The sequence below is a fragment of the Cellulosilyticum sp. genome, assembly GCF_982396655.1.
The window spans coordinates 1-57,671 of sequence record NZ_CEVXFV010000005.1 but is presented as its reverse complement, the minus strand read 5'-3'; the positions used below and the strand labels follow the sequence as shown (position 1 = coordinate 57,671).

General features: G+C 35.6%; 43 protein-coding genes, 1 tRNA gene and 2 other annotated features (1 of these 46 running past the window's edge). Of the genes, 15 read left to right on the top strand and 29 right to left on the bottom strand.

The features are described 5' to 3' along the window. The 15 genes from AC1VAQ_RS03530 to AC1VAQ_RS03460 all read right to left on the bottom strand — a co-directional run. Positions 1 to 1,529, bottom strand: partial view of a glycoside hydrolase family 94 protein gene (locus AC1VAQ_RS03530; RefSeq protein WP_302597900.1) — the 5' portion only. It extends 907 nt beyond the left edge of the window; 1,529 of the gene's 2,436 nt are visible here — the first part of the coding sequence; it begins with the start codon at positions 1,527 to 1,529; its stop codon lies off the left edge, out of view. Between the two features lie 106 nt (positions 1,530 to 1,635). Further along, positions 1,636 to 2,535 carry a DUF4435 domain-containing protein gene (locus AC1VAQ_RS03525; RefSeq protein ID WP_302597899.1) on the bottom strand — a complete coding sequence of 300 codons (900 nt, stop codon included), beginning with the start codon at positions 2,533 to 2,535 and terminating at the stop codon, positions 1,636 to 1,638. Beyond that, positions 2,535 to 3,689 carry an AAA family ATPase gene (locus tag AC1VAQ_RS03520; protein ID WP_302597898.1) on the bottom strand — a complete coding sequence of 385 codons (1,155 nt, stop codon included), beginning with the start codon at positions 3,687 to 3,689 and terminating at the stop codon, positions 2,535 to 2,537. Before AC1VAQ_RS03520 ends, AC1VAQ_RS03525 begins: the two co-directional genes overlap by 1 nt. A gap of 201 nt (positions 3,690 to 3,890) precedes the next feature. Further along, positions 3,891 to 4,469 (bottom strand): RDD family protein, encoded by a 579-nt coding sequence (locus AC1VAQ_RS03515; protein WP_302597896.1) that lies wholly within the window; start codon positions 4,467 to 4,469, stop codon positions 3,891 to 3,893. Between the two features lie 163 nt (positions 4,470 to 4,632). Next, the gene (asnS, locus tag AC1VAQ_RS03510; RefSeq protein ID WP_302597894.1) at positions 4,633 to 6,018 is read right to left on the bottom strand and encodes an asparagine--tRNA ligase; all 1,386 of its coding nucleotides are present in this window, start codon (positions 6,016 to 6,018) and stop codon (positions 4,633 to 4,635) included. 181 nt (positions 6,019 to 6,199) lie between these two features. Then, positions 6,200 to 6,430: a binding site (T-box leader), on the bottom strand. Between the two features lie 122 nt (positions 6,431 to 6,552). Continuing rightward, on the bottom strand, positions 6,553 to 7,338 hold the full coding sequence (locus tag AC1VAQ_RS03505) for a TrmH family RNA methyltransferase (protein ID WP_302597892.1): 786 nt from the start codon (positions 7,336 to 7,338) through the stop codon (positions 6,553 to 6,555). Then, positions 7,331 to 7,993, bottom strand: a complete 663-nt coding sequence (locus AC1VAQ_RS03500; protein WP_302597891.1) for a potassium channel family protein — start codon at positions 7,991 to 7,993, stop codon at positions 7,331 to 7,333. Before AC1VAQ_RS03500 ends, AC1VAQ_RS03505 begins: the two co-directional genes overlap by 8 nt. Positions 7,994 to 8,006: 13 nt before the next feature. Beyond that, a complete protein-coding gene (locus AC1VAQ_RS03495; RefSeq protein WP_302597890.1) occupies positions 8,007 to 9,428 on the bottom strand; it encodes a TrkH family potassium uptake protein in 1,422 nt (473 codons plus the stop codon). A gap of 155 nt (positions 9,429 to 9,583) precedes the next feature. Beyond that, complete coding sequence (gene pfkA / locus AC1VAQ_RS03490) at positions 9,584 to 10,555, bottom strand: 6-phosphofructokinase (protein ID WP_303244025.1); 972 nt, start codon at positions 10,553 to 10,555, stop codon at positions 9,584 to 9,586. 186 nt (positions 10,556 to 10,741) lie between these two features. Next, positions 10,742 to 14,194, bottom strand: a complete 3,453-nt coding sequence (locus tag AC1VAQ_RS03485; RefSeq protein ID WP_302597888.1) for a DNA polymerase III subunit alpha — start codon at positions 14,192 to 14,194, stop codon at positions 10,742 to 10,744. A 275-nt stretch (positions 14,195 to 14,469) separates the two neighbouring features. Then, positions 14,470 to 16,827: a glycoside hydrolase family 31 protein gene (locus AC1VAQ_RS03480; RefSeq protein WP_302597887.1), complete on the bottom strand. Its 2,358-nt coding sequence runs from the start codon at positions 16,825 to 16,827 to the stop codon at positions 14,470 to 14,472. Between the two features lie 195 nt (positions 16,828 to 17,022). Beyond that, positions 17,023 to 19,449: a phenylalanine--tRNA ligase subunit beta gene (gene pheT / locus AC1VAQ_RS03475; protein ID WP_302597886.1), complete on the bottom strand. Its 2,427-nt coding sequence runs from the start codon at positions 19,447 to 19,449 to the stop codon at positions 17,023 to 17,025. Between the two features lie 22 nt (positions 19,450 to 19,471). Then, entirely contained in the window at positions 19,472 to 20,491 is a 1,020-nt protein-coding gene (pheS, locus tag AC1VAQ_RS03470; RefSeq protein ID WP_302597885.1) for a phenylalanine--tRNA ligase subunit alpha, read from the bottom strand. 159 nt (positions 20,492 to 20,650) lie between these two features. Further along, positions 20,651 to 20,906, bottom strand: a binding site (T-box leader). Between the two features lie 49 nt (positions 20,907 to 20,955). Continuing rightward, positions 20,956 to 22,533 carry a cellulase family glycosylhydrolase gene (locus AC1VAQ_RS03465; protein ID WP_479903462.1) on the bottom strand — a complete coding sequence of 526 codons (1,578 nt, stop codon included), beginning with the start codon at positions 22,531 to 22,533 and terminating at the stop codon, positions 20,956 to 20,958. Between the two features lie 210 nt (positions 22,534 to 22,743). Next, positions 22,744 to 24,006: a cellulose binding domain-containing protein gene (locus tag AC1VAQ_RS03460; RefSeq protein ID WP_302597883.1), complete on the bottom strand. Its 1,263-nt coding sequence runs from the start codon at positions 24,004 to 24,006 to the stop codon at positions 22,744 to 22,746. 283 nt (positions 24,007 to 24,289) lie between these two features. Between AC1VAQ_RS03460 and AC1VAQ_RS03455 the strand changes: the two genes are divergently transcribed. From AC1VAQ_RS03455 to aroA, 3 genes are all read left to right on the top strand, one after another. After that, positions 24,290 to 25,549, top strand: a complete 1,260-nt coding sequence (locus AC1VAQ_RS03455) for a 6-phosphofructokinase (RefSeq protein WP_479903461.1) — start codon at positions 24,290 to 24,292, stop codon at positions 25,547 to 25,549. A gap of 293 nt (positions 25,550 to 25,842) precedes the next feature. Continuing rightward, positions 25,843 to 26,943, top strand: a complete 1,101-nt coding sequence (locus tag AC1VAQ_RS03450) for a prephenate dehydrogenase (RefSeq protein ID WP_302597881.1) — start codon at positions 25,843 to 25,845, stop codon at positions 26,941 to 26,943. A 152-nt stretch (positions 26,944 to 27,095) separates the two neighbouring features. Further along, a complete protein-coding gene (gene aroA / locus AC1VAQ_RS03445) occupies positions 27,096 to 28,370 on the top strand; it encodes a 3-phosphoshikimate 1-carboxyvinyltransferase (protein WP_302597879.1) in 1,275 nt (424 codons plus the stop codon). Between the two features lie 436 nt (positions 28,371 to 28,806). On the opposite strand, the gene AC1VAQ_RS03440 is transcribed toward aroA, so the two are convergent. Continuing rightward, positions 28,807 to 30,057 (bottom strand): cation:proton antiporter, encoded by a 1,251-nt coding sequence (locus tag AC1VAQ_RS03440; protein WP_479903460.1) that lies wholly within the window; start codon positions 30,055 to 30,057, stop codon positions 28,807 to 28,809. A 208-nt stretch (positions 30,058 to 30,265) separates the two neighbouring features. Here AC1VAQ_RS03440 and AC1VAQ_RS03435 point away from each other — a divergent pair, with 208 nt between their 5' ends. The 3 genes from AC1VAQ_RS03435 to AC1VAQ_RS03425 all read left to right on the top strand — a co-directional run bounded on the left by AC1VAQ_RS03435 (position 30,266) and on the right by AC1VAQ_RS03425 (position 33,650). Beyond that, positions 30,266 to 31,327 carry a stalk domain-containing protein gene (locus tag AC1VAQ_RS03435; protein ID WP_479903459.1) on the top strand — a complete coding sequence of 354 codons (1,062 nt, stop codon included), beginning with the start codon at positions 30,266 to 30,268 and terminating at the stop codon, positions 31,325 to 31,327. A 120-nt stretch (positions 31,328 to 31,447) separates the two neighbouring features. Next, the gene (locus tag AC1VAQ_RS03430) at positions 31,448 to 32,320 is read left to right on the top strand and encodes a superoxide dismutase (RefSeq protein WP_479903458.1); all 873 of its coding nucleotides are present in this window, start codon (positions 31,448 to 31,450) and stop codon (positions 32,318 to 32,320) included. Between the two features lie 214 nt (positions 32,321 to 32,534). After that, complete coding sequence (locus AC1VAQ_RS03425) at positions 32,535 to 33,650, top strand: DEAD/DEAH box helicase (RefSeq protein ID WP_302597870.1); 1,116 nt, start codon at positions 32,535 to 32,537, stop codon at positions 33,648 to 33,650. An 85-nt stretch (positions 33,651 to 33,735) separates the two neighbouring features. Here the strand turns inward: AC1VAQ_RS03425 and AC1VAQ_RS03420 are convergent, their stop codons facing one another. The 3 genes from AC1VAQ_RS03420 to AC1VAQ_RS03410 all read right to left on the bottom strand — a co-directional run bounded on the left by AC1VAQ_RS03420 (position 33,736) and on the right by AC1VAQ_RS03410 (position 36,135). After that, a complete protein-coding gene (locus AC1VAQ_RS03420; protein ID WP_302597868.1) occupies positions 33,736 to 33,936 on the bottom strand; it encodes a cold-shock protein in 201 nt (66 codons plus the stop codon). Positions 33,937 to 35,200: 1,264 nt separating this feature from the next. Next, a complete protein-coding gene (locus AC1VAQ_RS03415) occupies positions 35,201 to 35,371 on the bottom strand; it encodes a hypothetical protein (RefSeq protein WP_479903457.1) in 171 nt (56 codons plus the stop codon). Between the two features lie 692 nt (positions 35,372 to 36,063). Then, positions 36,064 to 36,135 (bottom strand) — tRNA-Glu (locus AC1VAQ_RS03410). 287 nt (positions 36,136 to 36,422) lie between these two features. Between AC1VAQ_RS03410 and AC1VAQ_RS03405 the strand changes: the two genes are divergently transcribed. After that, a complete protein-coding gene (locus tag AC1VAQ_RS03405; protein ID WP_303244106.1) occupies positions 36,423 to 36,932 on the top strand; it encodes a hypothetical protein in 510 nt (169 codons plus the stop codon). An 82-nt stretch (positions 36,933 to 37,014) separates the two neighbouring features. Here the strand turns inward: AC1VAQ_RS03405 and AC1VAQ_RS03400 are convergent, their stop codons facing one another. Both AC1VAQ_RS03400 and AC1VAQ_RS03395 read right to left on the bottom strand, forming a co-directional pair. Next, positions 37,015 to 37,362 (bottom strand): single-stranded DNA-binding protein, encoded by a 348-nt coding sequence (locus AC1VAQ_RS03400; RefSeq protein WP_303244105.1) that lies wholly within the window; start codon positions 37,360 to 37,362, stop codon positions 37,015 to 37,017. 68 nt (positions 37,363 to 37,430) lie between these two features. After that, complete coding sequence (locus tag AC1VAQ_RS03395) at positions 37,431 to 38,318, bottom strand: DnaJ domain-containing protein (RefSeq protein WP_303244104.1); 888 nt, start codon at positions 38,316 to 38,318, stop codon at positions 37,431 to 37,433. A 353-nt stretch (positions 38,319 to 38,671) separates the two neighbouring features. Between AC1VAQ_RS03395 and dapA the strand changes: the two genes are divergently transcribed. Then, positions 38,672 to 39,553, top strand: coding sequence for a 4-hydroxy-tetrahydrodipicolinate synthase (gene dapA / locus AC1VAQ_RS03390; RefSeq protein ID WP_303244103.1), 882 nt, complete (start codon positions 38,672 to 38,674; stop codon positions 39,551 to 39,553). A 148-nt stretch (positions 39,554 to 39,701) separates the two neighbouring features. Here dapA and AC1VAQ_RS03385 read toward each other — a convergent pair whose 3' ends face one another. Beyond that, complete coding sequence (locus AC1VAQ_RS03385; RefSeq protein WP_303244102.1) at positions 39,702 to 40,559, bottom strand: DUF368 domain-containing protein; 858 nt, start codon at positions 40,557 to 40,559, stop codon at positions 39,702 to 39,704. A 224-nt stretch (positions 40,560 to 40,783) separates the two neighbouring features. Here AC1VAQ_RS03385 and AC1VAQ_RS03380 point away from each other — a divergent pair, with 224 nt between their 5' ends. Next, complete coding sequence (locus tag AC1VAQ_RS03380) at positions 40,784 to 41,710, top strand: exonuclease domain-containing protein (RefSeq protein WP_303244101.1); 927 nt, start codon at positions 40,784 to 40,786, stop codon at positions 41,708 to 41,710. Between the two features lie 232 nt (positions 41,711 to 41,942). Here the strand turns inward: AC1VAQ_RS03380 and AC1VAQ_RS03375 are convergent, their stop codons facing one another. Then, positions 41,943 to 42,137: a hypothetical protein gene (locus tag AC1VAQ_RS03375; protein WP_303244100.1), complete on the bottom strand. Its 195-nt coding sequence runs from the start codon at positions 42,135 to 42,137 to the stop codon at positions 41,943 to 41,945. A 191-nt stretch (positions 42,138 to 42,328) separates the two neighbouring features. On the opposite strand from AC1VAQ_RS03375, the gene AC1VAQ_RS03370 reads away from it, so the two are divergent. After that, a complete protein-coding gene (locus AC1VAQ_RS03370) occupies positions 42,329 to 44,287 on the top strand; it encodes a carbon-nitrogen hydrolase family protein (protein WP_303244099.1) in 1,959 nt (652 codons plus the stop codon). A 124-nt stretch (positions 44,288 to 44,411) separates the two neighbouring features. Here the strand turns inward: AC1VAQ_RS03370 and AC1VAQ_RS03365 are convergent, their stop codons facing one another. Beyond that, a complete protein-coding gene (locus AC1VAQ_RS03365; protein WP_303244098.1) occupies positions 44,412 to 45,632 on the bottom strand; it encodes a cation:proton antiporter in 1,221 nt (406 codons plus the stop codon). Positions 45,633 to 45,866: 234 nt separating this feature from the next. On the opposite strand from AC1VAQ_RS03365, the gene AC1VAQ_RS03360 reads away from it, so the two are divergent. Beyond that, the gene (locus tag AC1VAQ_RS03360) at positions 45,867 to 46,802 is read left to right on the top strand and encodes a LysR family transcriptional regulator (RefSeq protein ID WP_303244097.1); all 936 of its coding nucleotides are present in this window, start codon (positions 45,867 to 45,869) and stop codon (positions 46,800 to 46,802) included. A gap of 94 nt (positions 46,803 to 46,896) precedes the next feature. Here AC1VAQ_RS03360 and AC1VAQ_RS03355 read toward each other — a convergent pair whose 3' ends face one another. After that, on the bottom strand, positions 46,897 to 47,544 hold the full coding sequence (locus AC1VAQ_RS03355) for an HAD family hydrolase (protein ID WP_303244096.1): 648 nt from the start codon (positions 47,542 to 47,544) through the stop codon (positions 46,897 to 46,899). A 115-nt stretch (positions 47,545 to 47,659) separates the two neighbouring features. Between AC1VAQ_RS03355 and AC1VAQ_RS03350 the strand changes: the two genes are divergently transcribed. Beyond that, a complete protein-coding gene (locus AC1VAQ_RS03350) occupies positions 47,660 to 48,169 on the top strand; it encodes a deoxycytidylate deaminase (protein ID WP_303244095.1) in 510 nt (169 codons plus the stop codon). A 71-nt stretch (positions 48,170 to 48,240) separates the two neighbouring features. Further along, on the top strand, positions 48,241 to 49,440 hold the full coding sequence (locus AC1VAQ_RS03345) for a cation diffusion facilitator family transporter (RefSeq protein ID WP_303244094.1): 1,200 nt from the start codon (positions 48,241 to 48,243) through the stop codon (positions 49,438 to 49,440). 131 nt (positions 49,441 to 49,571) lie between these two features. Here AC1VAQ_RS03345 and AC1VAQ_RS03340 read toward each other — a convergent pair whose 3' ends face one another. The 3 genes from AC1VAQ_RS03340 to AC1VAQ_RS03330 form a co-directional block, all read right to left on the bottom strand. Beyond that, entirely contained in the window at positions 49,572 to 51,293 is a 1,722-nt protein-coding gene (locus AC1VAQ_RS03340; RefSeq protein ID WP_303244093.1) for an oleate hydratase, read from the bottom strand. 133 nt (positions 51,294 to 51,426) lie between these two features. Continuing rightward, positions 51,427 to 53,619 carry an alpha-galactosidase gene (locus AC1VAQ_RS03335; protein ID WP_479903456.1) on the bottom strand — a complete coding sequence of 731 codons (2,193 nt, stop codon included), beginning with the start codon at positions 53,617 to 53,619 and terminating at the stop codon, positions 51,427 to 51,429. Positions 53,620 to 53,647: 28 nt separating this feature from the next. After that, complete coding sequence (locus AC1VAQ_RS03330) at positions 53,648 to 54,982, bottom strand: stalk domain-containing protein (protein ID WP_303244091.1); 1,335 nt, start codon at positions 54,980 to 54,982, stop codon at positions 53,648 to 53,650. Positions 54,983 to 55,370: 388 nt separating this feature from the next. Here AC1VAQ_RS03330 and AC1VAQ_RS03325 point away from each other — a divergent pair, with 388 nt between their 5' ends. Both AC1VAQ_RS03325 and AC1VAQ_RS03320 read left to right on the top strand, forming a co-directional pair. Then, entirely contained in the window at positions 55,371 to 55,751 is a 381-nt protein-coding gene (locus AC1VAQ_RS03325; RefSeq protein ID WP_303244090.1) for a GntR family transcriptional regulator, read from the top strand. A 3-nt stretch (positions 55,752 to 55,754) separates the two neighbouring features. Further along, positions 55,755 to 56,864, top strand: a complete 1,110-nt coding sequence (locus AC1VAQ_RS03320) for a DUF1648 domain-containing protein (protein ID WP_303244089.1) — start codon at positions 55,755 to 55,757, stop codon at positions 56,862 to 56,864. Between the two features lie 100 nt (positions 56,865 to 56,964). Here AC1VAQ_RS03320 and AC1VAQ_RS03315 read toward each other — a convergent pair whose 3' ends face one another. Continuing rightward, the gene (locus AC1VAQ_RS03315; protein WP_479903455.1) at positions 56,965 to 57,435 is read right to left on the bottom strand and encodes an N-acetyltransferase family protein; all 471 of its coding nucleotides are present in this window, start codon (positions 57,433 to 57,435) and stop codon (positions 56,965 to 56,967) included. Positions 57,436 to 57,671 lie beyond the last annotated feature (236 nt).

Below are 57,671 nucleotides of genomic sequence, written 5' to 3'. Positions count from 1 at the left end.
TCTGCTACGCCACCAGCTTGGTTCTCTGTTGTTTGGAATGATTCACCGGGTGTTGTTGAGAAACAGTTAAGGTTTAAGCAGTCATTCCAGTCTGCACGGCCAATAAGTGGGAGGCCATGAGGTCCAAGGTTATTTGTGACATGGTCAAGAGATACCTTTAAGTGATGGAATAATGTCGCTTTATTATTTTCATCATTATCAAATGGTACCATTTCATCTAAGATTCCAAAGTCACCTGATTCTTTAATATATGCTGTTGTTCCTAAGATAAGCCATAATGGGTCATCGTTGAACCCACTACCGATATCATTATTTCCCTTTTTAGTAAGTGGTTGATATTGATGATAGCAGCCACCATCCTCAAATTGTGTTGAAGCAATATCAATGATTCTTTCTCTTGCACGTTCTGGAATTTGGTGTACAAAACCAAGTAAATCTTGGTTAGAATCTCTGAATCCCATACCACGCCCAATACCAGATTCAAAATAAGATGCACTACGAGACATATTGAAAGTAACCATACATTGATATGGATTCCAGATATTAACCATACGGTTAAGTTTTTCATCATCACTTTCTAATGTATAGTGAGAAAGTAAGCTATCCCAAGAGTCGTTAAGTTCTTTGAATGCTGCTTCTACGCCTTCTTCTGTGCTAAAACGTGCCATAATCTCTTCTGCTGGTTTTTTATTAATAATTCCTTTAGATTCCCATTTCTGGTCCTCTGGATTTTCTACATAACCTAATGTAAAGATTAATGTTTTTTCTTCACCTGGTGCTAAAGCAATATTAATCTGATGTGCTGCAATTGGTGACCAACCACTTGCTACTGAATTTTTACATTCACCATGCATAACGCTATCTGGTGCTTCAAAACCATTATATAAACCAATAAATGAGTCACGATCTGTATCAAATCCATTAATTTCTGTGTTTACTGAGTAGAAAGCATAGTGATTTCTTCTTTCTTTATACTCAGTCTTATGATAAATGGCACTACCCTTAATTTCTACTTCACCTGTACTAAAGTTTCTTTGGAAGTTAGTAGAATCATCTTGTGCATCCCATAAGCAGAACTCAATGAAAGAGAATAATTTAATGTCTTTTGTGCTATTAGATGTATTTTTAACTTTTAATCTATGTATTTCTGCATTAACTCCTTTTGGTACAAAAGCAAGTTGTTCTACTCTAATGCCATTTCTTTCACCTGTAAACATTGAGTACCCAAGACCATGTCTACATTCATAGAAAGAAAGTTCTTTTTTCACTGGTTTCCATGTATGTGACCATATGTCTCCACCATCATTGATATAAAAATATCTTCCCCCATTATCAATAGGCACACTATTATATCTAAAACGTGTGATTCTTCTAAGTCTTGCATCCTTATAAAATGTATACCCACCACTTGTATTAGATATTAAACCGAAAAACTCTTCACTTCCCAAGTAGTTAATCCATGGGTAAGGTGTTTGAGGTGTTGTAATAACGTATTCACGTCTGTTATCGTCAAAGTAACCAAATTTCATAGACTCTTTATCTCCTTCATTATAGATTTATAAGTTGTACATCTACATTTTATTTTCAAAATGTTATAAAGTAAATAGAAAAATTTGCATCTCTTGTTATAAAAATTTACACAATCACTTCTAACCCCTCTACTTGAGACATTTCGGAAAAAATCGTAAAATGACTATTTTGTTTCTGCCATGCCAATAAGTTTTTGTAAAGCTGTGTCATTTCAAAATAACTTTTTGTATAAGCCAACCTAAAGCTGCCTTCTAATTGTCCTGCAAATAGATTCTTAGCATTATAATCTCCAAATACATTCACAAAGCCAATGGCTAAAAGTTCAATTAAATCATGTCCGCAACAAACCTGCCATAAATCCTCTTCTTTTGCAAGCATTTCTTGTATCTTATACACTAATGCCTCTACTGAAAATGCATTTATTTTACGCGACCGTATTAAGACCTGTTTGACTAAACTTTCTATATCTACCTCTAATGTATGTGGATCTACAAACAAACTAAAATCTAACATAGAAAAATTAAATCCTAAGTTTTTCTGTAATGAGTACCACCTTAAATACCCAATAATAGCTGCATTTCTAAGTAATATATTTCTCACCCGTTCTTGGCTACGTCCTTCAAATCGTGCATATTTATTGATGTTGACATACTCTTTAATAATATCCTCATATGCTGGTGACCTCATTAACATACATTCTAAATCATGTGCATCTGTTTTAAATAAGTTTGGAATCTCCTCTTCTGTTTCTTCTAACCTGCTAAAATCCGCATCTACAATGCCAATAATTCCCTCTACACCTTCTTCATTGCAGGCAATAATACAGGCTCTCACATTCTGCTTACTATCTGCAATAATAATATTACAAAGTGCTTCATCCACAAACTTACTATATAAACGTAAATCCGTAACTCCTTCTACAACCATAAAGCTCTTATTTTTCTTTCCACTACGTAACATTTTAAGCTTTGTGATTAATCTTGTGGCATTTAGGTATCCTTTCATCAGCACTCCTCCAAACCAGTTGTTAGATCCCATCTACCATTAATAATATCTGGTGAATGGGTTGCAATGATTAGTTTCACCCCCGTTAATGCTGCTATTTTTTCCATATCCTCTAAAAAGCTTTGTTGCCATGCAATATGCAAAGAAATTTCAGGTTCATCAATTAAAATGAGTGCATTTACCTTGGATTTAAATAAAAGTTCAAATATAAGGATAAGTTCATTCTGTTCTCCAGAAGATAATTTATCTGCATGTAGCTTACCATTATAAGGTACTTCAAACATAAAGCCCTCTTCTTGACTCAAACACATCGTCTTATACGTAAAGCGTTTATTGATAAGTTCCTGCATGAGCGCCATACGTGGTGCTAGTTCATCAAAAACACTTAGCTTTCTCTTGCTTTCTTCAATATATAACATCAATGTCTCTAATATATAAGTTGGCGTCTGTGCTGTAATCTCCACCTCTTGAGACGTACTTGCAAGTAAGAGCCCAACCTGTTCTAATTGTTTACGCTTATTTTCTATCTCTCTTAAGTCACTGCTAATCTTTTCATACGACAAAGTCTTTTCATCCTTTGCCTTCCCTACTATGTCCAAAAGCCTTTTAGGAAAATTGCGATCTAATTCTTCATTGACTTTCGCAGACCTAGCCAACGCATTTTTCATTAAATCTTTTAATTCTTTGGCATAGCGTAATACGGCGGGAATCATTTCTCCATTGTCATCATTCTCTTGAAGCAGACGATTGGCACGAATTAAATGAATCGGCATCTTCATGCGTAAACAACTTAATTTTTCATCTAGCTGCTGCGTTATTCCCTTTTCAACAGTCCCCTTTTCAGAGAAACATCTATAATGCCTTGCTTGCCCTGACTCAGAAATAATATACTCTATCTCCTGCATTGTATTGTCATAATGCCTTATAACCTCTACACTCACACACTGATCAAAAATAATCTGAAACTTTGTAAAAGGAATAGGTAAAATTTCATCTAAACGATAATACATTACATAATCTATTAACTTTAATAATGTTGTTTTCCCATACCCATTTGGTGCATGAATAATCTTAATGCAAGCCTCCTCATCAAATGCAATTTCATAATGATGTAAGCCATACAAATTTTTAACCTTCACCTTTGTGATTTGCACCCACTTATCACTCCTCTCTGCTTATAGTTTTAACTTTATTTTATAAATATTCTACACACTATTTATATTCTCCATTTATATTTTCTTTCCTTCTTTACGCAAAATCCCAAAAAAAGAAGAAGAAAAGCCCCTCTTTAAAAAGCAGTAGCCTTCTTCTTCTCCTCAATTCTTCACTTTTCACTCTTTATTTTTCACTTTTTCTTATTCATTCACCACAAGTGTTCCTGCCATAATATCATGCAATGCCTGTTTCTTCTCTGTCCAACCTGCCATCATATAGCCAATACATAAGATTAATCCTGAAATATATTTACCAAAATAACGTCCCGTTGCCCTCGCAAAAGTAATACGCTCACCAAAAAGATCCGTTACACGAAGTTGTAATGCCAACTTGCCAAGCGTGCCTTGATATTCTGAGCTTTCCATATAAGCGTAATAAAACCAACCGATTAATATAGAAATGAGCTCTGTTATACTTGTAAGGCCTATTCCCTTTAATGCAATCGCAATAATCCCATTAACAATGCTCAGAATAATCCCATCTATTACGATGGCTAAAAATCTTTTCCAAAATCCAGCATATGTATTCATGCTACTATACCCCTCTCTATAATTTGTATGATAATCATTGGTATAGCCTGCATTAATATTGGTACCTGCTGCAGCTTCATTATAAGCTGCCCCACCTTCTTTAGTTGTTTTCTCGCCTAAAGGCTCCCCACACTGTGTACAAAAGACAGCACTATCTTCACACCATGTACCACATTTTCTACAATACATATAATCCTCCCATTTAACTGTTTTTATTATATTTTAAATATATTAAGTACTTTGTATATTTTATAACCAATTGTATAGCTTATCAATAAATTTCATCAATATATTTTTTATAATGCAAAAAAAGCCACAGTACTAATGTACTATGACTTCTTTATATCACTTCCTAGAACTCAGCATTACCAGCTGTTCTTGGGAATGGAATTACGTCTCTAATATTTGTCATACCTGTTAAATACATGATAAGTCTTTCGAATCCAAGACCAAATCCAGCATGTCTTGTACCACCAAATCTTCTAAGATCTAAATACCACCAGTAATCTTCTTCTTTAAGGCCAAGTTCTGCCATACGTGCAAGAAGTACGTCGAGTCTTTCTTCTCTTTGGCTACCACCGATAAGTTCACCGATACCTGGTACTAGAAGGTCCATAGCAGCTACTGTTTTTTGATCATCGTTAAGTCTCATGTAGAATGCTTTGATTTCTTTTGGATAATCTGTTACGAATACAGGTTTTTTGAAGTGTTCTTCTGATAAGTAACGTTCATGCTCTGTTTGAAGGTCACATCCCCAGAATACTTCGTAATCGAATTTTTTACCACTATTTTTAAGGATTTCAATTGCTTCTGTATAAGTTACACGTGCGAAATCTGAATTTACAATGAGGTTTAATCTATCTAAGATACCTTTATCTACGAATTGGTTAAAGAATTGCATTTCTTCTTTTGCATTTTCTAATACATAGTTAATAACGAATTTAACCATATCTTCTGCTAAACGCATATCATCTTGTAAATCAGCGAAAGCGATCTCTGGTTCAATCATCCAGAACTCAGCAGCATGACGAGGTGTATTTGAGTTTTCAGCTCTAAATGTTGGTCCAAATGTATAAACATCTCTAAATGCCATTGCAAATGTTTCAGCTGAAAGTTGACCTGATACTGTAAGGTTCGCCATTTTTCCGAAGAAATCTTCTTTGAAGTCTACTTCACCTTGTTCATTTCTTGGTGGATTTGCTGGGTCTAAAGTTGTTACTCTAAACATTTCCCCTGCACCTTCACAGTCACTTGCTGTAATAAGTGGTGTATGTGCATATACGAAGTTTCTCTCTTGGAAGAATTTATGAATTGCATAAGCTGCTAAAGAACGTACTCTAAATACAGCACCAAATGTGTTTGTACGTGGTCTAAGGTATGCAATTTGTCTTAAATACTCGAATGAGTGTCTTTTCTTTTGAAGTGGATATTCTGGTGGACATTCACCTTCAACCACGATTTCTGTTGCTTTAATCTCGAATGGTTGTTTTTGGTTAGGTGTAAGTACTAAATTACCTGTTACAATAATAGCTGCTCCTACGCCTAATTTAGCAATGTCTTTAAAGTTTGGTAAATGTTCTTCAAATACAACTTGTAATGATTTGAAAAATGTACCATCATTTACTTCAATGAAACCAAATGTTTTTGAATCTCTAACTGTTCTTACCCAACCTGCTACAGTAATTTGGCCTTCTGTAGCACCTTGCTCGTAAAGACTTCTAATTGATGTTGTTTCCATGTCTTTCATCTCCTTAAAAATTAAAAACTCTTCTACTCTATCACATCTACTCCTAGACTGACCGAGACCAGTGTAATTTATATCCTCAAATATAGCTATAAAATGGCTGATGCCACATTATAATTAGTTTAACAATACATATTATTATTAAACTAAAAAAGGCCCCGTCCCCCCTATAAATAGAAGGGACGAAGCCTTAAACTCCGCGTTACCACCCTAGTTAATCACCCTAGGTGATTCACCTCATATAAGATATATCGGTCTTTCCCGGCTAAGCCTACTCATACAACTAGGATACTTTCGATTAGCAACTCCAAGATGTTCTTCACAAATTGCCCTCTACTAGACTTCCACCACCGCTAGCTCTCTGTAAGATTTCTGCACTTGCTACTCTTCTTTTCATCGTTTATAACTATATTTAACTGCTTAACATTATATGGATTTTCACTTATTTTGTCAAGCCATACAATATCTTATCCTCTTAATCTGCTATGCCTCTGACAGCTTATCTCATATTATTCTATAATATGATTTTTAACTTCTTCCACGCATTACTTCATATAAGCAAATTGATGCAGCTACAGAAGCATTCAGTGACTCACAGCCACCAGGCATTGGAATAATAATATGATTTTTAACCGCTTCTTTTACTGTCTGTGAAATCCCATTACCTTCATTGCCAATAATAAGTGCTGTGCCTTCTTCAAACTTTGTTTCATAAATGGATTTTGCTACTTCACTTAAATGTGTTGCATAAGTTGTAACACCTACTTTTTCCATAGCTTCAATATACTCAGCAATTTCATAGTCTATAATAACTGGTACATGGAATAAGGAACTCATTGTAGCACGTACAACTTTAGGGCTATATAAATCCACAGTTCCCTTTGTTAAAAATACACCATCTACATTAAAAGCATGGGCCGTACGAATAATAGTCCCTAAATTTCCTGGATCCTGTAAATTTTCTAAAATAAGATAAAAGCCGTCTTTTTTGATCCTCATATTCTCCAAAGAAGTTTCTGGCATTTTTACAACTGCCATAGCGCCTTGAGGAGATTGTGTCTCACTAATAGCCTTATAAATTTCTTCAGTTACCACAACCCACTTATGATGCTCAAGATTTTTAATTTCTTCTGCTTTAATTTCTGGTGTTGTAATATAATGCATTACTTCTACATCTTTTGGAATTTCATTTACAGCACGAATTCCCTCTACAACGAATAAACCCTGTTTCTTACGTGCACTTTTTTTCTTTTGTAGCTGTACAATATTTTTAATAAGGGCATTTTGCATACTTGTAATTAATTTATTAGTCATGTCTCTTTGCTTCTAACTCCTGTAATGATTTGTTTGCACCAACAACTACAAGTTTATCACCTTCACTTAACTTATATTCTGCCTCTGGCGAAACATCGATTTGGTCACCATGCTCTACAGCAATGATATTAATACCATGTTTTGAACGTACATCCAGTTCTACAATGGTGTGTCCTGCCCACTCTGGTAAGATGGATATCTCCATAATACTATAATCTTTAGACAGCTCAATATAATCAATAATATTTCCTGAAATAAGGTTAGCTGCAATTCTTCTACCCATTTCATGCTCTGGTAAAATAATACGGTCTGCACCAACTTTTTGTAAAATACGTTGATGAATCTCTGTACTTGCCTTTGCAACCACATATGGAATACCCATTTCTTTAAGTAACATCGTCAGCATAATACTTGCTTGCATATCTTTTCCAATCGCTACAACAGCTACATCAAAGTTACGAATCCCTAATTCTTTTAATACATCTGGATCTGTGGCATCCGCTTTAACAGCATGTGTCACGAATGGTGAAATGTCTTGTACCATTTCTTCTCTTGCATCTACCACCATAACCTCATAACCTGATTCGGCTAGTGCCATCGCTAAACTACCGCCAAATCTTCCTGCACCAAATACCACATATTGTTTCGCCTTCATCCAATCTCCTCCTCTATCCAACCATAACCTTTTCTTCTGGATATTCTATAATCGCTTTATTCTTATCTTGTTTAATCATCAGTGCCACCGCAATGGTAATAGGGCCTAAACGGCCTATAAACATCGCAATAATAATTACAATTTTCCCTATGAAACTTAAGCTTGATGTAATCCCTAGTGTAATCCCTACTGTTGCAGTAGCTGATACTACCTCATAGAGAATCTCTATAAAACTAAAATCTTCTGTAAAGGATAATATGATGGTCATTGTCGTCATAACAGAAATTACAATCATAATAATTGCCAAGGCACGTCTAATAATTTGTCTTGGAATTTTGCGTTTAAATACAACGGTCTCATCTGAGCCTTTTAAAGTAGATAATGTACATAAAATAAGTACACCTATTGTTACCGTTTTAATACCACCTGCTGTTCCCGCTGGTGAACCCCCGATAAACATTAAAATAATACTCATAAGCTTCGAACCATCTGTCATTGCATCTAATGGTAATGTATTAAAGCCTGCTGTACGGGTTGTAACTGATTGAAACATTGCAGTATAAAGCTTTTCTTTAAATGATAATCCCGCTAATGTTGCTGGATTCTTAAGCTCTGCAAAGAAGAAAAATACAAAGCCAAATACCAAAAGAAAAATAGTAATAATCCATACTAGTCTACTATGCACACTCATCTTATAAAAAGCTTGTCGCCATGTAAATCTTTCTTTCGTTTTTATCTTATGTGTAATCGCATTAAGTGTATCTACCCACACTGTAAAGCCAAGTCCACCAATGACAATTAGTGCCATAATGGTCAAGTTAAGTAATGTATTACCCATATAAGGCGTCAAGCTACTATCACCTATAATATCAAATCCTGCATTACAAAAAGCAGAAATAGAATGGAAAATACCATATATAATACCTTTAAAAATTCCATACTCTGGAACAAATACACAAGCTAATAGAATGGCGCCTATACCTTCCACTAAAAAAGTACCTGTTACAATATATCTTGTAAATTTTACAATTCCTGCTGTTGTATTAAAGTTAAGCGCTTCCTGCATAATGAGCCTATTACGAAGGGTAATCTTACGCCCTAATACAATAAAAATCATACTTACTAAAGTCATAAACCCTAGCCCACCAACTTGTATACAAAATAAAATCACTATTTTACCAAACGTAGACCAGTGTGCCAAAGTATTCACAACTACTAGCCCTGTTACACACACAGCTGACGTTGCTGTAAACAATGCATCTATAAATGGTGTAAACGTTCCTTCATTACTACTTATAGGTAGCATAAGAAGTAAACTAGCAATTAAAATAACTAGCATAAAGCCTACAACAAGTATTTGTGAAGGGCCTAAATACTCAGTAATGATATTTCTCCGATTTTTTCTTAAAAACCTAAGACTTTCATGCTGTTTCATTTTTTCTCTCCTTAAAAAGCATTTAATAAACCTTATTGTATATGATTACCTCTAAAATTTCTACCCTATTCACTTAATTCTTACTTCAAAAGAGTTAACTAAAAAGGGGAACCAACTGGCTCCCCTTCTCTAGATGTTTTATATATGATTATAAATTATACTAATAATTTACTTACTTCATACATATATTCATCAATATCTTTTTTCATTTGAAGTGCTTCATTAATATCGTAGTCTACATATTCACCTTTTACATATGCTACAACGCGTTTTGCTTTACCTTCACATAATAAGTCAACAGCTTTTGCACCCATCATAGCTGCATGTACACGGTCAACAGCAGTTGGTGATCCACCTCTTTGAAGGTGTCCTAAAATAGTTGCACGCGTTTCGATACCTGTTACTTGTTCTACTTTTTTAGCAAGTGCTTCACTACCACCGATTCCTTCTGCAACGATAATCATGCAGTGTTTTTTACCATGATGTTTATTATCAAGAATTGTTTTAATGATTTCTTCATCAGATGGTCTTTCTTTCTCTGGAATAAGTACCATTTCAGCACCTGAACTAATACCACACCATAACGCAATATAACCAGCATTTCTACCCATTACTTCTACAATAGAACATCTTTGATGAGATGTAGATGTATCACGAATTTTATTAATCGCATCCATTGCAGTATTTACTGCTGTATCAAAACCGATTGTATATTCTGTACAAGCAATATCAAGGTCGATTGTTCCTGGAATACCAATTGTATTAATTCCTAAGTTAGCAAGTTTTTCAGCACCTTGGAAAGAACCATCTCCACCGATTACTACAAGTCCATCAATACCGAATACTTTACACATTTCTGCACCACGTGCTTGTCCTTCAGGTTTGATGAATTCAAGACAACGTGCTGTTTGAAGGATTGTTCCACCTCTTTGTACAATATCAGATACGCTTCTTGGTGTTAACTCTACAACGTCACCTGAAAGTAATCCGTTGTAACCTTTGTTAATACCCATTACTTTTAAGCCACGTGCTGTAGCTACACGAACAACCGCACGAATAGCAGCGTTCATACCTGGTGCATCACCACCACTTGTTAAAACACCAATTGTTTTTACTTTATTACTCATGAAATAACCCCCTTATGGTTGTTTTTTGATAACTCGCCAACTACTTCTTTTTAATTTTAACTGAACTATTAAATAAATCTGAACTAAGTCGTAATTTCACTAAAGTCATCTAGTTGTCATAGTCAAATCATGCGTTTAACCAACTTTATTTTACTTAAAATATGGGTAAATGGCAATAGCTTATGACTATTTATTAACAATAATATGGTTTTCACCGATTAAATCGGCTAATTCTTTAATTAAAGCTTCACTAATTGTTACATTGTACTTATGTGGAAACGGTTTCTTTGTGCCATCTTCGGTATTTTCGACGATAATTTTAGTATTTCCACTGTATCTCATAAATATGTGTAAGAGTCCATTTCTGACTTCTGGCGTCCTTAAATCCTCATCTAAACGGAGTAAAATGTGGGGTTCATCGCATCCAGGGTCCAAAATATTCTCTAAGGTTGTTAAATCATCTGCAAGGATTACTGCATTTGTTTCTTCCTTGATGGACACACGTCCTTTGACAACAAACACACGTTCCTCATTGATTCTTGCAAACTTTTCATAAAGATTTGGGAACACAATAACTTCCATCGTTCCTACTGTGTCTTCTAAAGTTAAAAAGGCCATTTTTTTGTTCATTTTAGTGAAAATCACTTTCTTCTCCACTAAAATACCACCCACCGTAACAGCTTGACCATCTTCTACATTATCTTCTTCATCTTCTCGAATAATAAGCTGATTGCTTTTAAAGTTTGTATACGTTTCTAAGGTTTCTCTTACCTTATCTAATGGATGCCCACTTAAATAAATCCCCATGACATCCTTTTCATAGTTTAATAAATCTTTACTATCAAACTCTGGAATATCTGGTAAATGATCTTTATCCTCTACCGCTTCATTACCACCTAAACCAAAGAAGTCCATCTGACCACTGATGTTATTTTTACGGCTTAAGTTAATACCATTAGCGATTTGTTTATACACTGCCATATACTGACTACGTTTACCACCCAATTTATCAAAAGCACCTGCAAGTATTAAACTCTCAATACTGCGCTTATTCGTATCCTTGCTCTCCATACGATTGTAGAAATCTGTAAGACTTTTAAAACTGCCGCCTTTTTCACGTTCTTCTACAATACGGTCAATCATATTTTTCCCTACATTTTTAATAGCTGCAAGCCCATAAATAATATGTCCATCTTTTGCATCAAAGAAGGCATGCCCCTCATTAATATCTGGTGGCAACACTTTAATATCCATCTTACGACAGGTATCAATATATCCTGTAATCTTTGAAGAGTTATCCATAACAGATGTCATAAGGGCTGCCATAAATTCTACTTTATAATAAGTTTTTAAATAAGCTGTTTGATAAGCAACTACTGCATAAGCAGCAGCATGAGACTTGTTGAATGCATATTTTGCAAAGTCTACCATCTCATCAAATATCTGATTGGCTACCTCTTCTGGAATACCATTTGCCACACATCCCGGTACGGTATCTCCATCACCATGTAAGAAAATCTCGCGTTCTTTATTCATGACATCAATTTTCTTTTTCCCCATAGCACGACGTAAGAGGTCGCTTCGTCCTAAGCTATATCCTGCAAGGTCTCTAACGATTTGCATAACTTGTTCTTGATACACAATACATCCGTAAGTGTTCTCAAGAATTGGCTCAAGACTTGGGTGGGTATAGGTAATATTATGCATATCTTCCTTACCAGCAATGTACTTTGGAATGAAATCCATTGGGCCTGGACGATAAAGTGATACACCGGCAATAATATCTTCTAGGCAGTTTGGTTTAAGCTCCTTCATGAAGTTTTTCATTCCTGCACTTTCTAGCTGGAAGATTCCTTCTGTACTTCCTGATGCAATGAGTTCATACACTTTAGGGTCTGCATCATCTATATGGTCAATATCAATTTTAATGCCATGATTCTTCTCCACAAGCTTCACTGCATTATCAATAACAGTGAGGGTTCGAAGTCCTAAGAAGTCCATCTTTAATAACCCTAACTCTTCTAGCGTCGTCATCGTATATTGCGTTGTCACTGCACCATCACTGGCACTGAGTGGTACATATTCCATAACAGGTCTATTAGAAATAACAACCCCTGCTGCATGCATTGAAGAGTGTCTTGGAAGACCTTCAAGTTTCATAGACGTATCAATTAAGTATTTAACCTTTTCATCACTTTCATATAAAGCTTTAAGGTCTGAGTTCATTTCTAAAGCTTTTTTAATCGTAATCTTAAGTTCATTTGGAATCATCTTAGCCACTTTATCGACTTCTGCATAAGGCATATTAATAGCACGTCCTACGTCACGAATCGCTGCTTTAGCTGCTAGCGTTCCAAATGTAATAATTTGTGATACCCTGTCAGCACCATATTTACGAATAACATAATCTATAACTTCTTGTCGTCTTTCATAACAGAAGTCAATATCGATATCAGGCATGCTGACACGTTCTGGATTTAAAAATCGTTCAAATAGCAATTGATACTTAATTGGATCAATATTTGTAATCTCAAGGGTATAAGCTACGATACTTCCCGCCGCAGAACCTCGTCCTGGGCCTACTGGAATCCCTTGATCTTTTGCATAACGAATGAAATCTCCTGTAATCAGGAAGTAATCTACGAAGCCCATTTGAATAATAATGCCTAATTCATATTCAAGTCTGTCTTCTAGTTCTTTTGTAACTGGATTATAACGCTTATGCAGTCCTGCATAGCAAAGTTCCCTTAAATACTGCTCAGCTGTTTTACCATCTGGTACATCAAATTTAGGTAATTTAAGTTCATGGAAAGTAAAACTTACATTACAACGCTCTGCAATCTTATTCGTATTTGCTAATGCTTCCTGAGCATACGGGAAAAGTTTCGCCATTTCTTCTGGACTTTTAAGATAAAACTGACCGCCTTCATAAACCATACGGTCTTCATCTTCCATAGTTTTACCCGTTTGAATACATAGAAGAACTTCGTGCGGGTTAGCATCTTCTGCTTGAATATAGTGTACGTCATTTGTTGCAACTAACGGTATATCTAGTTCATCTGCTAAACGTAATGTCAGCTGATTAACTTTTTGCTGCTGCTGCATTCCATGGTCTTGAATTTCTAAGAAGAAGTTGCCCTTTCCCATAATTTCTTCTAGTGTCAGCGCCATCTCTTTAGCTGCATCATATTCATCATTTAGAAGCTTACGGCTCACCGGTCCTGCAAGACAAGCCCCAAGCGCGATAAGTCCTGTATGATTTTCACGTAAGAGGTCTAAATCAATACGCGGTCTTCGGTAAAATCCTTCTATATAAGCCAGGGATACCATTTTAATGAGGTTCTGATAGCCTTCATTATTTTCTGCAAGCAATACTAAGTGATATGACCTAGCATCAATAGGTTCTTTATCAAAACGGGTACGGGCAGCTACATACACTTCACACCCAATAATAGGTTTGACGCCTTTATCCTTTGCTGCTTTATAAAAATCAATTACACCAAACATTGCCCCATGGTCTGTAATCGCAATGCTCTCCATACCCAATTCTTTGGTGCGGTCTAATAAGTCGTTAATCTTAGCCGAACCATCTAAAAGGCTATATTCTGTATGGACGTGAAGATGGGTAAATTTACTCATATTTAGCTCCTTTCTTATGTGCTTTTAATGCATTTGTATCTTTTGTTTATTTATAAAAACTCACATGAATTAATGTAAGTTACTGTATTATAAACTTTTAATTTCTGCTTAAGAAACTTAATATCTCTTCAGCTTCCTACACAGCATTTTTAACCTTTTCATTATAGCACACTTACTAAAGATGATACATATATACGTTTTCCCGTCCATCTATTTCCACATACTGCTGTCTACTGCGCTTATTTTTATAACTCCTTATTATATAAGCCTTATCCCTAGTTATTAAATACCACTTTTAGCTTCATATCTTTTCCTGTTACTTCTTGTCCATTTATATATAGCCTTTTATCACCATACCCCTTACAGTCAATTGTAAATTCACTACTCATTAATCCTTGATGTCTTCTATTAATTTCAATTTTTACAACCTCATCATGTATGACACTTATTTCATATAGATTAAATGCGCCTTCTGTATAATCAAAGCCCTCTCCTGCATCTTCATAGTGTAAATACATCGTACTACCTTTGTTTTGACCTAAGTAAACCTCTAATGTTTTATTACTCTCTTTGATTTCACCTGTATAATTTTGTACTTTACTTGTAACTAAAATACTATTAGCCTTTACATATAAAGGACATACATCAAGAGGTGCTTCTTTAATGATATACTGGCCTCCTTCATATTCCTTATGTGTCCAATAATCAATCCAATTGTCTCCTTTAGGTAAATACACCATACGTGCCTTACTGCCTTGTGTCACTATAGGTGCTACAAGGAGATTCTCCCCACATAAGAATTCATCATTTATTTCATAAGTATTCTCATCTTGCTGATAATTAAACAGAAGTGGTCTAATAAGTGGGCTGCCTGTTTGGCTTGCCTGCCACATCATATCATAAATATAAGGCAGTAACTTGTAACGTAGCTTAATATACTTACGGTTAATTTCCTCTGTCTGTGTATCAAATGCCCAAGGTTCTTGATCCCTTGTTCCCATACATGCATGATTTCTAAAAAGTGGCGTAAATGTCCCTACTTGTACCCAACGACTTAAAAGCTCACTGCTGCAGTCAAAACCAAAGCCACCTACATCTGTACCGCAGAATGCCATACCACTCAGTCCTAAATTCATCAGCATTGGTAAACTCATACGTAAATGTTCCCAGGTACTCTGATTATCTCCAGTCCACACCGTACTATATTTCTGAGAACCAGCATAACAGGCACGTGTGACAATAAAAGGCCTTTTCTCTGTATGTTTACGAAGTCCTTCATAAGTTGCCTTTGCCATCAAATGACCATAGACATTATGCACTTCCTTATGCTGCACGAAAAGCCCATCCTCATTAAACATGACATTATCTGGGAGTGGCCCCTTAAAACTTGCTGGCTCATTCATATCATTCCAGATGCCACTGACACCTACCTTCACCATACGTTCTTGAAGGTCTCCCCACCAATTTCTTGTCTTACTATTTAAAAAGTCTGGATAAACTGCGTCTCCAGGCCATACTTCATTATGATAGACCTCTCCTTCCGGGTCTTTGGCAAAGTAATCTTTTTCGAGTCCCTCTTGATAAACATCATACTTTTCATCTGCCTTTACACCAGGGTCAATAATTGTCACCACTTTAAAGCCCATTTCATTTAATCTTTTAATCATTGCTTCAGGATTTGGAAAACGCTCATTATCCCATGTAAATACACGGTAACCTGCCATATAGTCAATATCTAAATATAGCGTATCACAAGGGATATCTTTTTCCCTAAATGCATTTGCTACTTCCATTAATCTAGCTTCACTTTCATAAGACCAACGGCATTGTTGATATCCTAAAGTCCACAATGCTGGAAGTGGCATCTTGCCTGTTAAATTCACATACCTTGCTACCACATCTTTTATTTGTGGGCCATTAATAAAGTAATAATCTAAATTACCATCGACTGCGGCAAAATAATAATACGCACTATTATCCCTTCCCAAATCAAAATGCGTTTCAAAATGATTATCAAAGAAGAGTCCATAAGCCCTTTCTTGATCTAAGGCTATTAAAAATGGGATAGATTTATAAAGTCTATCAAATGTTTCACCATGTGGATTAGGATTATCTGTATTCCAGTTTACGAGGTGTGTCTCTCTTTTATTAAGATGTCCTGTATGCTCTCCTACGCCATAAAATTTCATTTCAGGAGGTAGCTGTTTTTTCACACAGATTTTATACTGCATCTCTTCTCCTGCCACATCATGCCCTTCAGCTTCTGCTAAGCTATAATCAGCACTTCTTCTTACAAAGCCTTTTTCGTCGCCTATGTAATCACCACAAAGCAGTTTGCCTTGTCGGTCATAAATATTTACATTAAACCCTTCTGTAATTTCTACACATAATTGACTTGTTGTAATTTGTAAACGCTCTCCCTTATCACAACTTGCCTGACTAACCATAAACTCGCATTTACTACTTAGCATCTCCTCTATGGCCTTAGAAACTTCACCTTCCCTAAAACACGGTACAAAAAATCGTATGATATCTGAGTTAATTACAAAAACACTTGCGACTTGCTCACTAAATTTAAGTTTAATTTCATTTCCTACAACTTCATAATTCATAAGCTTACCTAAGTTCTTCATAAACTTCCTCCTTATTTTTAAGAGCCACTTCCATCTCATTTTACTTCCAATAAAATATGGCCTATATTTTCTATTATACTAATATAGAAACCGTTTCCAATATATTTTTTAAAATTTTAAACAATAAAATTTTATCAAAAAAATGCCTCAAAACTAATTACTAGTTTCAAGGCATTTTCTTATTTTAATCTATTATTAATCTCTAAGTTTTGCACCACAGTTCATTTCAAGTCCATTAAGTACTTTTTTCATTACTTTTTGGATTTCTTCATCTGTAAGTGTGCGGTCTTCTGCTCTAAAGATCAGTTTGAAAGCAACTGACTTATAGCCCGCTTCAATTTGTTCCCCTTCGTATACATCGAAGAGTTCTACTTTTTCAAGTAATTTGCCACCACGTTGGATGATAACTTTTTCAAGTTCACCAACAAGTGTTTCTTTAGATACGAGCATTGCGATATCTCTTGTTGTTGCTGGGTATTTAGGTAAAGCTTTGAATGCAAGGTCTTTATTGATGGCATCAAGCATTGTCTGAAGATCTAATTCTGCCATATAAACTCTTGTATCTAAGCTGTAGTTTTTAGCAACTTGTGGGTGGATTTCACCGAAGAAGCCTGCTTCTTTTCCATTAATAAGAAGCGTTGCAGTACGTCCTGGGTGCATATATTCAAGCTCTGTATTTCTTACAAATTCAATGTTTTGGATATGAAGAGCAAACATAAGTGTTTCAATCATACCTTTGAATGAGAAGAAGTCTACATTTTTGCCATATTGACCAATTGTAAGTTTTTTGATTTCTGCTGGTAATTCATGTTCATATGCATGTTTACCTTCTAAGATTGGCGCTACATCTGCTGATGGTTTGATATAGATTTTGCCGATTTCATATAAAGCTGCTTCTTCAACACGTCTATTGTAGTTAGTTGAAAGTGAGCTTAAAATCCCATTAAGTGAAATTGTACGCATGATACTGAAATCTTCCCCAAGTGGATTTGTGATTTTCATAGCATCTCTTAATGGACTATCTGCTTTGATGCAAAGTTTATCAAATACTTTTGGACTTTCAAATGTATAAGTAAGTGCACCACATACACCATGCATGCTCATGATTTCTCTAATTTTATCACAAGATACTTGTTCGAATGTTTTAGCTCCACGAGTTGGCTCTGCTCTTTCGAGTGTTGGCACGATTTTATCATAACCATAAAGTCTAGCTACTTCTTCTGCAAGGTCAGCCATCATTGTTACATCTGTTCTGAATGTAGGAATTGTCACTGTTTTTGCAGCTTGATCTGGTATGAATTCAATAGAGATGAAGTAGTTAATCATTTCTTCTTCTGTAAGGTTTGTCCCTAAGAAGTTGTTAATCCATTCTACATCATATGGAATTGTAATAGGTGTGCGTTTAACTGGGTAAACATCGATTTTACCACTTACAACTTCACCGCTACCTGTCATATTAATAAGCTGTGCAGCTCTTTCTAATGCAAGTGTAATATTGTTTGGATCAAGTCCTTTTGTATATTTTGTAGAAGAATCACTTCTAAGGTTTAATTTTTTAGAAGTCTGACGTACATTGTATCCATTGAAGTTAGCACATTCAAAGAGGATAGTTGTCGTTTCTTCTGTTACTTTTGAATTGTCGCCGCCCATTACACCTGCAAGTGCTACTGCTTTTTCATCATCAGCGATAACAAGCATAGAAGAATCAAGTGTTACTTCATCTTCAAATAAAGTAACGAATTTTTCACCTTCTTTAGCATTTCTTACATGAATGTTGTGACCTGCAAGTTTGTCATAGTCAAAAGCATGCATTGGTTGACCAAATTCAAGTAACATATAGTTTGTGATATCTACAATGTTATTGATTGGGCGAAGACCAGCTGACATAAGGCGGTCTTTAAGCCATTTTGGTGATGGACCAACCTTTACATTTTTGATGATTCTTGCAGCATAACGTGGGCAAAGTTCTTCATTGTGAATTGTTACTGTTGCCATTTCTTCAGCATTTCCAGCTACTTCTTCGACAGTGATTTCTGGGAATTTGAATTCTTTACCGAATGTAGCTGCTGCTTCTCTTGCAATACCTAAAATACTGAAGCAGTCTGCACGGTTAGATGTGATTTCATATTCTACTACTTGTTCACCAAGTCCGAAGTATGGTTTAACATCTACACCAAGTGGCATATCTTTAGGGAAAATGTAAACACCGTCATGTGGTGCATCTTCGATATCTTCTTCTGAAAAACCAAGTTCTTCTACAGAACAGAACATCCCTTCAGAAAGTTCCCCTCTTAATTTACCAGCTTTGATTTTAAGTCCTCCAGCAAGTGTTGCACCGTCTAAAGAAACAGGTACAATATCCCCTTCGTTAACATTTGTAGCAGCTGTTACGATTTGAAGCTCTCTCTCACCATTTACATCTACTTGCATAATGCGAAGTTTATCTGCATTTGGGTGTTGCATAACGCTTACAATTTTACCTGAAACTACTTTTGTAATTTCTTTTCCGCTTTCTTCTACTGCTTCTACTTTTGATCCAGACATTGTCATTGCATCTACGAATGCATTAATGTCCACATCTATATCTACATATTGTTTAAGCCATGACATAGGTACGTTCATTATATTTTCTCCTTCCTACTTCCTAAAATTGTGATAAGAAACGAATATCGTTTTCGTAGAATAATCTTAAGTCATTGATGCCATATTTAATCATGGCAATACGTTCAAGACCTACACCAAATGCAAAGCCTTGATATACTGTTGGGTCAATGCCTGCCATCTCAAGTACCTTTGGATGTACCATACCACAGCCAAGGATTTCAATCCAACCAGAACCTTTACAAACATTACAGCCTTCGCCGCCACATACGAAGCAAGATACGTCAACTTCTGCACTTGGTTCTGTGAATGGGAAGTAGTGTGGTCTGAATTTAACTTGTGCTTTGTCACCAAATAAAGCCTTTGCAAATTCTGCAAGAACCCCTTTAAGGTCACCAAATGTAATATCTTTATCAATTACAAGCCCTTCAATTTGGTTGAAGATTGGTGAGTGTGTTGCATCTACTTCATCAGAACGGTAAACACGTCCTGGTGCAATCATACGAATAGGAAGTTTTTCTGATTCCATAGTGTGTACTTGTACTGGTGATGTTGCTGTACGAAGTACAAGATTGCTATTGAAGTAGAAAGTATCTTGTTCATCACGTGCTGGATGCTCTTCTCCTAAGTTAAGGGCATCAAAGTTGTAGTAAGCTGTTTCAATTTCACGGCCTTCTACGATTTCATATCCCATACCAATGAAAATATTTTGTACTTCTTCTAATGTTTTTTGAAGTGGGTGCATATGTCCTACTTTTAATGTTTTACCTGGCATTGTAATATCTAAAACTTCTTCTTGAAGTTTTTTGTTTTGCTCAGCTTCTTCTAAAGCTACTTTTTTAGCTGCAAGTGTTTTTTCAATTGTTTCTCTTACCTCATTTGCCATTTGACCAATGATAGGTCTTTCTTCATTACTTAAGTCCTTCATGTTACGAAGTACTGCTGTAAGCTCACCTTTTTTACCAAGGTATTGTACTCTAAGCTCTTCTAATGTATTAAGAGTATCTGCTGTCTCAATGCTTGCAATAGCACTGTGTTTGATCATCTCTAATTTATCTTTCATTTCTTAAAGCTCCTTTCTTAGGTAAGTGGCACTGCCACCTTCATTTATTGCACTTTTATAATTGTATGGTAATAAGAAAGTGGCTAGCGCCACGTTCTCGGGAGTAGGAAAGTTAAAAATTGTACTTTACTACTCTATAAAAAAAGCTTCGTCCCTCACAAAAGGGACGAAGCTTATATACTCCGCGATACCACCCTGATTCTCACAAGATTTAGGCACTAAACTCCTAAAAACTCATAAGCACTCAACAGCTCTAACGTAGCCACCGTTATCCTCTACTCTTAACAAATTTAATTTTAAGGATAAAGCTCCAATGTGAAATTCAAAACCAAGCCTTGCCTAAAGTACTTCCAGCCAATGGTACTTTTCTCTGATAGGGTACTTAATTTTTACTATGCATTTTCATTGCTTTTCTATTTTGACAATATAGTACTATTTTACCCTACCTTGTTATTTTGTCAAGCTTAAAATGCATCAATATTCCCTAAAACATAGTCTTTAATAAGACTTACATCTTTTTCATCTACAATGCCACTGCCATCTACATCTGCATTTTTAAGCGCCTTTTCATCAAGTGTGCCTTCATGATTTGCTACATAGCGGTATAAAACGGCATAATCAGTAGAATTAATCTTACCATCTTTATTCACATCACCCTTAACAACATCTTGTGTCTCACCGCTGTCATCGCCGCCTTCTTCACCGCCGCCACTGGTTGTACCATAGTATTCACTTACAGTAATACCATTGGCCCCAAGTGGCACCTCATGGTCAAGGCCGATAAACTTGCCGGCTTCATTTTGCCATAGTGCTGGTTTAAGCAGTGCATATTTATCTTCATCCCATGTCATAAAGTCATAGCCTACAAGCCCGCCTGTATCTCCTGAGTTTGGATTGTAGCACCAGAAGGTATGATTAATTTTGTTTTCAACAATATAATCTCTCAGGTCTTCAAGCCATTGCTGGTTTTTACCGCCATCTAGGAATCCGCCCCATTCACCAATTAAAAGTGGCGCTGTGCCATCTTCCATAATATATGCCCAGTTATCTTTCCAGCAGTCTTCATATAAAGATTCTTTGGTAAAATCACCTTGGAACCAGTCCTGCATATAAACAGTTGGGCCATAATCATGTGGTGAGTAAACAATTTGTTTTTGATAGTCTCCTTCAAGTGTGACAGGGTAATCCTTAACACCTCTTAAGTTACCACCCCACCATGTATAGTAATAATGTGGTTTCTCATATTCATCTTGTGTGGTGTAATCATAACCCTCCATTGGATAAGCTTCTACACCTTCAATCATAATAAGAAGATTTGGGTTAATATCTAAAATTTTAGTTGCAACAACTTCTGCAGCATATTTCCAGTTATTATCATCTTCTGAATCATCCCATTTTGCCCAAAGTGCTTCATGCCATGGCTTACCATGTGGTTCATTTTCAATATCAATAGCTAAAATTGTATCTTCATTTTTGTAGCGCTCAGTGAACCATTCTAAGGACTGATGATAATCTTCTATTGTATAACCTTCACCATACCAAAGTGGATAATAATGTCTTTGCCCATCTGAAGAGGCACTATGTATATCCAACATAATTTTTATACCATTTTGTTTGCATAATCTCACAACTTCATCAAAAAGCTGTAAACTATCCATTCCCTCTAAATCTGGATTCACATAAGTATTTACATTGGGTGTCTTCCCCGTACCATTTTGCCATTCAATAAGAAGCTGTGTGGTTACTGGAATACGTAAAAAGTTAATACCACGATCTGCTATTCCTTTAAGTGCTAAATCCAGTTTAGCTGACCAGATTCCATCAAACATACGTGTATCTGTGTTAAATCCAAACCAGTTACAGCCTGTAAGCCATACTTCATTCCCCTCTTTATCTACGACTTTACTGCCTTTCGTGGTGAGCCAGTCATCTCCTGTTTTGCCCGTTGTCGTCTCTGCCATCAGAGGTGTTGCTGGTAAAAGCGTTGCAGCTGCCATCATGCCACCTAAAGTCATGCTCAATACTTTTTTCATAAGCTTCATTGTGCTTATTCCCCCTTCTATCTTAAACTTTCCTATCTTATACTTTCCTATCCTATACTTTCTTATCTTAAGTTATAGAGAAACCAACTAAAAACTTGAAAGATACATCTAGGTACATAGGTTTCTCTCAATGATTTCACATGACTAAAAATCATGAATAACTAAAATTTATACATGTGAAATCTATCTACATGTGAAATCTGTATTTAACTATTTCGTTTTAAAGCTTATCGCTAATTTATTAAGACTTACATCATTTACAGCGCCTAATTTCTTAAGTGTGAATGGTGCACCTGTAAAATCTTTTTTTGCTTTTACCTTTACAGCCATAAATGCCCCATCTTCTGCAAGTAAGTTTTCCCCTTTTTGCGTACTATCTGCATACATCACATTTAATAGACCCGTGGTCTCATGGAAGCTTGTTATTAAACTTGCTTTCTCTCCATTAGTATCTAAGCTACCTGTAGGCTCAGCTGAGACAAAGTCAAAGGCATCTGTATTTAGGGCTAATACAAAGTCTGCATTATTAATGCCATTTGATGCATTTTGAAGATTCACTTGTAATATAACTTCTTCCCCTGCTGTCGCTGTCACCGTAGGTAACACAACGGCAAAATCATAGTCTGTCGTATCTACCACATTTAATGTAACAACTATATCTTTACCAGGATTCATATCAAGTACATATTTATAAGTGCCGCTCTCTAGCCCCTTTAAATAATCCGCACTAAAAGTAAAGCTGCCATCTTCTCCTAAACTATAATCTGCTACATTTAACGCCGTCCCATTTAACTTCACATTTTCTAATGTGTTTCCATTTAAAGTCACCTCTGTACGCACATCATCAGCTACCTCTGGATTCTTATCATATGTCAGCTCTGTTATTGTAATGCTTGGATCGACTACACCTTCTACCGCTGGTTCCTGCCCTGCTACAAGTACCCCATTTTCATAAAGCGGAATATTATCCCACGCCGTATAACTACTTGTCGTTTGACCATATGAGTAGTCATTAGATTGGTCATAATTCTGCCAATTGCTATTTGTAAGACGCAATTGCATTTCAACCGTACCATTTGGTGCAAGTTCTCCTGAACCTGCTTTGAAGCCAATTTCCAGATAAGTATCTGCTGTCTCTGTTGGCACACTCATATCATAAAAGGTTCCCTGTACACTTTGCGTAAGTGTCTGATAATTACCACCTGAAATCATCGCTGCATTATCACACCACATACACTGGGTTATGTTTTGATCCTTTGTATAATAGTATCTTAATGTGTAATCCTCTAAAGAAATCGTTTCTTTACTTGTGTTTGTTAACTTAATTTTGCATGAAATCGTATTACTTTGTGCCTGTGTCATGCTATTGGCATATTCAACCTTTACATTACTTGCACAAAAAGCTGGTGTCACCATTAAACTAGATGCAAGTAATGTGAGACTCATTAATCCTAAACTCCATTTTTTTCTCACCTTAATTCCCCCTATACAATGATTCGGATACTTTATTAAAAGTGCCCTAACTCGCAATAAATCGTACTGCTTTATTGTCACTATTGCTATATCTGGTGCGGCTTACTCCTTGAATGCCTTTTATCTATTGCTTAATTTCATTATAGCCCTTGCCTTTTTTTTGACTATAAAGACCTCTTATAATGTGTATTTTCATCGCATAAAATGTTTTTATTTGACCGTTTCTTATTTCTCTGCTATCATGTACTGTGATATTCTACGGACTATTGAAAGGAGCTTACACATGACGAATATTATTAAAGGCAATTGTATTATTGGACAGTCAGGTGGACCTACTGCCGCTATTAATGCCTCTTTAAGTGGGGTACTACAAGGAATTTTAGAAAATGGCTTATATGATAAAGTATACGGTATGGTAAACGGTATTGAAGGTTTATTACAAGGTAAGTACCTTGAACTTTCTTCTTTATTTACGACTCAAGAATCTCTTGACCAACTTACACATACACCTGCTATGTATTTAGGTTCTTGTCGTTTTAAACTTCCTACTTGTGAACATTCGGAAGATGTTTACACAATGCTTTTTGATTTCTTTGAAACTCATCATATTACTACTGTTTTTTATATTGGTGGCAATGACTCTATGGACACCGTTCTTAAATTATCTCATTATGCAAAAGAAAATAACAAAAATATCAATGTCATTGGTATTCCAAAAACAATTGATAATGATTTACCGATTACAGACCATACACCAGGATTCGGAAGTGCTGCAAAATATGTAGCAACATCTTTACTTGAAATCGCTCATGACACTTATATTTATAATATTCCGTCTGTAACTATCGTGGAGATTATGGGAAGAAATGCAGGTTGGCTTACTGCTGCTGCTGCTCTTGCTCGTACTGAATATTCTCCAGCACCAGACCTTATTTATTTACCAGAAGTACCATTTAGCATAGAACGTTTTATTGAAGATGTACAAGAAGTACGTAAAAAACGTAAAAATGTTATTGTGGCTATTTCAGAAGGTATTAAAGATATAAATGGTGAGTATATTTCAGCTTCTTCAAGTACAATAGATGCTTTCGGACACAAACAACTTTGCGGTGCAGGTAAAACATTAGAAAACACACTTAAAGATGCTCTTGGCTGCAAAGTACGTTCTGTAGAACTTAACGTATTACAACGTGCAGGTGGACATATCGCTTCTTTAACAGATTTAAATGAAGCTGTAGCAATTGGTAAAGCTGCTGCCATGGCAGGCGCACAAGGCGAAACAGCTAAAATGCTTTGCTACAAACGTGTAAGTAATACGCCATATGAAACAGAAATCTTCAGCTACGATATCAGTCAAATTGCAAATCTTGAAAAAGAAGTACCTAAAGAATGGATTACGCCACAGGGTAATGATATTACAGAAGAATTTGTTAATTATCTAAGACCACTTATCGCAGGTGAGTCACACCTTAGCTTTGCAAACGGAATTCCATCTTATGCAAACATTCGTCACTTACATGACAAACATTTCTTTGAGAAATAAGCACAAATCTATCTAAAAGTAGCCTACAAAGAGTTCTCTCTTTAAATAGGCTACTTTTTTACATATAGAGAAACCAACTAAAATCTTAAAATATACATATACTTAAATAGGTTTCTCCTAATGATTTCACATAACGCAAAACTATGAATACCTATATTTTATAAATGTGAAATCTATAGTCTATACAAAACTCCAAAAAAAATATATAATTATCTATAAAACATAAAATTTATACGTCATTTTCTATACATTTTATTTATGATAGGATTTTATTGACACGCAAGGAGGATTTCATGCATATCGGAATTATTGGCCTTGGTCTTATTGGGGGATCTATCGCAAAAGCATTTAAAAATGTTCATGTCCAAAATAGTTATATTACAGCTTATGATTTAAATTCAGCTGATCTTAAAACAGCTTATGAAGAAGGCATTATTGATAATATTGCTCAAAACTGTACTTCTGATTTTACAAGCTGTAGCGTCATTTTTATTTGTACACCTGTTTCAAAAACAGCTGAAATTGTTACAGGCCTTTTGCCTCATGTCCGTAATGACTGTATTCTAACAGATGTAGGAAGCACAAAGTATGAGATTGCTTCAAAAATTACTCAACTTATTGAAGAAAGTCAAAAACGTGTTTACTTCGTAGGTGGACATCCGATGACAGGTTCTGAACGCTTCGGTTATAGTGCTTCATCACCACAACTTTTTGAAAATGCCTACTATATGTTAACACCTATGGGGGATACACCTGATTTCATCCTCTTTATCTTACAAAAACTCATTGAGCGCATGGGGGCATTACCACTTGTTTTATCTGCAACCTATCATGACTATGCCACAGCCAACATTAGTCATTTACCACATATTGTAGCAAGTAGCCTCGTACATCTTATTCGTGATAATGATGGTACAAATCGCCATCTCCATGCTCTCGCTGCTGGAGGCTTCAAAGATTTAACACGCATCGCCTCTTCCAATCCTAATATTTGGACAGGTATTTGTTTATCAAACAAAGATCAGATTATGCGTGTTTTTGAAAGTTACCGCCATATCTTAGATCACTTTTTGGAGATACTTGAAAATAATGATGAAGATGGACTTTATACTTACTTTGATACAGCACGCATTTACCGCAATACCTTCAAAGAAGGTGCTACAAGTGAAATTGCTAAAACTTATGCTCTTCATGTAGATGCAAAAGATGAACCTGGTGCTATTGCAGCCATTGCTTCACTTCTTAGTGCGCATCAAATCAACATCAAGAATATCGGTATTATCAGTGACCGTGAATTTGATTCAGGTGTTCTTAAAATTGTAGTCGGTAGCAAATCTGACCTTTTACAAGCGACAGAAATTCTTTCTAAACATCGCTATAATATTTATTACTAAACGCTTTTATAGAGAAACCAACTAAAACCTTGAAATATACATGTAGGCAAATAAGTTTCTCTCAATGATTTCACATGACTAAAAATCATGAATAACTAAATTTTATAAATGTGAAATCTATATTACTAAATGATTTTATAAAGGAGGCTTTTATGCTTATTCAACCAATCACTAGCTTAAGAGGTACCATGGAAGTGCCTTCTGATAAATCTATTTCACACCGTGCTGTTATGTTCGGTAGTTTAGCACTCGGTACAACTCATATCACAAACTTCTTAATGGGTGCAGACTGTCTTTCAACGATTTCATGCTTCCGTAAATTAGGCATTGAAATTGAAATTAATGGTAGTGATGTTACTGTTCATGGTAAAGGCCTTCATGGACTTACAAAAAGCAACGACATCTTAGACTGCGGCAATAGTGGGACTACTGTACGCCTAATTTCTGGTATCTTATCAGGACAGGATTTTGAAACGACCCTTACAGGTGATGCTTCTATTCAAAAACGTCCTATGAAACGTGTCACACTACCACTTAGCCAAATGGGGGCTACTATTGAAGCTAAAGATGATAACTTCTGTCCACTTCATATCAAGCCACATGCGTTAAAGGGTATTACTTATGAATCACCAGTAGCCAGTGCACAAGTTAAATCAGCTATTTTGCTTGCCGGTCTATATGCCGACTCACCTACTACAGTCATTGAGCCATTTGTATCTCGCGACCATACAGAACGTATGCTCGAAGCACTTGGTGCAACCATTAAGCGTGACGGTACTAAAGTTACCATTATGCCTTGTGATGAACTACGTGCCATTCCTATTGTGGTGCCTGGTGATATTTCTTCTGCTGCATTCTTTATGGTAGCTGGTCTTATTACACCTGGCAGTGATATCGTTATTAAAAATGTAGGAATCAATCCTACAAGACGTGGCATCTTAGATGTCCTTTTAGAAATGGGCGGTGACATTACCCCATTTAATGAACAAATCGTAGGCGGCGAGCCAGTATGCGATCTTCGTGTACGTTATTCTAAACTTCACGGAACAACAGTTGGTGGTAGCATTATTCCTACACTCATTGATGAAATTCCAGCTCTTGCTGTGGCCGCTCTCTTTGCTGAAGGAACCACCGTTATTAAAGATGCTAAAGAACTCCGCGTCAAAGAATCTGACCGTATTGATACCCTTTACACAGAGCTTACAAAAATGGGCGCACATATGACAACCAAGGAAGATGGTTTTATTATTGAAGGTGGCTATCCACTTCAAGGGGCAACTTTAGAAAGTTACCACGATCACCGTATCGCTATGTCCCTTACAATTGCAGCAAGCCTTGCTTCTACGCCTTCTACCTTATTAAATCCAGATTGTGTAGCTATCTCATTCCCTAACTTCTTTGAATTACTTCAGGAATTAAGCCACTAATAGCGTTAGCCCTTACGACTCATCACAAATCTACAAACAAAGGGCTCATACATTTTTTATAAAATAGAAAAATTAAACTTTCCTACTTTATAAAAAATAAAAAAATAGGTATCATGCATTTCATGATACCTATTTCAGGCTGTAGACAATTAACTTTTCCATAGTATTTTACTAGTCTAGAAATAGAAAACAGAGGTAAAAATGGACCTAAACTGCTCTTTTTACCCCTATTTTAATAGATTTTCTTGAATAATCCTCACTTAATTTGTGAGTTTATTTTGGGAAAATTCATTTGTCAACAATCTGAAATAGGTATCATGCATTTCATGATACCTATTTTTTATCTTTATATTTTTTGTCTTCAAAAGTGACTTATTAATTATTTCTTTTTATCTTCTCATATTTATCTATTTTATATTTGATTGGCTACGCCATATTAATGACCTTCTGAGTTTGCTTCTAATACATTTAATTTTTTAGCCATCCATTTTGTTGTACTTGCTTGAAGTAAAAGTGTAATTAGGATTGTCATAAATACTACTGAAGAAATCATTTCATATCCTGGGACTTTCATTGAAACAACCATCCCTGATAAAGCTGCCGGAATTACACCTGTTTCTCTTACCCACATCATAAATAATTTTTCATTTTTGCTCCATGCCGCATTTTTATCTGGCAATGTACATACAAGTACTACCAGTGGCCTTGCAATAAGCATTAAGATTGCAACTATAATCAGTGCCTTCGGACCATAAGCAATAAGTGATTTAAGGTCTACATGTGTTCCTAATACAATGAAGATTGCCATTCTTGAAAGTGTTGCAATATTTTCTCTAAAATGAGTTGCTGATACGAAACTTTCTTCTGGTGCCCATAAGCCAAATTGTTTTTTATTACCTGAAATAAGGCCTGCAATAAAGACAGCCATATAACCACTACCATGAAGCTTATCTGTAATTTCATAGGCAAAAATTACTGCTAGTACAGATAAAATTGGACCAAACTCTCTAAAAATACCATAAGTTTTTTCACAAGATAGCATCTCGGTGCCAAATCCAATCACAATCCCTACGGCTGTACCTACACCAATCATCATTAAAAGTTCCATCATGCTTTTACTAAGTGTAAACTCATTTGAAACCACAATTGAAACTAAAGTTGTTACAAGAATCGCACCTACTGCATCATTAAAAGCTGATTCACTAATAACAGTTTGTTTAAGTTTTTTCACAATAGAAACCTGTCCAAACACTGGTATTAAACTAGCTGGGTCTGTTGATGCTATAATCGCACCTAATAATAAACTCACACTAAATGGTACACCAAATACTATGTATACGCCAAAGCCTACTACAAGCATAGAAATTACAACACCCAAAGTCGCCAGTAATCCTACCGACACCTTCACTTTGCTCAGTACTTTTAATTTGACCTCACGTCCACCTTCATACAAGATAAACGCTGAACCAAAACTAATAATTATCTCATTAGCTGTTGGAAATGTATCTACATTGACCATATTTAAAAACATAGGACCTACAATAATACCTAATAATAAATAAATCACCACATCAGGTATATTAATTTTTTCGCTTACCCATCCCCCTAAAATACCGATTACGCCAATTATTCCTAATAATAAAAGAAGTTCATTGGCATTGATTGCTGCTACATTTAATGATTCCATTTTATTTCTTCCCTCTCATTTAAATCTTGCGTCCAGACAAAAACTAGTTCAGGGCGTCACCCTATCATAACACCACCTATAATCTCAAAACAAGAGATTTGCCCGTTTAACTACTACTCATTATTTTTTTAATTCATGTTTAAATTGGCAATTTATTTACATTTTATGTGAGTTATGATATATTGTTAAATAAAAAAGGTGGTACTTTATGAAAAAACATTTACTCCTGTTCTTAGTCGTACTGGTACTCTTCATCACACCACTCTATGCAAATACGACCAAGACTATCTATCTTAACGATTTTCTTTACCAACCTATACATAAGGTTCTTTCAAAAGATGATACAACTTACATTAGCTTGGAGGACTTAAACCAACTAACGTATAGTTCTTATACACAGACTGACAACTCTTTAGTCATTGACTTCAATGGCACAACGATTAAAACTGACATCGACAGTCGCTTACTAAAGGTCGGCAATACAACTTTTACACTTTCATCACCTATTGCCCTTATTAATGATGTTATTTATATCCCTACACAATTTTTTACGGTCTTAAATTATACTTATGCTGAAAATGACGCTTCCCTAAGTTTTACATCACCCACGCCTTATTCAACTACAACGGATAGTTATAAGGGGCATACAAAAATCAGTGCAGGTGATACAAATCTAGCAGATTTAGTAAAAGATGCAAGCACAACACCTGAAGAAGGTGAAATACTTCTCAAGGATGCTATTAAAAATAATCGCTATCTGGTTTTACCTTTTAAGTCACCAAGTCCTCAGCTTTTAAATGCGCTTAGAACCAATCTTAAATCCAGTAAACCTATGGAGATTGTTGTCCGTAAGGCTGACTTTTTAAGCAAAACACCAAGTATAAGTACCCTAGAAACAGTACCTATCACCCCGCTCCTAGGTGGTGAAAAGCTCTCAATCAAAATAAATGCTACAACACTTACCTCTACTTTCTTTGAACTTGCTTTTAACCCAAGTGATGATACGAATCTAATCGATAGTGATAAAACTTTCGATGCCATTTTAACTAGGCTTATTTATTCTTATTACAGAGACTACTATCATTTAAAAGATGATGTTCATTTTTCACCTGTCTCTACTATAGAAATGAAACGCTCAGATGCAATGCACTTTAAGGTTTATCTTAATGAGGTTATGGATACTGTACCTAGTAGCTATGAAATGATTATCTCCAAGCAAATGCATGCAGACCGCATAAGTTACCTCGTAGATTTTGTTAAACTCTCATAAAAAATTAACACCTAAAAAGGAGAACTTGTATTTTTTTCCTTTTTAGGTGTTTTTTATTATCCAAATTTCATCCACATTAATATTATGATAGTGAATTAATTTTACGAAGAGGAATTCATTATGAATAATAATATATTAAACTTATTACTACTCTCAACAGCTTCTTTATCTTCTCTTGGTCATGCCTCCTTAGCCAAAAGTGCCTCTGCACTGCGTAATACAGATCCACCCGAGATGCAAGACACAGAAGTCGCCACACAGAATTCACAAAATCAACAAACCCAGCAAACAACTGCTAATATCCTCAATACCATGCCCATAAATGCGCCTGTTTTTAACGCAGAAGTTGATGCATTACTTCCTAATGATTTAAAAGCTCGTTTTGTACTGCCACCACTCCCCTTTGCTTATGATGCCCTTGAGCCTTATATTGATGCAGAAACAATGCGAATCCATCATGATCGCCATCATCAAACTTATGTCAATAACTTAAATGATGCCATCTCTAGATATCCAGAACTTTATGCTTATACCTTAGCTCAAATGCTTACTTATGCCGATATGCTCCCTAGTGATGTAAAAAGTGCCATTCTCAATAACGGTGGCGGCCATTATAATCATTCTTTTATATGGAATACACTTTCTCCTGAAGGTAATATGCTCCCTTCAGGCACTATTTCTACCGCTATTAATCGTGAATTTGGCTCTTATTCTAACTTTAAACGTGCATTTACTGCTGCTGCCCTTAGTGTCTTTGGGTCTGGTTATGCTTGGCTTGTTTTAACACCTGGCGGACGCCTTGAAATTATTACAACTCGTAATCAATATACACCGCTTCCACTTAATCTCATCCCACTTCTTGCAATCGATGTTTGGGAACATGCTTATTATCTAAAACAACAAAACAACCGTGATCGCTACATTGAAAACTGGTTCAACGTTATCAACTGGCCTTATGTCAACAGCATTTATGAAGCTGCTTTGCAATCATAGTAGCAACTTTACAAGCATAAATGACTGGCGTCCTAAGATGCTTGCTAGTAAAAGCCTTAGGAAGACATAGCTCTCTAGGCATATGTTATTTTCCGTAGGCTTTTTTTATAATCAAGGCCTCTCAAAATGATATATGCCTACTATTCATTAAGTCAGTTTTATGATATGATGAAAGTTATGAACTTAAAGCTTACGTTATGGAAGGTACAAACTTATGAATTTTAAATCACTTGGAATTAATGAAGATACAATTAAAATATTAAAACACTCCGGCATCACTACACCTACCCCTATACAGGAACAAGCCATTCCACTTATTAAAATGGGGAAAGATGTAATCGGACAAGCTCAAACTGGTACAGGTAAAACACTTGCCTTCTTACTGCCTCTTTTTGAGCAAATCAATGTAAAGGCACATCATGTACAAGTGCTTATTCTTTCACCAACAAGGGAACTTGCCCTTCAAATTACTACAGAGGCTGAAAAACTAGCGAAAGACCGTGGTATTAATGTCCTTGCTGTTTATGGTGGCAAAGATCCAAATAAACAAATTAAAAAGTTAAACAATGGTGCACATGTCGTCATTGCCACACCTGGTCGTCTTTTAGATTATATTGGGCGTAAAACCATCGATTTACATCAAACCAAAACTTTCGTATTAGACGAAGCGGACCAAATGCTTTTCATGGGCTTTAAAAATGAAGTAGAATCCATTATTTCACAGCTTCCTAAAAAACGCCAGACACTATGCTTCTCAGCCACCATGGAGGCTGCCGTGAAAAAGCTTGCTTATCGTTATACAAAAGACCCTGCTGTTGTAACTATCACAAAAAAAGAAGTCACACTTTCAGGTATCCGCCAAGAACTTGTAGAAACTACCGACCGCTGGAAACAAGCTTCTCTTTGTAAAGTCCTTGAAGAAGATAATCCTTTCTTAGCCATCATCTTCTGTCGTACAAAACGCCGTGTAGATACTTTATATGAAGCTTTAAAATCACGTCATTACAATGTGGCAAAACTTCATAGTGATATCCTTCAATCTAAACGCGAACGCATTATGAAATCCTTTAGAAATGCTGATATCCAATATCTCGTTGCAACAGACGTTGCCGCAAGAGGCTTAGATGTTACAGGGGTAACACATATTTACAATTACGATATTCCAGAAACACCAGAAACTTATATCCATCGTATCGGTCGTACTGGCCGTGCTGGTGAAGAAGGCTATACCTGTATGTTCGTAGATCCTAAAAATGAGGCAACCTTATCAGAGATTGAAAAAGCCATCAAGATGAAACTGCCTCGCAGACATGTTACAATTGAACGCTAAAACTCAAGAAATAACCTTTCTACTCTATCAAAAAAAGGCTCTTACATTAACAAGTAATGTAAGAGCCTTTTGAACTTAATAAAAATTAAGCTTTAGTTACGTTTGCAGCTTGGTCGCCACGGTTTCCTTGAACGATATCGAAAGTTACTTTTTGGCCTTCTTCAAGAGTTTTGAATCCGTCACCTTGAATAGCTGAGAAATGTACGAAAACGTCATCTCCATCTTCTCTAGCGATAAATCCAAATCCTTTTTCTGCGTTAAACCATTTAACTGTACCTTGATTCATAGTGGTACCTCCTTAAAAATAATTACACATATTTACAAGCCAAAAAATAAAATTCACATGTTGTCACAAACAAGATTCCCCTTTTCTATACCATCTGCTGCATTGTCGATAAGGGCAATATAGTTTCTGATAACATGTGAAATTTAGAAGTTGCTTTAAATACATTAATAATATTATATGATTAAACAGTCTTTTTGTCAAGTAACTTTCACCCTCTTTGGCTTGATTTTTTTATTTTATACTATAATTTTATGTATATTTTTCCCTTACATTAGTTTTCCATCTCTCACTTTTATTTAGCATATTGCACAACATAATTTTTGAATCTGTATTAAAAATATAACTTTATCTAGTTAATCCCCTATTTTCCCATCTCTTCTAATATAAATCTTAATTTTTAATCATTTACTTTTAATTTAATTCCAACTTCTCCTATAGATAAACTTTACTTTGTGTGATATTTATCATATAATATAAATCTACTTATGATAGAATATTTATATATTATAAAATTAAAAGGAGTTTCTTTATTATGTCATTTTACGCAAAATACCAAGTAGCGATTTTATACATAATTTCAATTTCAATATTAACTGGTGTTTCTTATATCTGCTTGCGTGTATAATGATATCTTTAATATTGATATCTTCAATTGATATCTTTAATATTGATATCTTCAATTGATATCTTTAATATTGATAGACTAAATGCCCTTAAGCTCATCTCCATGCTTAAGGGCATTTAGCATTTACTTCTATACTATTAGACTTTAAGTATGCTTCAAGTGCAGCATAAATAAACCAACTAGCCTTGCATTATCAACTCAAGTTCTGAGTTTGCACCACACTTTAAACTCCCGATTTCCTTCTGCTTTGCACCATTTAAAGATGTCTTCCCACAATTTCCGCCAAAAGCCTCCCAGTTCTTCTAGTGTCCATTGCGTTTCTTACTTTCTTAAATAGTGCAAAACCTCCAAAAATCAAACAAGCTGGGAGGCCAAATCTTAAGACTTCTACATGTTGAGGTACCTAAAGTCTTAAATATTTGATTTTAAAGTATAAGTAATAACTTTATTTACTCTGTGTAAGTCCTCCTAATCATGGCGGCTACGTCTATGCATCCTCTCCACCTCCACCGCATGCCAAAGCACTATTGGTTTATAGCTTATAAGTAAGCCTTCTGTATTGGCGTTTGAATTATTTGTGCTTACACTCCTATATATGTTCTAAAAGATAACGTTTCCCTAAAGTTTTTAATAAAAAATTCACCTTAAATTCAATAGGCTCTTAAGGAGTAACATAAGTTTTCCATTATAATGCCTTACAGGTATATCTTTTAAATCAACTTGCTTACCCTCTACTTCTACTTTTTCTTCATTTGGCATAATCTCTGACCATGTCTTCATAGGATAAGCTGTTAGGTCAATAAGCCCCATCTCTTCAGCTTTTGCATAGCTGGTGCCGCATAATGTGTATCCATAATAGGAGGTGCCACACCCCCTATACTTGTTAACTTTGCAATATCCGCCTTATCCTTGTTTGCTTACTGTCTACAAATTACTACTAGCCTACTAACATTATCCTCTGGCTCTTAATTATGTATTATAACCATTTTCAACCAGACTATTGGATTGTGTGCACCAAGCACTGCTTATTTTTAATCTCAACTAAATTATTACAATACTTTCTAATATTATCATCATGAGAAATTATAAAGATAATTAATAGTCCCCCAATAAGCACGTCAACTTTAAATGTAAAAACAACACATGCTTCTTATACTGTTTTAACACCATCTCTTCTTACTCTCTATACTTATTCAATTTATTACGCCTAACTACTTGAGCTAATATTGCTCTCATCCATTGCATATTTTTCTTACCCTCACTTAATCTTTCTCTTCTTCCCACAAAAATAGCCTTCTATGAATTTATTTTATCATAGAAAGCTGTATTAGGATTTTAATTTACAGCCTTTTATTCATACACTCTGTGCAATGCTTAAACGATATCTTCAGATAGCCTAATTTTTTCATTATTTTACTACACTTTTAGGTATTACACACTGAAACAAAAAAAGAGATAAGCACTGTATCTATTGATACTCGCTGCTTATCTCTTTTAACTAGTGACCCATACGGGAATCGAACCCATGATTTCACCGTGAGAGGGTGACGTCTTGACCGCTTGACCAATGGGCCATTTCTTCTATAGTATAACTTAATTACTTTTAATTTGCAACACTTTTATTTATTTTTAATTTTATATAATTAATTTTATTTAACTTTATTTTATTTTTATATTTATACTTTTTTGTTAATTTATATTTTAAATACCAAGGTTTTGTATTATACTAAAGCCAAGATTATTAGCTTGGCTTTAAGCTAACCTCTTTATGATGTTATTGACAGTATTTATGACTTGTATAGGGACTTAACAAAGTGTAATATGGCTTGATTTTAAATCTATATTATAAAAGGAGTTTCATATGAGTAGAGACAATATAACTGTGGGGATTATTTTTGTTGCTATTGGATTATTAGGTGTTTTAGGTCATTTCTTTAATTTTAGCTTTTTGCATCTGTGGAATCTTTGGCCATTAGCTGTGCTTATTCCTGGACTTTGTTTTGAAGTCGGTTACTTTACTTCAGGGCGTGCACCTGGGGTACTTGTTCCTGGTGGAATTTTAACAACGATTGGCCTGCTCTTCTTCTTTGAGGTATTTACTAATTGGCACTTTAGTGCCTATACTTGGCCAGTCTATATTTTGGCACCTGCTGTAGGACTTTTTCAACTTTATCTATTTAGCAAACCACGTAATTCAGGACTTTTAATTCCTGTTGGCATCTTAACCTTAGTGGCCGGGATAAGTTTTGCAAGTATGGTATTTGGCAACATCTGGAATCTCATCTTTAGTAACTCTCTTGTTTGGCCTATCTTACTTGTCATTATTGGACTTATCATCATATTCGCCAAATCAGGCACAAGTCAAAATTAAGAGCGTGACGCACACCAAAGAAGGATGTGTTACAAATTCATCAAAGATTTTGTAACACATCCTTCTTTATCTTAAAAATTACCTATTCTTTTGAAGCAGCGATTTCTTCTTGATCTGCTACTTCTTTCTTTGTATCTGCAAACTCAAAATGATCTAAAATAACTTTGAGTGTATTGCGTTTATTCCCTTCATGGTCAATATATTGAGAATCTGTTAAATGACCCTCTATACAAATTCTACTGCCTTTTTTCACATATTGTGAAAGGATTTCGGCTTGTTTATTGAAGGCCACTATATCTATGAAATTCGCATTAGCCTTTTCACTTCTTGTATGGACTGCAATCCTAAATTGTACATATTTTGTACCTGTGGCTGCTTCTTGCAATTCAATATCCTTTGTAACATTACCCATTAAATTAACTTGGTTCATAGCCTACCTCCTAAATGTTTTCTAGAGGATGCACATGTTTCTCTTTTTTTATACATTTAATAGTATATTTATTTAAGATTTTTTTCTAGGTACTCATAAGCTTCATTGATTTCACGTATTTTTTGGTTGGCAAATTCTACGTAGTCTTCTGGCATACCACTTGCTGCAAGTTTATCTGGGTGATATTCTTTAACAAGCTTACGGTAGGCTTTTTTTACCTCCGCAAGTGTCGTATCTTCACTTACACCAAGTACTGCTTTGTATTTCTTAATAAGACTTTCACTAGATGCTGCTGCCCCTCCACCATAATAATTATAGCTTTCTTGATAGCTGCGATTACCACCTGTTAAATGAAGTTTAATGCGTTCATATTCATATGGTGAAATGCCTAAAGCATATAAAATCTTCTTTGTTTCACTTTCTTTTTGACCATTATCTTCACCTTGTAAGCTAATTCCTACAAAGAGATAAGCTATCATATTAATGGTCCAGCCTGAACAATAGCCTCTAATCATTTCAGTAAAGATTGTATACTGCTCTGGGTGATTTTTCCCATAATCAAAGGCATCTGCATAATTATTAAGTTCAGCACCATTAATATTAAATCGGCCTACGATAAATTCTTTAATAAATCGAATTTCTTCTTTTGAAACACTTCCATTTGCTTTAGCAATCATTGCTGAAAGTGCCATAATAGAGGCAACGGCAGGATTCCTTCCTGCAAATGCTGCATTATTTCTAATTTCACCAGGGAACCTAGGATACTTTCTTCCTAAGAAGAAAATAATGAAAAATGTCCATGGAAAAACTAATGTAAGTAGACCCCATAAAAGGCCACTTCTCCCTTTTAAACTCGCTACTGCTCCTACTACAATGGCTAGTATAATTCTTACTATCCATAAAATCAGACTCATCCCAAATCCAAGGATGCCTCCAATCAAACTTACTATCGACATACTAGTCCTCCCTTTTGTACTTTTCTTCCAATTTCATGTGATTTATTTTAACACATACGTTTATTTCCTACAATGATTCTTTATATTCTTATGATTGATAGTAGCTTATCATTTTATTATGTGTTTTTTATGTCCTTTTTATAAATCTTTTATTGAAGTCCATACTTATTTTTTTCTAATTCTTTTCTTATTTTCACATAAACAGGTACCTCTTCCTTCTTTTTATAATACAATATACTATACCTACTTTATATAAAATATGGGATATATTAAGACTTTTCTTTTCGGCTTGTCTCTTCTTCATTTAATTCGTATAATAGTCTTATAAATCCCATAAACTTGGAGGAAGTTTTATGAAAAAAGCAATTTTCACTGGTTCTGGTGTTGCTATTATCACACCTTTTACACCAGAAGGCGCAGTTGATTTTAATAAATTTGAAGAGCTCGTAGAGTGGCATATTGCCGAAGGTACTGATGCAATCATTGTATGCGGTACAACTGGCGAGGCTGCTACATTACCTATGGAAGAGCATAAAGCACTTATTGAGTGCTGTGTCAAAAAAGTAAATGGCCGCATTCCAGTTATCGCTGGTGCCGGCAGTAATGATACAATGCACGCTATTGGTACAACAAAATTTGCACAGGAAGCTGGCGCAGATGCCGTTTTATCTGTTGTTCCTTACTATAATAAAACAACACAAAAAGGGCTCTACGCTCACTTTAAGGCGATTGCCGAAAGCACAAATTTACCAATTATTCTTTATAATGTTCCAGGTCGTACTGTCTTAGATATGGCACCTTCTACTGTTAAAGAACTTTCTCTCATTCCTAATATTGTCGGCATCAAAGAATGTAATTTTAATCATATTGGTGAAATTCGTAAGCTTTGTGGCGAAGACTTTGCAATTTATACAGGGGATGACCAAAATGTAGTTCCTGCACTTTCAATGGGAAGTCTAGGTGTCATCTCTGTTATGGCAAATATTATCCCTAAAGATACACACAATATGGTTATGGACTTCTTAAACGGTGAAGTTGCCAAAAGCCGTGAGGCACAAATCAAGGTGCTTGACCTTGTTCATGCCCTCTTCATTGAAGCAAGTCCAAGTCCTGTTAAAACAGCTATGAATATGTTGGGTATGGGGGCAGGATCTTGTCGTCTACCAATTGTAGCTATGGAACCTGAAAATGAAGCGATTCTCAAAAATGCACTAAAACAATATGGCTTATTATAAAAATGCAAACTTTCTGAGCCATTAAAAAAAGATGTTATCACCATTTCATAATGATTTGGTGATAACATCTTTTTTGTTTTCTCTATTTATTTTTATATCTAATCCCTTAAGCTTTAATTATTTATTTAATTATTTTCTCTATGTATTTTTAAGCTTTTACTAATTCTTTATTTCTTCTTACTTTAGCTTGGAATTTTTCTGAAGCAAAAAGTAATGAAATCGCAGCACCTATTATAAGTGTAATAATAGCTACAATGAATTGACCTGAGAATGCAAAGCCTGATTCCTTAAGTACTGGGAATATTGACCCTACCACTAAACCTAAAATGGCAAAGAAAGTAAGCTGCTCATTTTTCTTAAGGCAAATATCAATTAACTTGGCACCACCTAAAAGACCAATTAATACACCAATAGCTACACACATTAATACCGGAATATTAAATGTAGAAATAGCATTTAATACGCTTGTATAAACACCTAATACAACTAAAATAAGTGAACCACTTACACCCGGTAAGATCATACATGCCGCTGCAATAGCGCCGCATACAATAAGCTTAATAGCTGAGCCTAATGTAATTGTCGTAATAATTGCATTTGCTGTCTCTTCACCTTCACCAATTAAGCTCATGCCAAACATAATGGCAAATGTAATCACGAAAGGTATGAGCGCAACGCCATTAAATTTCTTCACTGTGGCACGCTTATAAATCATCGGTACACTTCCTATAATAAGCCCCATAAAGAAGAAATTAACTGGCATTGGATAGGCTTCTAATAAGAAACCAATTAACTTACTAAATAAAATAATACCAATACCTGCACCTATAGCAATAGGAATTAAAAACATCATATTCTTTTTAAACTGTTTTCTTAAGTTACTTACAGCCCCAATGAGCTCATCGTAAATATTAAGAACAACAGCCATTGTTCCCCCACTTACACCAGGGATGATATTAGCCACACCAATGATGGCACCATAAATCATATTCCATATAAACTCCATCTTATTTTCTCTCCTTTTATTCATCATCGTAAATATATTTAAATTTACAATTGGCCATGTACTTTTATACATAGTAATAAGATTTGGTCTTAAATCTTCCTTATTATACACTAGTTTATTATATTCGGGTAGCATATTTTTATTTTTTTCCTAAATTACCCGTCCCCCCTCTTCTTGCCTTTTATGTTATAATCGTAAAATAATGTATTTTTAGGGAGGTTCCCATGAACTTTGTTGCAATTGACTTTGAAACAGCTAATGAAAAACGTAATAGCCCTTGTTCTTTAGGTTTAACAATTGTACAAGATGGCAAAATCATAGATGAAAAATATTGGCTTATTCGCCCAAAAGAAATGCGCTTTACACCTATGAATATCATGATTCATGGTATTCGTCCTGGTGATGTAGAAGATGCCTTAGAATTTGATGCCCTTTGGCCAGAAATACTGCCTTACTTAGAAGGGCACTTGGTTGTGGCTCATAATGCTTCCTTTGACTTTAGTGTCTTAAGAAGTACTTTAAGTTTATATGACATACCATTTCCTACTTTAAATTATTGTTGTACTATGGTCATGTCTAGACACTTTTTCTGTTATCTTCCCAATGCCAAGCTCAACACTGTCGCAAATCACTTAGGCTTTAAATTTAACCATCACCACGCCTTGGCTGATGCCACAGCTTGTGCCTATGTCTTCTTAGAAATTGCTAAAGAGGTCGGTACGACTGATTTAGAGGTTTTAAGTGATACAGTAGGCTTTAAAATAGGTAAGCTCTATGAAGGCGGCTATACCTCTGCCGGCTCTTTAGGCATCGGTAAAGTATCAAAACGTCGTGACACCATGACTGAGACTGTACCTACAACTTATAGTGATACCACTTACTTTAAAGACAAACGCGTTGCCTTCACAGGACCGCTACAATCTATGGCACGTCATGAAGCCATTGCTATCATTGAAAAATTAGGCGGAGATTATACCCCTTCTGTGACACTCAAAACAAATCTCGTCATCACTAACGTGCCTAATCCTCTTGCCCTCAGTGAAGATCAAATGAGCACAAAACTTCGCCGTGCCACTACCCTTATCGCACGCGGTCAAAAAATAGACTTCCTCACAGAAGCCGAATTTCTAAAACTTGTCACACCCTCCTAATCATAATAAAGCCACTCGCCTCACGTAATCACCTCAAATTTTGAGTTTAGCATCATAAAGTTAAAAATCAAACTTCCTACGCTATAAAAAACAGACGTTCCCAATAACTAGAACGTCTGTTTTTTATTTCTATCGCGACTTGGAGCGTAGCGACGGAGCAGGAAAAATAAATACTTAAACTTATCCATGCTCCATTTCACTCACCCACAAAGTACGCACACCTTTTGGCGCCCTAATCTTTATATAATCCTTGATTTAAAATCTCTCTTGCAATGAGTCCTATATTGACTTCTCTTAAATCCATAGGGACCTCAATAATGCGGTCTGTTAAAGTTACTTCTACATATCCTGCATCATTGCCATTTTCATCATAAGTAATAATATCGTAAGTAATAATTTCTTCTTTAAGTTCTTTTAATGTAATCATTTCTTCTCCTTAAGTCATATGAAGCCATATGTTTTTTTCCTATTATATACTAGCTTTTCTTAAATTACGATGTTTTATAAAGATTTTCTTTTATTGTTATTGACAATATGCCCACTCTAATTTCATACTATAATTAAGTATTTTACATAAAATTATATTTTTACAAGTCTATTTCAAAACAGAGGTGTTGTATGACTATTTATTTTAAACGTCCCTCGAAGACTCTTTTCTTGGGCTTATGTGGCTTTTTCTTCTTAGCAGTACTTTTCCTCTACAGCTATTTTCATAAACAGCCTTTACAAGATACCCTCCGCATTGGTGTTGTAAACTTTGATGCAACCTGGGGAGATAAAGAAGCTAACTTGCAGAAAATGAAAAATATGATTATAAAAGCTGGTGAAAGCAATGTAGAGATGCTGGTTTTTCCAGAATTAGCCCTTACAGGCTATGCCGATCAAACCCATGAAAATGGCATCCCCCTCAATGTTCTTTCTAAGGCCTCTAAAATGCATTATAAATTAGCGGAGACTTTTCCTAGTACAGACCCCTCAGCAGCTTCTAATCAAATTGCTACTTTATGTAAGAAGTACAATATGTATGTTGTCTATGGCTTTGCTGAAATGGATGCTACAAATCCAATGACCCTTTACAATGCGGCTGCCATTATTGGCCCAGACGGCCCTATTGGCAGCTATCACAAAGTCCATCCCAATGGCAATGAAGGGGATTGGTGCACCATGGGAAAAGAGCCTTTTATATTTGATTCACCTTGGGGACCTATAGGTATTAGTATTTGCTATGATACATATGGCTATCCGGAAATGGCTAGTTATTATGCAGCGAAAGGATGCCGCCTTATCTTAAACCCTACCGCAAGTTCTAAAACCTATGATTATCGTACAGATAACGCAACAAAATGGGGTTGGTATTACAAAACTCGTCTTCATGGCCTAAGTACACTTAAAAACGTCTATATTGCCAGCAGTAATTTAACAGGCGAAGAAATTCCTTACGAAGGTGCTACCATTATGCCTATTGAATTTCCAGGTGGTAGTATGATTGTCGGACCTAAGAAAATAGAATTAGGGGTTAATATCCTAGATAATATGCAGCATGCCGGGATTTATACGAAGTCAGAAGGCATCTTCGTCGCCAACATTGACTTTTCTGAAAGGCTTTATGAGGATGAAGAGATTACGCTCAAACCTGAACTCTATGCCAACTGGTATGAGACACTTTCTAAATCAAGTTTGCCTTCACTCTCTTTTGAATCCCTTAATATGGCTGTTAGCAACTTTTCTCCCATTGCAGGAAGCATCAAGTCTAATCTCATAAATATGACGACTACCATGAAAGCAGCTTATAATGCAGACGTGGACCTTTTACTTTTCCCACAAATGAGTTTATCTGGTTATAGCTCAAATTGGGACCTTGGCGTACTTGAAAGCCTTGCGGAAACAGTTCCTGGTCCTTCTACTGAAACCATTACTGCTTTTTGTAAACAGTATAATCTCTATGTCGGCTTTGGTCTTCTTGAAAAAGATGCTGAAACTGACAAATTATATAACACCGTTGTCCTCATAAGTCCGACAGGGATTTTAGGCACTTATCGTCAAATCCATTTAACGAATTCGGAAAAGACTTATCTTACAGAAGGCACGACACCAACTATCGTCGACACACCTTTTGGTAAAATCGGCTTAAGTACTGGCTTAGATACTTTAAATAGCGTGGAACTCATTCGTTATTATACAGGCATGGGCTGCCAAGTCATTTTAAATCCTACATTAAATGTTCAAACAGCCACAAATCATACAGTCCTTGAATACTTAGTAGATACCAATGGCATTTATCTTTTAACTGCAGCGCCTTGTGAAACAAATAATCCTGATGCCCTTAGGACATCTTCTAGCACCATACTCGGACCTAAATACGGCAGTAATGAAAAAAGCGCCCATATTGAACGCAGTCCCTACTATATTGATTACTACGGCAATCCCAAACCAACTTTCTTCCATCCACTGCTCCTTGCTGAAAGTATCAACCTCTACAAGGGCCGTCTAGGTAGCCTCTATGAAACGCCTAGAGAAACACTGACTATATACCCTATTTGGTACAATGCCTTAGCACAACCAAACAATAAATCATAAAAAAAAGACAACACTCACTTTATCTGACCTTCAAACCAAATGAATGTCAAGGTAAATTAGTGTTGCCTTTTTATCTCTCTATACCGACAGAAGCCTCTCTAGCGGCTAGTACTTTCATACTAAACTATACTGCGAGTTTTCCTTTTACTTTTTCTGTTTCTTCATCCATCTCTTCATCAGATTCTTTGAAGACTAATTTAAGTAAAATAGGTGTAATGATAGTTGTTACAACAACCATAATAACGATTGGTCCAAATTGTACTGGACTGATTAAACCAAGTGCTGCCCCTTTACTTGCTACAATTAGGGCAACTTCACCTCTTGAAACCATTCCTGTTCCAATTTGAAGTGCCTCACGATTTGAATATCTACATAGTTTAGCACCTAAACCACAACCTACAATCTTAGTTAGGATTGCCATAATTAAAAGTGCTAAAGAAAAGATAATAATCGCTGGTGTCATTTTTGGAAGCTCTACTGTTAAGCCAATACTTGCGAAGAATACTGGTGATAAAAGAAGGTATGACATTGTTTCAAAACGTTGTGTAATATATTCTTTTTTCACAGTATTTGAAATGATAAGCCCTGCAATAAATGCACCTGTAATATCTGCTACACCAAAGAATTCTTCTGCGATATAGGCAAGTAATAAACAAAATACGAAAGCAATAATAACGAATCTTCTTTTATCTTGTTCTTCTTCTGTCCAGTTTTTATAGAATTTATAAAATCCAAATCCTACAACCCCTACAAATACGAAGAATAAAATAATCTTTGTAAGGACCCAAATAATATTTACTGAAGTATCTGCCATACTTGTTACAATTGTTAAAGCTACAATCCCTAAAATATCATCTATAATTGCTGCACCTAATATAGCATTTCCAGCACGTGTTGAAAGTTTACCCATTTCTTTAAGCGTTTCTACCGTGATGCTTACTGAAGTTGCAGTTAAAATAATCCCAATAAAAATATTTTGTAAATAAAGTGGTGTTGTTGCACTTGCTAAATCTCCTTTATTAAAGATTGCAGCAATGACAAATCCACCTGCTAATGGTAGGAGTACGCCACATAATGCAATAACAAGAGAAGCTTTTCCTGTTTTTTTCATTTCCTTGATATCTGTTTCAAGACCAGCTGTAAACATGAGTGCAATAACACCAAGTTCAGCTAACTGTTTTAAAAAATCTGTTTCTTGCAAAATATTAAACATTGCTGGCCCTAATACAAGCCCTGCCAAAAGTGCCCCTACTACTTGTGGCATATGGAACTTCTTAGTAAGAAGTCCAAATAGCTTCGTACTAATTAATATAATTGCAAGATCGAGTAAATAATGGTAAGACATCTTAGTCATCTCCTATGTAATATATAATTCTACGGTTTTGCACAATACATTAAAGCTATCTTTATCTCTTTTTTCTTAGGCTTAATTTATTATTGTGCAATATATGCAAACTTTTTTATTTTTTCGTTTACATAAGCCAAATTTAGTATAATAATATAAGTAGTATAAGTAAAATGAATTATTTTGATTGTATCTATTAAAAAAATTAATACTATCTTTCGAAAGGAGTCTAAAATGCTTGATGAACTTAGAACTTTTACAGCTGTTGTCGAAGCCAAAAACTTTACGAAGGCAGCCGAAAAAGTTAATCTTTCGCAGCCTAGCGTTAGCGTACATATTAAAAATCTAGAGGCCTATTTTGGCACACAACTTATTGCCCGTTGTACAAAGCAAAAAAAATTATTAATTACGGATAGTGGTAAACTCTTATATCGCCGTAGCAAGGAGCTTTTATCTTTGCTTGAAACAACGAAAGATGAAGTTAAAAATATCTCCAATAGTCCAAAGGGGCATCTTCGTATTGGGGCCACACTTACTATCGGTGAATGTTTATTACCACACTTTCTAGGGGAATTCTGCAACAAATATCCGGATATTGAAATAGAAGTTATCATCGGCAATACCAGTGAAGTAACAAGTATGGTTAAGGCACTTAAAGTTGACCTTGCCCTTATTGAGGGTAATATTCACTCAAACCGCTTTACACAACAATATTTCTTTGAAGATAATCTTGTCCTCATTGCGCCTAAAAGTGCAAATTTGCCAGACACACTCTCTGATTTTAGCTTACTTCAAAACCAAAGATGGCTCACCCGTGAACATGGCTCTGGGTTAAGAGAAGCCTTAGATTTCTTCTTAACCAATCATCGTATCGTTCCAAATGCTAAGGTTGTCTTTAATAGCAATCTTGCTCTCTTACAAGCTGTAAAAAACAACTTAGGGATTGCACTTATCTCCACGCATATGTTATTTACACAATGCGATGCCAACGAGGTCTTTGATGTTATTTCATTAGAGGATAATGTACACGTAACATTTTCTTATATCTTACCTAAGGAAGTACGTCCTTCAAAAGCCACTTGCATTTTATTAGACGAACTAACACCTTATATTGAAAATCTCACCTGTGCACTTGATGCTAACAACCCTCAAAATACTAGGGTCTTATAAAAGGCAGTTGTATGAATGTTTATAAAACACTCATACAACTGCCTTCTTATATAAATATAAACTTATTTTTATAAGCTTATTTCAAGTAATCTCTTTAAAGTAATTTAATGACTTCATCTAAGGAATTTAAAATATAATCAGCATTTCCTTTCATTTCCTCATCCGGCTGTACAAGATCGGGTATAAGTACTGTTGTCATACCACCTTTTTTCCCTGCTTCTAGCCCCAATCTAGAATCTTCTAAAACCAAGGTCTTCTCTGGTGTGCCCCCTAAGCGTCCACAAACCTTTACAAAGATTTCTGGATTTGGCTTAGATTCCATCACTTCATCACCACAAATAATATCATCAAAGCGTTCCTTAATCCCAGCAAGACTTAAATAACTTAATGCCTTCTCACGCTGACTAGACGTTGCCACAGCCTTTTTAATACCTTTTTGCTCTAAGGCATCTAATAATTCTAGAAGTCCTTTTTTAATCCCGATACCTTCTTCAGCAATCATTTGATTTGAGCGTTGACGTTTATCTTCTTCAATTTCTTTATAAGGTAACGCTTCTCCTAATAATTGTTTAAGTACTTTTTCAATATAACGGCTATTTCTTGCTACAATTTGTGTATATACTTCCCAGGTAATTGCATATCCTTTACTTTGGGCTGCTTCTTGCCACGCCTTATAGTATATACGTTCTGTATCAAACATCAGCCCATCCATATCAAAAATTACAAGTTCTACTTTCGCCATCTTTCTCTCCTCTTTTGTCACAAATAATTCCAATAAAAAGCTATATAGTTGACAGTTTTTATCTGCTAAGCTACTATGAGTATAACATATTTAAGTCATAATCGGAGGCATTATAATGAAAAGAGCAGATTATATTTCTTGGGATGATTATTTTATGGGGATAGCCCTTTTAGCGGCTAAACGTAGCAAGGATCCAAGTACACAGGTAGGGGCTTGTATTGTAAGTGGGCAAGACTCAGATAATAGCAATACCATTTTAAGCGTAGGCTACAATGGTTTACCAATTGGTTGCTCTGATGACACCTTTCCTTGGGAACGTGAAGGCGAACTCTTAGACACAAAATATCCTTTCGTCGTTCACGCTGAGCTTAATGCCATTTTAAATGCCCGCGGTAAATCTTTATCTGGTGCAAAAATCTATGTGGCACTTTTCCCATGTAATGAATGTTGTAAAGCTATTATTCAGTCCGGTATTCGCGAAGTGGTTTACTTATCTGATAAATACAGTGAAACTGACGCCGTGAAAGCTTCTAAAAAAATGTTTAGTGCTGCTGGGGTAAAACTTACACAACTTAAAACAACTACTAAGCAAATCGTTCTATCTTTTAATGTAGACGATATTTAAAAAGTTTCCCTAGAGTCTGTCTAATAAAGATAGCTTTAGGGAATATTATTTTATTTTAAAGGAGGATTTTAATGACTCAACTACTTATAAAGTGTTTTATAAAAAATCATACAGAAACGAAACTTCCTAGTGTCCGTGAAGCCTATGGACGTTTAGGCAGCCTTGTTGGCATACTTGCCAATATCATTTTATGTATTACCAAAATCGGTGTTGGCCTTCTCTTTAATAGTGTCGCTATTTTAGCCGATGGTATTAACAATTTATCAGACGCCGGTTCTTCTATCGTTACCTTAGTTGGCTTCAAACTTTCTAGCAAACCTGCTGATGAAGACCATCCTTTTGGTCATGCCCGTATTGAATATATTTCAGGGCTCATTATTTCGTTTATTATTTTCTTACTTGGCCTTGAACTTATTAAATCTTCTGTTACTAAAATATTTCATCCAGACCCACTTGTAGTAAGTTTGCCTATGATTTTTGTACTGATTTTCTCAATCTTACTTAAGATTTGGCTCAGTGCCTTTAACTACAAACTTGGCAGCCTTATTGACTCTACTACTTTAGAAGCAACCGCTGCAGATAGCCGTAATGATGTCATTGCCACATCCGCTATTTTAGTTGCCTTTATAATTGCCCATTTCACAGGGCTTCAACTAGATGGCTATATGGGAACTGCCGTTGGTGTATTCATCTTGTACTCTGGCTACAATATTTTAAAAGAAACCACAAGTCCCCTTCTTGGGCAAGCACCCGATGCTGCTTTTACGCGTGATATCGAAACTAAACTTTTAGGCTATGACGGAGTCCTTGGCTTTCATGATTTAGTACTTCACAGCTATGGTCCAAATAACTATTTTGCTTCTGTTCATGTAGAAGTTGCTGCTGAAGAAGACCTCTTAAGCTGCCATGATAAACTAGATCTTATTGAACGTGACTTCAAGAAAAATTTTAATGTTAACTTAGTCATTCACCCAGACCCAGTCGTTACTTCAGATCCAGCAACAGTTGCCCTACGCCACAAAGTGACCGATCTTGTTCAAACGATTCATCCACAGCTTTCACTTCATGACTTCCGTGTTGTACTAGGAACGACGCATACTAACCTTGTCTTCGATGTGGCAGTACCGCCTAGCTACAAAACCTCACCTAAAGACTTAGCCGCTAAAATTGATGACCTTGTTAAAACTATTGATGAGACCTACTATACAGTCATCACCATTGACATGAACTATACCTCAACCTCCATCTCTTCTGACCAATCCACCACCTAAAAAAAGACTGCTTAGCAGTCTTTTTCATTTACTTACATTTCATTATTCTGTCTTGCATTTCATTATTCTTCCTTGCTTTTCATTGTTCTGTCTTGCTTTTCATTATTGCTTTCTTACTTTTCACTGCGTGTCTAGCTATATGCCTTTTTTAATGCTGCTTTCAATACCTTTGCATCCTTCTTATAAGGTGTTACTGGGCAAATCTCTTTATCTGTCACATTAAATAATTTATAAACTGCCATTCTAGCTGCTCTTACTGAATATTCTTCTGTAAATACCATATCCTCTTTAATCTCTACAAATTGGCTAATCATTGCAAAGTTAGTAGAGCCTTTTGGTACCACTTGTGGCCTATCACTCATCTTATGTGGTTGGAACTGTGCATCAATATATGGCATCATGCAAGGAATGACATTGATCACATCTTTCATAATCTCATCTTCTTGCGCTAAGAGATGTAGGTGGTATAAAAGTTCTGTGAGTATTTCCCTTCCTGTACATTCACGCATTGGTTTCTTCACATAATCACCTATGCGGTCTGTATATAAACCATAGCCCCAAAAGATTGTCGTATCCATAGGTTGATTTTTAAAATGAGGCTGTGCAGCTACAACAATGCTCATAAGCCAACTTGAATCCTTAAAGGTCATAAGGGCACCACTACCTGGAATATTGCCAGAAAATCTTTCAATAAGCTTTAAAAGCTTATTTCCTTTTGATGTAACTGTGAAGCTTTCCCAGTTAGTTTCTTCTGGATGGTTAAAGAATGGCTCAGGATTTCCAAGTCCTGACTTCTTCTTAGCCACCTTTTCCCATAACTTTCCTGACATTGGTTCACTAATATCATACTCAGGTGCTGTATTTAAATCACCTAAAGTTGCATTATCTGTCATACAGCCATTTGTCATAATACATACATCACCAGATTTAAGCGCAATGATATGCTCGCCCTCTTCATTTTCCATATGAATAGCTGTGGCTGTAATTTGACTGCCTGGCTTAAACTCAATATCTGTAACTTTTGCATTAATTGTAAAATCTACACCTTGTTTTTCTAAATAGGCCTTAAGTGGTAAAATCACGGATTCATATTGATTATAAGGTGTACGTGTGACCCCCTCTAACGTTTCAATACGTGAAAATTCAAAAATCATACGTTCCATATAACGTTTGAATTCAAATAAGCTTGACCATTTTTGGAAAGCAAATGTTGTTTGCCACATATACCAAAAGTTTGTTTCAAAGAAATGTGGGGTATGATTAAACCAATCTTCAATGGTTAAATCATCTAACTTCTCTTCAGGTGTTACTAAAAGCTTACCTAATGCCATGCGATCTTTCATATTAAATCCCATACTGCTTACATCTAATATTTCACCATTTTTATCTACAAGTCTAGCTTGTGCATGTGTTGGATGTAAATGGTCAAAGTTTAGAATTTCTTCTGTCACACTTTTGCCTGGTACTTCTAAGGAAGGAATGGTGCTAAAAAGCTCCCAGAAATTTTCATAAGTTTCTTCATTAAGCATACGCCCACCACGACATACAAAACCATTTTTAGGGTCACCGGCACCATCATTGCTGCCGCCTAATATTTTCAGCCCTTCTATGATATGAATATTTTCACCTTTAAAATTGTAGTCTCTTATGAGATATGCAGCACCTGCTAAAGAAGCAAGTCCGCCACCCACGAAATAAACTTGGCGTTCTCTATATTTATTATAAGGCAATGCCCTTCTTTTTTTCTTTTGTTTCTTTACTGCTTTTATACTTAAGGCAATCGTCGCAACTCCAGCTACTGCGCCTAATACAAGCACTGTACTTAATGTACTTTTTTCTATTCTTGGTCTCATTTTTACCCACCTTCCTTTACTTACAACTTACTGTGTGTAAATTATTACACATATATTTAATCTCAGTATACGGCAAAATAGGATGATTGTAATTATACAATCATCCTATTTTACTTAGAATATAGATTAACTTTTAGTGTACTTTCACTAAATGAATTAATACACTTGTATAATCACCATAAATACCCTTTACTAATAACCCAGCATGCATCAAAGTATCCCCACTATAAATTTGTCCCGTTGCCTCATCTTTATACTGGAAGTTACTTTCTAAACCTTTTAAGCAAAGGCGTGTACTATGACGATTAGGTCTTGCTAAAACTTGTACAAAAGTGATAAGTACTTCTCCCTTATCCTTTGCGACCACTGACCAAGCATCTTCGTAGTGATTGTCCGTATAACTTTTTAATCTATAATAATCTCCTTGACGTACAAGGTCATTATACTTATGATATAAAGCTACTTGTTCTGGAATTTGATGACGTTCTTCTTCGCTAATACGTGTAATATCTAACTCATACCCAAAAGTACCTGCAAGTGCCACATGGCCTCTTGTCTTAAAAGGTGTAGTTCGGCCTACTGTATGATTGGGGCAATCGCTTACATGGGCGCCCATACTTGATAACGGATATACCATTGCTGTACCTTGCTGAATTTGAAGGCGTTCAATAGCATCTGTATCATCAGAGCACCAAATTTGAGGACTATAGTAAAGCATACCTGGATCAAAACGTGCCCCACCTCCAGAACAGCCTTCTAATAAAAGATCTGGGAAATCTGTTGTAAGACGTTCTAACAGTTCATAAACAGCTAACATATAGCGATGGAAAATCTCACCTTTTCGCTCAGCTGGTAAATTTAAACTGCCTACATCTGTAAGTGGTCTATTCATATCCCATTTCACATAAGCAATATTGGCACTCTCTAATATTTTCTTTAAACAGTTGTATACATAATCCACAACTTCACTGCGCGTCAAATCAAGAACATATTGATTACGTGCAAGTCCAGCCTGCCTGCCTTCTACTTGCAATGCCCAATCTGGATGCAGCTCATAAAGCTTAGAATCTGGTGAAATCATCTCTGGTTCAAACCATATACCAAACTTAAGGCCACGCTTATTCACCTCATCTACAAGATACTTAAGGCCACCTTGGATTTTTTCTTCATTGACAAACCAATCTCCAAGAGAAGAGTTATCATCATTGCGGTGTCCAAACCAGCCGTCATCCATTACAAGCATCTCAATGCCTACTTTAGCCGCTTCATCTGCAATGGCTAAAAGTTTATCTGTATTAAAATCAAAATAAGTAGCTTCCCAATTATTAATTAAAATTGGACGTTTAAGGTCTTTATAGGGGCTACGTATTAAATGATTGCGGTATACATCATGGAAGGTTCTTGTCATCTTGCCAATGCCTTCATCTGAATAAACCATGACCACCTCTGGTGCCACAAATTCTGCACCACTTTGAAGTTCCCATCTAAAATGCCATGGATTAATTCCCATTACAAAACGCGTTGTATCAAATTGGCTGCCTTCAGCCTGTGCTATAAAGTTACCTGAGTACACAAGACTAAAGCCATAGGCTTCCCCTAAGTCTTCTGTTGTTTCGGGTTTTACAAGTGCCATAAATGGATGATTTTGATGACCAGATTCTCCTCTTGTGGAAGCTACTGAATGCTTGCCATAACCTACCTTCTCCCTTTGAATATGTCTTTCTCTTGCCCAAGAGCCATGCAATGTGATCATCTCAAAATCAATATTATCAAAGTCAATGCTACAAGACATTACCTTATCCAAATAAAGTGTTTCTTCCCCTTCATTGTAAACCCGCACACTTCTTGTAATCGCATCTAGCTTTTCAAATACACTATACACTAAAACTACTTTTAAGTTTAGGACCTTATCCCTACAAGTAATTTCTAGGGTTTCACAAGTTGCTTCTTCTCCAAATGTAGCTGGCAGTCCTTTAAGCTTAGGTTTACCTTTGTAAATTGTGTGAGATTCATATGTAAAGCGGCATACCTTATTTCCCTTTGCATCAGTTATTTCTATTGATGGCTCTCTAAAGTCACCTACACCACTGCCACTATATTCTGTAGGAAATGAATCATAAAAAGATAAACGGTCCCTATTATTTGTAGCGGGTGTAAAAGGTGGTTCTTCTGTTCGCATAAGATAACTAGCACTCCGATCGCTAATCTTCTTACCAAAGTATACATGTCCTAAAAACTTTTCTTCATCCACTAGCCCTATCATATAGGTTGTATTATTTGCATCTAATTTAAACGTTTGTTCTTTCTCAAAAAATTGGATTCCCATTATTGTACGCTCCCCTTATTCATTACAATTAAAGCTTACTAATTAATGCATCATATTTCTCAACTGTCATCTCTTTTTCCCACGCTTCAATTTGACTATAAATCGTTGATGTGGTCTTTTCAGAAATAACAGCTGCTTTGATTTCTTCTTTTACATCTTCTAAAGGTGTTGTATAAACCTCTTTATGAACATTATCAACTTTAATTAAATGCCAACCAAATTGTGTCTCAACAGGTTCTGAAACTTGTCCTTCTTCTAATGTTTTTGCTCCATTTAAAAAGTCTTGATCATAACTTCTTGATTCATAAGGGATATAACCTAGTGCGCCGCCATAATTCTTCGTACCATCTGTGCCATATTTTTTAGCTAAGTCTGCAAAGCTTGTCCCCTTGTCATACTCTGCTTTAACGGCTTCTGCTTCTTCTTTCGTTGTGACTAAAATATGATACATATTTGCGCCAGGGGCATTAACATAATCTGTACTATGTGATTCATAATAGGCTTTAATTTCTGCATCTGTGGCTGTTACTTTTTTGCTAATCTCATTAATGACATTCGTGATTGTCATGCTATCACTAATCTGGCTTTTATAAGCTTCTTCTGTTAATCCTGCATTTGCTAAAGCTTCTTTAAAATCAGCTTCACTTTCATAGCTTGCCTTAGTCTCATTAAGCTGTGCATTAACTTCAGCTGCTGTTGGCTGTAACTTCATTTCTTTTCCTTTAATGAGTGCTACTTTATTTTTAATAATATAATCTACAATTTCTGCTTTGCGTTCTTTGATATAGGCTTTAGCTTCATCTGTTTCAAAATAGCTTGCATCATATTGATATTGATACTGCATCATGGCAATCTCATAGTTAATCTGTGCGATGACTTCCCTTGCAGTAACCACTTCATCATTCACTTTAGCAACTACTGTATTTCCTGGTAATTCATTAGATATCGCCACTGTACTTTCTTCTGCTATCCATTTGACTTCTACACCTAAAACTTCACTAATATATTTAACAGGTACAAATACACGCCCATCTTTCATAACTGGCTTCGTATCCATCGTTGTTTTTACACCATTTACAATCATTTGAGCTTGTCCTACTGTAAGCACAACCTCTTGACTTGATGCTGTAACAGTCACTGTTTGTGCCTTACTATCCCATTTCACCTGTGCGCCAAGTTTTTCACTGATAAAGCGAAGGGGTACAAGTGTACGATTATTGCGATCTACAAAAGGACCCGCTTCATCAAAGCTAACTTGCTCATTGTTTATTGTCACCTTAACTTGACTTTGTGCTAACGTGCTAATGGATGAACTCATCATCATCATCCCTAAAATAAGTGCAAACATCTTTTTTGATTTCATTTACTTCTCTCCTTTTCCTGGAATGAAATTTTTAATCCTACTTTATGCGTCGTAACCCCCTGGTACCTAGAAGATTTATGTACTCTTCAAGATACTTCATTATATCATAATAGTCTATATTTTTTATAAATTTTATATTATTATATTTATTTTTTATCACTTGACTTTACCATTAATTATTTGTTATATTTACGACATAGCTTTTTGTTATATGTGTTATATAACAAATATAATCATCATAACATATAGAGAAACCAACTAAAAACTTGAAATATACCTGTACATAAATTGGTTTCTCCCAATGATTTCACATGGCTAAAGACTATGAATAACTACGATTTATAAATGTGAAATCTATATTGTACTATTATTTAAAAGGAGTGAATACATGCAAATCGAAGTTGACTTTGCCAGTGATAAAGCCATTTATACTCAGCTTTATGAAGGCATCCTATTATCCATTGCTAAAGGAGAACTTAAGGTAGGCGATGCCTTACCTGCTGTACGTGCCCTAGCTGAAGAAATCGGTATTAACCTACATACAGTTAATAAAGCTTATGGTCTCTTAAAAGATGACGGTTATGTGACCATGGACCGCAGAAAAGGTACGATTATCAATGCCCTACCAGTTGCCTCAAATACCTCTCAGCTTTCAGCCTTACAAAATGAACTAGAGCTCTTAGCTGCCAAAGGGCATCTTATGGGACTCTCAGAAGATGATTTTATAAACCAGTGCAAAAACTATTTCACACAATTTAAGGGGGTTTAACCTATGAATATCGCTTTATGGACCACATTATTTACCTATATACTCATTTACCTTGCCTTTATTTATAATCCAAAACTCTCTCCACTACATTGTTATTTTGGAGTTTATATGCCAGATGCGTTTCAGCATTCTAATGAAGGTAAAATTATTTTCAAGCGCTTCTTTGTTCAATCAACGCTTCTCCTTGTTTTATCACTTGTCGTAAGCCTTCCTTTAATTTTTACACGTTACTTTACGACAGGACTTTTTTCACTTATTATGCTTGTGCAGCTCATACTTTATTTTGTATTTTATATTCTTGCACATCAAAAGGTTCGTGCCGTTAAAGAGACTTTACCCAAAGCGGATGGCGCCTTAGCTAAAATGGTTATTGATACTGATTTTATAGCGCTTAAAGTTCACCTTAGAAAACGTTACCTCTATCTTTATATCGTGCCATTAGCCATTACTCTTCTAACAGCTCTTTATCTGTTTGGAAACTATTCAACTCTCCCTGCACAGATTCCTACTCACTGGAATTACTTAGGGCAGGCTGATAGCTGGTCAGATAAATCCCTGTTCTCAGTAGGCGGCACTGTACTTTCTCAGCTTTTCTTTATCGTTATTTTGGCTTTCTGTAGTCATAGTCAATGGCGTGCACGTAGCAAAGGTAATCAAAATTCTAAAACCTTCAAAGAAGGGCACCTTAAATATCTAAAAGCTGCTTCTTTAAGCTTTTATGTGCTGACTTTATCTTTTGTTCTTTTCATGGCCTTCAATGCTTATGCCATGGTAAATGGGACTGCCTTAAATGTTATTGCAATCAGTTTTATGGCATGCTTTCCATTTATGACGCTTCTTTATCTGCTTTATGCTTACTTCAAATATGAGCGTTCTAGCCTCCATGCCACTAAAGATAGTCTGCAACACTTACCTGAAGATGATGACCAATATTGGCTTTTAGGCTTCCTTTACAACAATCCTAATGACCCAGCCTTTTTCGTAGAAAAACGTTATGGCCTTGGCTGGACTCTTAATATTGGCTCTACAGTAGGCAAAATCATTGGTATCATCACCCTGCTTATCCTCATCATGAGCATTGGCATTTCATTATTTACTTCAGTACCTTTTTAAAGCAACTTTAATGGAGCAACCCCATAATAAAAAAGGAGATGTTACGAATTAAAATTTTCGTGACATCTCCTTTTTGTTAATTAACTTATTATTTTTTTATTTAAGCTAATCGTTTACTAAGTAATACCGTTTCTTTTTCATGTAAATCATTTTTATACATATCTTCTCCATTTGCAATCTTAAAGCCTTGTTTTTCATAAAACTTTTTTGCCCACTCTGCTTTTTTATGAACTTCTAATAATATTTCATCGATTCCTTTGCTTTTAAATTCATTGACTAAGAAATGCATAGTCTGAGTCCCATAACTCTCTCCATAATATGTATCTAATAAGTAAAAGGCCACGATATACATTATGTTCTCACTCTTACGCTTATAACCTACAAAGCCTAAAGGTTGACCGGCCTCTTCTATAATATAAATATGATATCCCGAAGGCAGTGCATCCTCATATTTATGTGCTTGTTTTATAAAGGCATCTCCCATAAAAGGCTGATATAATTTATGTGCAGATAAGCACACCTTCCCTAAAAATGCCTGATCTTTTTCTTCTGCTTTTCTTAAATTAATCATCTTCCCACCTACCCCTATATCTTTCGTAAATATATTTAGCATATGACTTTTACATTTATAATTTTATATTATTCTAAAAATACCAATTAATTACTTTATTATACACCTGATTTTTAAAAAGAAAAATAGTAAAAGAGAAATCTATATCAATAAATTTAGCATAATAAAAGGATGCATCAAAGCAATGTCATTAAGTTAAGTGATATTGTACTTAAAAGTCATCTACAAATGTCCAA

Excerpts from the sequence above, each read along its gene's own strand:
- AC1VAQ_RS03360 (WP_303244097.1), top strand. The coding sequence starts at position 45,867 with ATGCTTGATGAACTTAGAACTTTTACAGCTGTTGTCGAAGCCAAAAAC.
- AC1VAQ_RS03495 (WP_302597890.1), bottom strand. The coding sequence starts at position 9,428 with ATGAAACAGCATGAAAGTCTTAGGTTTTTAAGAAAAAATCGGAGAAAT.
- AC1VAQ_RS03440 (WP_479903460.1), bottom strand. The coding sequence starts at position 30,057 with ATGGAATCATTAAATGTAGCAGCAATCAATGCCAATGAACTTCTTTTA.
- AC1VAQ_RS03315 (WP_479903455.1), bottom strand. The coding sequence starts at position 57,435 with ATGATTAATTTAAGAAAAGCAGAAGAAAAAGATCAGGCATTTTTAGGG.
- AC1VAQ_RS03525 (WP_302597899.1), bottom strand. The coding sequence starts at position 2,535 with ATGAAAGGATACCTAAATGCCACAAGATTAATCACAAAGCTTAAAATG.
- AC1VAQ_RS03430 (WP_479903458.1), top strand. The coding sequence starts at position 31,448 with ATGAATAATAATATATTAAACTTATTACTACTCTCAACAGCTTCTTTA.
- AC1VAQ_RS03365 (WP_303244098.1), bottom strand. The coding sequence starts at position 45,632 with ATGTCTTACCATTATTTACTCGATCTTGCAATTATATTAATTAGTACG.
- AC1VAQ_RS03415 (WP_479903457.1), bottom strand. The coding sequence starts at position 35,371 with ATGGGGCTTATTGACCTAACAGCTTATCCTATGAAGACATGGTCAGAG.
- AC1VAQ_RS03405 (WP_303244106.1), top strand. The coding sequence starts at position 36,423 with ATGAGTAGAGACAATATAACTGTGGGGATTATTTTTGTTGCTATTGGA.
- pheS (WP_302597885.1), bottom strand. The coding sequence starts at position 20,491 with ATGAAAGATAAATTAGAGATGATCAAACACAGTGCTATTGCAAGCATT.
- AC1VAQ_RS03385 (WP_303244102.1), bottom strand. The coding sequence starts at position 40,559 with ATGGAGTTTATATGGAATATGATTTATGGTGCCATCATTGGTGTGGCT.
- AC1VAQ_RS03400 (WP_303244105.1), bottom strand. The coding sequence starts at position 37,362 with ATGAACCAAGTTAATTTAATGGGTAATGTTACAAAGGATATTGAATTG.
- dapA (WP_303244103.1), top strand. The coding sequence starts at position 38,672 with ATGAAAAAAGCAATTTTCACTGGTTCTGGTGTTGCTATTATCACACCT.
- AC1VAQ_RS03330 (WP_303244091.1), bottom strand. The coding sequence starts at position 54,982 with ATGAAATCAAAAAAGATGTTTGCACTTATTTTAGGGATGATGATGATG.
- AC1VAQ_RS03355 (WP_303244096.1), bottom strand. The coding sequence starts at position 47,544 with ATGGCGAAAGTAGAACTTGTAATTTTTGATATGGATGGGCTGATGTTT.
- AC1VAQ_RS03425 (WP_302597870.1), top strand. The coding sequence starts at position 32,535 with ATGAATTTTAAATCACTTGGAATTAATGAAGATACAATTAAAATATTA.
- pfkA (WP_303244025.1), bottom strand. The coding sequence starts at position 10,555 with ATGAGTAATAAAGTAAAAACAATTGGTGTTTTAACAAGTGGTGGTGAT.
- AC1VAQ_RS03325 (WP_303244090.1), top strand. The coding sequence starts at position 55,371 with ATGCAAATCGAAGTTGACTTTGCCAGTGATAAAGCCATTTATACTCAG.
- AC1VAQ_RS03335 (WP_479903456.1), bottom strand. The coding sequence starts at position 53,619 with ATGGGAATCCAATTTTTTGAGAAAGAACAAACGTTTAAATTAGATGCA.
- AC1VAQ_RS03320 (WP_303244089.1), top strand. The coding sequence starts at position 55,755 with ATGAATATCGCTTTATGGACCACATTATTTACCTATATACTCATTTAC.
- AC1VAQ_RS03435 (WP_479903459.1), top strand. The coding sequence starts at position 30,266 with ATGAAAAAACATTTACTCCTGTTCTTAGTCGTACTGGTACTCTTCATC.
- AC1VAQ_RS03380 (WP_303244101.1), top strand. The coding sequence starts at position 40,784 with ATGAACTTTGTTGCAATTGACTTTGAAACAGCTAATGAAAAACGTAAT.
- AC1VAQ_RS03515 (WP_302597896.1), bottom strand. The coding sequence starts at position 4,469 with ATGTATTGTAGAAAATGTGGTACATGGTGTGAAGATAGTGCTGTCTTT.
- AC1VAQ_RS03370 (WP_303244099.1), top strand. The coding sequence starts at position 42,329 with ATGACTATTTATTTTAAACGTCCCTCGAAGACTCTTTTCTTGGGCTTA.
- AC1VAQ_RS03420 (WP_302597868.1), bottom strand. The coding sequence starts at position 33,936 with ATGAATCAAGGTACAGTTAAATGGTTTAACGCAGAAAAAGGATTTGGA.
- AC1VAQ_RS03500 (WP_302597891.1), bottom strand. The coding sequence starts at position 7,993 with ATGAAGGCGAAACAATATGTGGTATTTGGTGCAGGAAGATTTGGCGGT.
- asnS (WP_302597894.1), bottom strand. The coding sequence starts at position 6,018 with ATGGAAACAACATCAATTAGAAGTCTTTACGAGCAAGGTGCTACAGAA.
- AC1VAQ_RS03485 (WP_302597888.1), bottom strand. The coding sequence starts at position 14,194 with ATGAGTAAATTTACCCATCTTCACGTCCATACAGAATATAGCCTTTTA.
- AC1VAQ_RS03505 (WP_302597892.1), bottom strand. The coding sequence starts at position 7,338 with ATGACTAATAAATTAATTACAAGTATGCAAAATGCCCTTATTAAAAAT.
- AC1VAQ_RS03345 (WP_303244094.1), top strand. The coding sequence starts at position 48,241 with ATGACTCAACTACTTATAAAGTGTTTTATAAAAAATCATACAGAAACG.
- AC1VAQ_RS03375 (WP_303244100.1), bottom strand. The coding sequence starts at position 42,137 with ATGATTACATTAAAAGAACTTAAAGAAGAAATTATTACTTACGATATT.
- AC1VAQ_RS03340 (WP_303244093.1), bottom strand. The coding sequence starts at position 51,293 with ATGAGACCAAGAATAGAAAAAAGTACATTAAGTACAGTGCTTGTATTA.
- pheT (WP_302597886.1), bottom strand. The coding sequence starts at position 19,449 with ATGAACGTACCTATGTCATGGCTTAAACAATATGTAGATATAGATGTG.
- aroA (WP_302597879.1), top strand. The coding sequence starts at position 27,096 with ATGCTTATTCAACCAATCACTAGCTTAAGAGGTACCATGGAAGTGCCT.
- AC1VAQ_RS03455 (WP_479903461.1), top strand. The coding sequence starts at position 24,290 with ATGACGAATATTATTAAAGGCAATTGTATTATTGGACAGTCAGGTGGA.
- AC1VAQ_RS03465 (WP_479903462.1), bottom strand. The coding sequence starts at position 22,533 with ATGAAGCTTATGAAAAAAGTATTGAGCATGACTTTAGGTGGCATGATG.
- AC1VAQ_RS03350 (WP_303244095.1), top strand. The coding sequence starts at position 47,660 with ATGAAAAGAGCAGATTATATTTCTTGGGATGATTATTTTATGGGGATA.
- AC1VAQ_RS03395 (WP_303244104.1), bottom strand. The coding sequence starts at position 38,318 with ATGTCGATAGTAAGTTTGATTGGAGGCATCCTTGGATTTGGGATGAGT.
- AC1VAQ_RS03480 (WP_302597887.1), bottom strand. The coding sequence starts at position 16,827 with ATGAAGAACTTAGGTAAGCTTATGAATTATGAAGTTGTAGGAAATGAA.
- AC1VAQ_RS03450 (WP_302597881.1), top strand. The coding sequence starts at position 25,843 with ATGCATATCGGAATTATTGGCCTTGGTCTTATTGGGGGATCTATCGCA.